Raw genomic sequence first — 51,879 nt, 5'->3', positions numbered from 1 at the left:
AATAATTAAGCACGGGAGATAAAGAATCACTAACAGCGATTTTATTTCCCTTAATGATACTGGTTTGCCACCCCAATAACTGTTCCTGAACAGGTTTAACTGGACTTGGTATATGTCTTCTATCGGCCTCGAAACTCCCGTTCTTAACATAATTATTATCACCATTCACCAGCCATTCTCCTGTTGTTGGATGAAGACTCCATGAACTTAAGGAATTAAAAATAGGCTTTGAGCCATCAAAGGAAAGGGGACACCACTGGTTATATCCTAAACCATTGCCCGCAAAATTAGCCCATCTGTCACCACAATATATCACTGTTTGCTTTTTAGTCCCTTTTAGCGTAACAAAAAATCCTGTTTGCGTGACATGGGCATAATCTGCCTCTGTGCCTTCCATGATCAGCATCTTATTGGTTGGCGTATATGGACCGTAAATATGATCTGAAACTAAGTAATAAGCAAAAGAGGAATCCCAGCCGTATAAGTTGGAGGCGAATAAATAGTATTTTCCATTCTGTTTGAACATACAGTTCCCCTCTCTTCCCTCACCTTTGAAGATCATATTACAATCCAGTAGTCCAACTTTACCGTCCTTTATACCGATCTGTGAGATGTAAATCTTGTTCCTGCCTCTTCCATAAGAATACACCAAGTATGACTTTCCAGTATCCTCATCGGTGAATACCGTTTGATCGCCAGTGTTGCTTGTTCCTATCATAGCAGTCATATCGATGCGCCGGTGCCATTTAAATGGACCGTTGGGACTTTCCGATAAGGTAACCAATAATTGATCATTATGTTGGATCAGCAGCGCATACTTGTCTATTTCCTTGATGTATGCGACACCTAAACGTCCTGCCCAACGTGTCTGGGTATAATTTCTATTAAGTTCATCAAGAGTCAGTACATCTCCGCGAGAGGTCCAGTTTACTAGATCCGTAGACACATAACAATTGACAGAAACAAAATTGTCACGCTCAGGGGTGACACTAGGATCAATTCGGTATTTTTCCGATTCTTGATATTTTGCTCCATACCAAAAATATTTAGTCTTCCCATCTTCAGGGTCTTTGAAAGAAAAAATGCCTCCCCCTTGGCTATATATAGGACCTCCATCTTGGGTGTCCCAAAAAATATCATTTTTAATCTTCAAAAATCCATTTGCAGAATCTGACTGACCTTTCGACTGCGAAAATAACAGGCAAAGGATAAAAGAAACTAAGATGTGTTTAGATAAGGTAATCATAGTTTTGGTCCAATGGAAAAATCCAAGATAAAGCAATAATTCCTAATAGCCATCATGTACCAACCTGTACCTTCCCAAACGTATAGTTTTACCGTCGCACTCCAAGATGACCATGTAGGTATTGGTGAAGTTTTCAAATCTCAAAGTTACTTTAGCGACCATATAGCCTGCCAATTCCGCAAGGAGCACCTAGTCTTTCATATGCTTCAAGATGAAGAATTCTGAAATATTGTCTAATTACTATTTTCTTTAGTAGAATTATAAAATAAATGATAATTTTAATAGATTTGACATAAAGGTCAATTATCATGAGGAATAGTACAAAGATCACAAATGCAAGCATAGAATCCGCGGGTTTACCAAAGGATGCTAAGCAAGCCATTGCTGAATATATATGGAATGGATTTGATGCTAAGGCCACAGCAGTATCCATTGCTATTGGGAGTAATGAACTTGGCTACATCGAACACATTAGCATCAGTGATAATGGAGAAGGTATAGCACCGGATACATTGGACTATTCATTTGGCAACTTTCTGGATTCACTCAAGAAAGCGCAACCCAAACGTACTTCCTATACACGGGGCAAAAAGGGAAAAGGGCGATTCTCATTTTCCCTTTTTGCCACCCGTGCCACTTGGCATACTGTGGTGGCGCAGCATCAGGGTCTGATAGCGTACACATTAACCATAAACAGAGATACTAAAGAAACATACGATAGCTCCGAATCGCTCCCATCCCAGTCCGAGCATACAGGAACTACTGTTTTGCTCGATGGAATATTTGGCCTAAATGCTATGACATTCGAGTCGGAAGATTTTAAGGATTTTCTGGCACAGGAATTTGGCTGGTTCTTGTATCTAAATAAGGAGATGGGCTACAATATCACCATAAATGGTAATCCGATCGCCTATCAGCAGCTGATTCAGGAGACCGATGAAACCTCACTTACGATATATAGTCCACAAGAGAATTCGTTCGTATTTAAGATTAATTATATCCGATGGAAATATTCTATTGGGGACCGTTACTATTATTATTTCCTGAACAGTCATAAAGTGGAGGTAACCAAACTGCTGAGTAGTTTTAATAATAATGCTATTGAATTTCACCATTCGGTTTATGTAGAGTCTGCTTTTTTTGACAGTTTTGAAATGTCAGATATGACGCTATCTACTGAAGGAAACTTATTCAGCGAGAAAGAACAACAAGTAGTATATCGCAAGCTCTTAGCCGAATTACGTGATATGCTGGAAAGGAAACAGAAGAAATATGTCCGCGAAAAAGCGGTGGATATCAAATTAGAAGAACTCACACAGAAGAATCTTTTACCCCACTACGGGCATGCTGACTCTGATAGCGATCGTAAGGCCAAGTTACTCCAGCTGGTGCAGGAGCTCTACATTGCTAATCCACGTGCTTTTGTCGGTATCAAAGCTGATTTAATTAGGACATACTTAGGCTTCTTGGATCTCTTGCTACAAACAGATCGTAAAGCAGAGATATTACCCATCATTGAGCAGGCTATCCCCCTATCGGATAAAGAACGGGAAAGGATAGGAATGATATTGCGGTAGCAACATGAATAGATTGCAGTAAACTTTTCATCTTCTTCCAATATGACTTTTCAAGAACCCATCAAAATTTATAGTAACATGTTCTATCTTTATCCTCAACTGCTCGCAATATTCGTTTTCGGCATCTTTACATCACAGTCTATTGCCCAAGAAAAGCTAAAAGTCAATTATAAACACCTAACCTATCTCCCTAAAAATTACCATACAGATACGTCCACACATCCATTGGTTATCTATCTTCACGGAGGATCTCAAAAGGGCGATGATCTTGAAAAATTGAAGATTTATGGCTTACCGTATTTAGTAGATCAAGGAAAGGAATTTGATTTTGTAATGGTTGCACCTCAATGTCCGGAGGGTAGATATTGGTCTACGGAAAATTGGTTCGACTCGCTTTACAATGAAATAACCTCAAACTACCGCATCGACAAGAGTCGTGTTTATGTGACTGGAATAAGTATGGGTGGATATGGAACCTACGCTGCAGCACTGGATCATCCCGAAAAAATTGCGGCAATTGTCCCATTGTGTGGAGGGGTAAATGATAGCGATACTACTCGCATTTGCACGCTCAGAGACATCCCCATCCTGACCTATCACGGAACGGCGGATGACCAAATCTCCATATATGAAACAGAAAGGATAGTCAACTCTCTAGAGGAGTGCAATGGTGAAATTATTTTCCACCGTCTTACAGGAAAAGGTCACAGCATCCAGTACCTCTATGAAACTGAGCCCTGGATTTATGAATGGTTATTGATGCACCGCAAGGCGATAACTAACGAATAACTTTACATCCACGCTATTATGCTATATTCCAATCTTTATTTAAAATTATCTCGGGATTGCTTTTTACGGCTTCATCGGTTAGATTTTTCACTATAAAAACGTTACCGAATAGGCGAAAACGATAAGTCTTTGCTATCGTTTGGATATATACCGAAGCAGTATATCCCTTGTAATAAGAATGTTTTACGTTAATGGCGACTATATCTTTAAAAAAAATGGTAGTATGCTTAAATAGATAAAAAAAGCACACAGTACCCTCTTTTATTATATAAGATGGCATAAATTTCTCATAAAACGGAGCCATATTATTGACCTTTATCAGCTTTTCCATATCTGTTTCTGACAGCGAATTAATTGACTGCAGATAATTATTGGTCATTTTTTTAACAAAAAAAATGACTGGAGTAACAATCATTAAGGCAAAGCCTAAAAGAACCAATGCATAAATATAGCTGTCGCTTATCCTTGCATTATAACGATCGTCACCCAAAACTGCTTTTCCATAAGACATCGTTTCCATCATTGTACCGATGAAAAAAACAACCGGAAGTATAAGTGTTACCGACAGCATAATGCCAATGATGATTCGACTTCGACGTAGTAAGCCATCTGTAAAAAACTCTTTCCCTGTTTTTGCTTTAATGTTCATAAACTTTGCTTTAGTAGCCTCGCATGTCCAAAAAGATTTGTATACTCGTTATTCTGCATATCCGATTCCAATACACTCATTTAAACTTACCTAAAGTTTTATCTGCCTACTCCACCGTTTAATAATCGACAACTAGCATTTGTGATTTGTTTTAAATATTCAATTACCATAAGAAAATATTGCTAATGTCAGTAAGGCGGCTTTAACCACACTATTAGGGAACTCGGGGGCTACATCTAGCTACTTCATAGAAATCTTTAAATGTTGACTAGATGAATACATTCTTTGCAAGTTCGAAGAGGTGTGCTTCCGATTCGTAAAAATGCATCATGTAACCCGCTGTGTTGGGAAAAAGGATAAGATCTCCAATTTCGGGATATTTCTGCAGCTTAATTTGTCGTTTGAGAATCAACTCTTGTTCGAGACAATAACTGCCGACAAGATATGCATAACAGGGTTCATCTGAATCATCACCTTGCTGTTTGGGTAGATGAAGAGGATCCAATAAAAAGTCGGCACTCGAACTACGCAGCTGTGTACGGTTCATTTCCAAACCCACAAGCAGACGACCCTCGCTATCTTTCTTACGAAAGGCCACCTTTGCCACCGTACAACCTACTTGATCCAACAATGAACGACCAGGTTCCATGCGTAATTCCAGCCTCCGATCTGTAAAGAGTCGGTGTATTGGGAGTCCATAGATGCTGGAACGGGCTGTAAGAATCTGCTCTAATAATTTTTCCTTGTGGATCTCATTGAAATATGGATATACAGTAGGTTCGCCATAAAGCTTATCCTCGATCTTGACCATACCTAAGGCATCATTCTGGTAAGTAAGTTCAGGTCGATTTCCTAGCAAGGCTTCACGTAGTGCTGTATGAAAGGATAACCATTCTTGTTCCGATTTAAGATAATTCATCAGGATACCCCCGCCAATATCGAGAGATCGCGTGTGTATTCCTAAGTCATGCAATTCATCAATCACCTGTACTGACTGTTCAATGGCAGCAACACGTTCGTCAATTGAATAGCCATTAAGATGAAAATGCAGCCCGTTGTATTTGACCTGAGGATAGCTTTCTGCCAAACGTTTTATGCGTTCTGCAACGCTATCGATAGTAAAGCCAAAACGTGTTGGTAGTCGTTGGCCATTGACAAGAAATCCTCCCACACGTATATTAATCAGCATAGGTTTCCCAAATGTTGCGGCAACATCCTGTGCCAATTGCAATTCATCTTCGTTATCCAGTACAACGGTAACATTATACTTTAATGCCAATTCAAGGAGTTGTCGATTTTTGACTGCAGCAGTCAGCACGAGTTGCTCACTGGCTATTCCCGCATCAAGGCATTGCTGTAGTTCCCTAAGGCTTGCGGTATCCACGCCTTGGCCGGCATCCGCTACGGTTTGAGCGAGTTGCAGGCATTTATTTGCTTTACGGGCGAAGAATATCTTGTGAATGACATTATACTTATTCAGCACAGCTTGATAAGCATGGATATTTTCATTTAAAGGCTTAAAGTGATGTATATTGACTGGTGATCCGTATTGTTCAATTCGTTCAAAAAGTTCTTGGGGCTCTTTGGTAAGATGATTTACCCAAGGATGCAGAATAGGTGTTAAAGAAAAAAAAGTGGTGTTCATGCTGTGTTTCTATAGTGTTCGGATTGTATCGTCTACCCAATAACAGGAAGTATCGTTTTTTGTTCGTGACAAGGTGTCGTTGTCGAAGAATACGCCTTCGGTATTAGCCCCATAGCAGTAAATGGGCACCTTGGCCAAGGTATTGCACTTGCCACGCTGATCCATGGACAAAGTACCAGGAAAATAAGATTCATTTCGATGGGGACAAATTAGCCCTTGGCTTAAAAGTGTATCATATAAAGCAGCATTATGCTGATGTAAGGAGGGTCTGCCTATGCGTGCATCGATTAAGGTATTAAAAGATGTAGCTTTTCCATTTTCGTCACAAACGACGAAAACACTCCCCACTTCTTGCCATCGAATGGTCGGCTTTTTTAAAGGCAAGAAACGGATGATACCCGCTCTTGCCAAGGCTAATATTTTTTCCATATTGGCAATCGGCGGACCATAGCTTACGCGGTTGAAAGCACCGAAATAATACTGATCCAACTGCTGTTGCGAATTGCCGGTAAACCCTACGGAAGAATATAATTCAGCAATATATGGACATATCTCAGACCACACCGAAGCAGCCGCCATTAATGGGCTATTCTGTTCACCTTGCTGCGCCTCCTCAATATTATTCTCGATATAGCGCAATATTTCCTTCTCATTCGTTAAGTTGGGTTTTAAAAGTTTATGTAATGTAAAACGTTGTTGTAAAGGGATCGCATTTATTAAGCTTTGTAGACGTTCGAGGTCGTTCTCGTTGAATTGGACAGCATAATAACGAAGTTGAATTTCCTGCTCGATTATTGGGAGCATATCTTTCTCAAAATCAATTTTTGTAGACTGTTGCATCCATAATTTAAACTTCGAAGCATTTAATAAATATAGCGAACGTTTTTCTTGATACTGTGGACCACGACAAAGTATAGGTAGGGAAGTTCTTGAAAATGAATAGATCAATGGTTCCTTTCCTGAAGGACAATATTCTCCGTTATCATCAAAGGTGCCGCCGCGTCCTTCAGTAAGAGCCAATGCAATGTCGATGAAAGTAAGTCCCATGCCGGTAATACCTACTTGGGCATCAGAAGTAATATCATCATATTTTGACACCGGATATGGACTTCTGATAAAATTTGCCATTGTGACTTCAGATTCAGTGATTAGCGGCGTGTTATTGTAACAATGTCCTGTAGCGAGCAATATACTTGCAACATCCCAACTCCCCGTGTTGGTTTCAATCCTTGCCTTAGAATGCTGTTCCGCTATTGCCACAACAGGTTCTGCGATAAGCTGAAGTTGGACATTTGCGGGGAGCTGCCGCATCGTCTCCTTAGCTACCCACTGCAAATAATAGCCCACCAAAGCTCTCGAAGCAAAGTCAGTTGGCTGGACATCTGTATCTATACACTTCACCTTACTGAGCCACTCCATAAAACTTTGTTGATCTTCTTTCTGACTATACTTATCATGAAAAGCATTCAAATGGCCAATACAGTAATTAATTAACAGGTAATCAGGTTGGTGTATACTGTAGTTTGGGCCGCAACCAAATAGTTCATCTCTGTTGAACCATAAAACTTTACAGGGTTTTGTAGCTTGGTGGAGACGCATACGGTTAATGAAATGATTGAGTCCATACAAACCCTTCGGCCCACCCCCAACAATGGCAATTGTATTATCCCCGTGTGGCTGCAATTTTTTTTGCTCTCGTTCTTGATAATAGGAATATAGGTCTCGTTGTGGATTAATGTGTTGCGTATTCCAAATCATACCAATACTTCTTTAAATGTCTGCTCTACCCATTCCTCATTGTATATGGTATCGAGATAGCGCTCGCCACTATCCGGGAAAAGCAGCACTACTGAAGAGTTTGTCGGGATCTGCTTTTTTAATTTATGGAGTGCAGCTACTAGCGCTCCAGAAGAGCCTCCGATGAGCATACCTTCGCGTTCGCGCAACAATTGACAACCTTTTACAGCTTCAAGATCTGAGACTAATGTATAATGATCAATCTGATGCTTTTGCAAAAACGCAGAGGGATGGCTTGCTCCCATTCCCGGAATATTTCTAGCGTTCGGCTTATTTTTAAAAAGAATGCTACCCACTGCGTCAACGGCAATCAACTTGGTGGTAGCAGATGCTTTCTCAATCGCGTCGGCAATGCCGCGGATTGTACCACATGTACTGGTGGCAACCAGCATATAGTCGGGGGCGGCATGGAGTTGACTGGTTACTTCACGAAATATACCTTCATGCGCAATATGCACATTTGGATTACCGTACTGATTCGTCCAATAACTATTGGGAACTTTATCCAAAAGGTCCTGCACTTTTTTTAGACGGTTGCCGAGGTAACCCTGATTCTCATCTTTCTCATTTACCTCGACGATATTTGCACCGAAAGCATTCAAAAGTTTCCTTGCGTGCTGGTTAATATGCGGGTCTACAACAATATAAGAATCGAGGCAAAGCAACTTACAGAGCCGCGCCAGTGCAATACCCATATTTCCAGAGGAAGATTCAATAATAGTCGTTTCGTTATTAATATCACCTTTTCGAATGGCTTCAAGTAAAATGTTTGTAGCCGACCTATCTTTTACACTACCACTAGGATTACCCATTTCCATCTTCGCATAGATTTGCATACCTAGACTGGAACTGAGCGAAGATAGCGATGTTAATTGCGTATTTCCTATTCCCAATGCCAGGTTACTTATTCCCTTTACGTCACTTATTTGTAAGCCCATAGTTTTATATCTTCAGTTTTACCCTTAATGGTGACAATACGCTCCAAAAAAAATGCCGCATGCGCTATGAAATAAATATACAGGTAAGTATATTGTGCAAAGGGAGGTTTATACGGAGACCGACAGGTATTTGACCGTGTAGATGGGGTATTACCCTCGCGCTCTAAATTCACTAGGTCAGTCTTGATGATTGTTCAAATTTAAAAATTGATGAGAATCAGGCTTGAATTAGCAAGAGAATACAGAAAACTGAATAGAGAATCGGAATTTCAGAAGGAAATTTCAGCCGTTTCCGAAGGTCTTAATCCGTACAAAAAGGCAATGCTAAATATTTACATCGACAAATATTTACGGTAGCATACAAACCTCAGGCCGCAGACCAGCGATTAGGGAACTCCTTTAATGATGCGTATGGAAAGTTGAATTTATTCTTAATCAGATCATCCGCGATCCAATAGGATCTTTCCCTCCTCACTGATCCGATCCGGCGTCCAAATAGGCTCCCAAACGAGATTGATAACTATGGCTTTATTTGGGAATTGCTGTTGCAATGTGTTTTCAACACCTTGAACGATAGAGTCACCCATTGGGCAATATGCAGAAGATAATGTCATGGTTACGACAATGCAACTCGGATCAGTTAAATCAAGATGATAAATTAAACCCATATCTACGATATTGATTCCCAGTTCGGGATCCATCACAAGCATCAATGCCTGAACAGCTTTTAACTCCTCAAAGGCCTCGGGTTTTGTTAGATCAATTTTCATATTATCTTTCATTCATTATACAAACTGATGCATACTTTATTTATAGTGTTCTTCGATGAAAAACTACTTTAACGATATTAAAAACATATACAACGGCTAGTGCTACCCAAGTCCAGGCAGCACAATTCAGTAGCCACTTGAATTTAAAGGCCACAGCAATGGCCATAACAAAAAGTGCCAATAGGTAAAGGTAATATTGTATCGAAAGCAGCCGCTGACTATAAAGCTCCTTAGGCATAGGTATTTTTTTGGTTCCATTGAGATCTTTATAGCGCCAGTTCCAGATCATAAAAGGCAGGGTCTTAAAAGTCATTCCCAAAATAAGGCCTGTTATCCATCCAAAAAATAACCATACGAAATATAAATTAACCCAACTACCAAACTGCTGCTGCACAACCATAGGCAATGTGAAGAAAGCGAAAAGTAAACTCAAAAAGGAAATGAAACTATGTTTCATTGGAATATCCAAAATCTTACGTGCACGGTGTATATAACAGTCTACAACAAAAACAGCCCAGCATATAACTCCCAATAACACAATTACTCCAAAAATAAGAGATCTTAATCCCACAGGATGAGTATAGCCGTCCAATAAAAAAAGGACCAAGCCAAGGTTTATCAAAATGATCGAAACATAGAGCCACTTTGTTTTGGCAGATCGCCCCAACAGAAACATGGGCAGCATCTTTGCTCCTGCTCCCAGGATCAGTTGCAAAAACCAACCAACAATACCAACGTGGGCATGTAGCTTTAGAATATCGAGGTGACTTTTAGTTAGAAAACCATGAAATAAATTAATGGCGAGCAAAAGGCCTAAGGTTGTGGTAAAACAAAGCCAAAAGGCCGATAGCGTAAAGTAAAGGCGTAGTTCAAATAGGTGCTCCACATCTTTAGTAGTCATCCACAGCGTATAGAAGTATAGGTAGGAGCTGAGGGTAATCAATAAACCTCCAAGACACATGAGTAAACCGATCTTGAAATGCCAGAAACTATAAACCAACAAGCAGGTTCCCAATGTCAATAGGATATAAGTGGAAAATGCCAATCGGGAAGAGCTAAGCGGACGTTCGAAAATAACCGGCACCAGCTGATAAGCCGCCCCATAAATGACCATCGTCCCCCATCCCAGTGCTAGACTGTGGACAATAGCCAGCACTTTAGGTTGAAAATGGTGTCCAAAGAGCCCCCCTCCGGTAATGACGATCAGGACCGTGAAAATTAGAAAAAAAATGCCTGAAGTGATAAAGAATGGCAATACGACATATTGTTCAGGTGCTTTATGAATAGAAATATTTGCCATTTTATTTTACGGGATAAATTAACAGATGGACCTCTCCAGGGTGTCGATCATAGATGAAAATACGATAAGATAAATGATCAAGTTCTTCCAGCAGATGGAGCGGAATCTTGCGGTGTTTTATATAAGCCACATCATCGGCTTTCAGTTGGGTAAGGGCCTCAAGAATTAATTCCATCGGCTGTGGCATAGGAAGTTCGCTGACATCCAATGTAACCAGATGAAGCGGAGAAAGGCTCGTTAATTTCTGCTCAAAAAGTTCCTTCGGCACAAATGAAATATAATCGTCCTCAGCAGGCTGAACAGACAGAGCTGTATCATTTTTATAAAAGTAACTTCTGAATTCGCCTTCCGCCCATTCGTGGGTATAGCTTGGTACCTGGCGATCTTCCATTCGCCTGATCAATGGAGTGGGGACAAATGAATTGCTGATGCAAAGAATCCCGCCTGCGGCGAGTGAGCGATACAACTGAAAAATATCTTTTAACGGATCTTGACCCACTTCCAAGAGGGGTCTCACATCTAATATAACCGTCACTGCTGCTTCATCCATCCAACTTGGCCTTTCTACTGCATCGAATAAATTTATGGTTTTCTCGGCTTCATCTGACATCCAAACAAAGCCGAGCGGCACCAGCGCAGCTCGAAAATCTGCAACCGAACATCCGCCAATTTTTGCTGCTTCGCCTATGGAGACCCGAGGGGCCAATATTCGACGCAAGACCGGAATACGGATCTTGCGCAAGGGTTTGGCAATAGCGGCAATGGCTTCAATGCTCAAGACATTATAGCTGATGAGTTCTGAAATTTTGGTATGCTGGTTTATCCGCATGGCTTTTCTAGTTTTTAATTCACTTGAACACCGTAGCTCGCGAGCAACTTTGGAAATAAAATATTATTCTCCAGATGGATATGCTGCAGAAGATCGGATTCAAATGATTCAATCTGTGAAAATAATGACGTGTAAGAATTACAGGCATTGGCTGGCAATGTATAGTTTTCGGTAATTTTGCGCAGCTGCTGAAGCTCCTTTCCTGAATCCTCGTGTTCTGAAATCAAAAATTGAATGAGCTGATCCACCTGTTTGCTGGTCAATTCTTGTTCATTCTTGATTGCCGGAAAAAGCTGTTTCTCCTCTTTATCCAAATGATGATAGAGGTCATCAAGAAAAGCATCGAGTTCTTTGGACAAGCTGACCAGCTCGGGATGCTGCTGTGCATGCACATCGGCTACTTTATGTGCGAGTTCCTGAATAATCGGTCCTTTTTCCCGAACATACCGATGATGGACATTCTTAATATAATCACTTAAAAAATCGGTATCCCAATCTTTAAAATTTAGCGGCGGCCCCGCTATAGGAAGCTCTTCGGATTGATTTAACCGTCTGCGCAATTCAATTTCATTGAGACCAATACTATGAGCGGCCTCCTTAAGCGTCTGCTTACCACCGCAACAGAAATCTACTCCGAGCTGTTTTAAAACTTGGGCCTTGCGGATATCCGTGGCCGCAATATTGCCAACGGTTTCTAGTGTTTCGCTTTCCAACGGTTTGCCAAGGCGAACCTGCCAATATTCGGGTCCCGATTCCAGATAATTCCAAATGAGATCCTTTCCACGTTCACCCAACAACTGATAATAGAGCGGCTTGGGATCATGATCGTTTTTGATAATAAATGACTCGCCCGAATCCAGGGCATCGAAGTGATCAAATATGGTTGGGTGTTTAAGTCGAGGTTCTATATTGAAAACCTCCAATAAAGGTGATTTAATCATGATAATAGTATTAAATGGTAAATAAATTATTATAAATCCTTTTTCTTAAAATAGCGAATAGATAGTCCTAGAGGAATGATGCTCCAGAGCAACATGACCAACAGGGTGATCGCAATGCCGAATGTATTACCGAAAAACTCCCGAAATATCGCTCCTGTATAGCCCATCATGGCGGAAAGATCCACCTGTAATAAAATAAGGATGCGACTGATATCGATGGGATTGAGCATAGACAGTGCAATCATTCCATGTTCGATGGGATAATCCGCAAACTGAAATAGGATGAAAAGCACCAATGCGTCGAAAAGCAGCGTGAAATAAAGCCAAAGCAAAATTGCCAATCCTATCCCCTTCGACTTATCCCTGATCAATACAGATGTCCACATCGCTATGGAAACGAAAATCAAGGAAAGTAACAGTCCGCAACCGACCAAAGTAATACCCGAATAGCTAAATGCATAGATAAAAGTTGGTACGCCGACCCCGATAAAAAAAGCTAAACTGAGTGCACCTGCCAAACCCACATACAGGCTGCCCCAAATGCTTTTCCGTTGCAAAGGCTGGCTGACAAGACAATTGATAAACTCGGAACTCTGGTAGATATAGATGCCAGAAAAAACGATACTCATCAGCGGAACTACAAACAACACAATATTCAGTAGACTGAGTAATCCCTTTTCATAATTGTCCTCCATGCTGTATACCGTCATGGAAAGTACAAAGAGTAATATGGTGTAGCATAAAATGGTCTTGTTGCGCAAGAGATCCACAAAAACGTAGCGTATAATTTTATTCATCTTTTCTCTAATTAGACAGGTCGCGGTTCTGCATCAAAAAAGCGATTGCTTTGGATAGTTTTTCAGTACCTGTATCTTCTTTTAATTGCTGCAAGCTCTTATGAAACTTCAGCTCTCCTTCCTGCAGAAAGACAATCTGCGATACAAACTCATCGAGATCACTAAGTACATGGGAACTGATGATGATCAGTTTACCGCGTCCGATTTCTTTCTTGATTTTATCCTTGAGAATTTCGGTAGACAGAGGATCCAGTCCTGCTGTAGGTTCGTCCAGGATGAGTACCTTGGGGTCAAACATAAATGCGATACAGGCACTTACTTTTTGTCTTGTACCACCGGAAAGCGTCGCCATCCGTTTTTCCAATAGCTTGTCCACGCCGAAAGCCTGATAAAGATCCGAATCCGTCTGGGGCTGTTTGCGGATATCTTTGATCATATCCAGGACCTGTTTGATGGACATATTCTCAGGATATTGACCGATCTGCGGCATATAGCCAATATGGTTCCGATAAGCCCATTGCCGTCCAATGTCCTGTCCTTCAAAAGTGATCCGTCCGGCACTCGGCATGACCATACCTAGGATAGACTTGATCAAGGTGGTCTTACCACTGCCATTGGGGCCAATTAGGGCAACGCATTCGCCGCCATTCAACGTCAGATCAATGCCCTTTAATGCATTGAATTTGCCAAAGCTTTTCGTTAACTGCTGGATACTAATCATACTTTTATTGATTTCATGCGAGGCTTATCGTCTTTAAGCCCCTCGGGTGTCAGACTTGGTAATAGCTTTTCAGTCCGGTCGAACAACATGGCCATAAAACTTCGAAAAAGTAACATCGCCGAAGGATAGCGCTCAACCATCATCGAGAATAGGCTTACGGGACGAAAAGGGATATCCCCAAATCCGTCTTTATCCAGATCGTATCCCTCGTATTTGTCCCAATAGTTATGCACAAAACTGTTGAGTGTAAGGGTGCCATTGGTAGCAACATCAAAGGTATTCTGAAGAAAATTATTGTCTTTAAGCACATTGTCCATACAGCTCGACTGAATCTTGAGCCCCCATCCGTTGCTCTTAAAATTGTTATGTTCAATATGGATTCGATTCGATCCTTCCATAAAAATACCGGTGGTATTGCGGCTAAACTGATTGTTGATGATCTGACTATCAGAAATATCTTTGAGCAACAATCCATAGGCGGCATCGCCCCAATTCTCTTCGAAATTATTGTTTTCCATATGGACATGCTTGGTATACATAACAGCTACACCTGCACCATTGCTGCGAAAGGTGTTTGAGATGTAACTGTTCTGATGGGAAAACATAAAATGGAGACCATAGCGCAGATTTTTTTCAGAAAGATTGCCCTGTACTCGCGTATGGGTCACAAACTCAAGATAAATACCGTCCCTATGTCCTGACACTTCATTATTTTCAACACTTAAACTATCTGATTTCCAAGCATGAATACCATTACCAATCAGCTGTTCCGCTGTACCAAAAGCTTTGAGGATATTGCCCCGTATTTCAACGTTTGTCGCATTCTGCACATAGATCCCGAAAAAATTGTCCACGAGCTCATTGTCAAAAATTTTGATATGCGCTGTATTGTAAATTTTAATACCGGCAATATCATTCATGGAAGAATGTCCCGAATGCTGTATTGAAAAGCCTTGAACAGTAACCCCCGGCGATTTAATCGAGAGCGGTTCATATTTTTTCTCGCCGTCCAGCACAGGTTTTCCCAGGCCTTTCAGGAAAATTGCCTTATCAATAACAATATTCCCCTCCTTATACACACCCGCTGCTACTAAAACGGTATCACCTGATTTCGCTTGTGCTAGGCCAGCCTTTATTGTCCCGACAGACTGCCCCTTTCCTACCTGAATGGTTGTCGCCGATACAGGCACGTTTACGAGCCAAAGACAAGCCAATGCACAGTACAACGCTAAAGCTAGATTCTTCATTGTTATTCATTTATTTCCATAGATCATTCCAGGTCATCACCGTGCCACCGATCTCTGCTTTGACCTTATCCAGTTCGACGCGTTTTTCAAATACAGCAACATTGCCTCGCATTGGGCTTTTCAAGCCTTCACTTTTGAGATAATATGCACCTTCAGCCGGTATGAGCTTATGGCTAACATAATCCGGCAGGTAATAAACGGCAATCTCTTCTTTTTTGACCGAGTTCCCTTTGACAAAAGCGATCATACATTGTACGTCATCAAAATTAAAGACCCGCCCCTTTTTTGTCTGCAGCTGCGTACCAAAACGCGCGTCCGTTATTGTCATCTTACAGTGGGCACATTGCTCGCTACCGTATTTAATAGGCTTGGGTTTATTGTTGCCCTGACAGGCCTGTAAACTACACATAAACAGCAATATACTACTACAGATCAACGCAAATAATTTATAGTTTCTCATATTATTTTAGTTTTAGGGTTTTATTATTTTGCCACTCCTGCACTGTACAAAAGGCCAAGATAATTCCACAGAGTATAAAGATCCATCCCCCGATATCAGGTATAGAATAGGCGCCAAAATTTAAAAGCTGTTTGTATCCGATCAGTGGTGGCTGATAAGACATTCCGGGAACTTTTATCGGTGCAGATGGATCGAGCTGATGCCCATAGTTATATTCCCAGATATAAAAGTCAACCAGGGCTGCGACTCCAAAAAGCAGAAAACAAAAGAATAAGCCATAGAGCAGTTTTCTATTCTGCACGAAACCGGTAAGCAGAAAAGCAAGCGCAAAAAATAAGATGATATAAGGCAAGACCGTAAATTCTATGAAATCTTCCGCATGCAGCGTTTTCATCCCGATATAGTGGTTCAGTCCGTTGATAATATCAACTTGTCCGGCCAACTTGTTGCTGTAGATCTGTAGTTCTAACCCTTCTGGGTATTGTGCTGCGTCGAGCTCAATACGCCAGATGGGTAGGAAGATGACCGCTACCAGGGCCAGGCCACTCAGGATCAAAAGAATCCGATGCACTGCTGACAGGTGACTTGTAGTTTTCATCATTGTAGGTTATATTAATTGGTCTTCTCTTGCGGTTGATTGGTTCCCAGACTATAAATCAACGGAACGTTGTTTCCTTTTTTTGATATGCGGATATAACCCTGCATCTCTTGATGTAGCGCACTACAAAAATCAGTACAGTAGAATGGAAACACACCTACTCTATCCGGAATCCATTTCAACGTCTGTGTCTCTCCTGGCATAATGAGCAATTCACCATTCTTTGCACCTTTGACAGCAAAACCATGTGGCATATCCCAGTCCTGTTCAATGTTGGTCACATGGAAATAGACTTCATCGCCAAGCTGTACGCCCTCAATATTATCCGGCGTGAAGTGTGAACGGATGGATGTCAGGTATACATGTATCTGATTACCTTTACGCTCCACGCGTGCATCTTTATCTCCTTTGGCGACATATGGGCTGTTGTTTTCTTCAATTTTAAAGATTTTCACACTTTTATCTTTTACCTTCTCAGCCTTAATGGCTTGCGCATAATGCGGTTCCCCAATCGTCGGAAAGTCTAACAACAACTGCATTTTGTCTCCCGAGATATCAAACAATTGGGCGCTCTGCGCCAACTCAGGTCCAGTAGGAAGAAAGCGGTCTTTCGTGATTTTATTATACGCAATGACATATTTGCCGTCTGGATTTTTGGTATCTCCTCCCGGTATCATCAAATGACCTGTTGAGTAAAATGTTGGTGTTCGGTCTAGCACCTTTAAATCTTTAATATTCCATTTGACCAATTCGGAGGACACAAAGAATGAGGTAATTGCATTTCCTTTACCATCGAATTCCGTATGTAGTGGGCCTAAACCAGGTTTTTGTACTTCACCATACAGTGCAGATTCGTATTTTATAATTGGGATCCCACCGAATTTACCTTCAAATTGTTTTTCCTGGATTGCTTTCTGCATTTTAGCAAATGAAAATACAGGTATGACAGCAGCCAATTTACCCGATCCTACAATGTATTCTCCGGTAGGATCAACATCGACACCATGCGGAGATTTAGGACAAGGAATATAGTAGCATAGCCCCTCCAGTTCCTCCGCCTTCAATACGACAGTTTCTGTGTTGAATGTTGTCTTCGCAGTATGGGACTTCTCGTCGTAAGTGTTATGGGCATACTTCAAACCAGTTACCTTTCTCCCCCTTCCGGCTTTCAAATATTCTTCGGCTTTTTTCCAGTTGACGGCTAATATAAAGTCCTTATCATTTTTGGAAGCATTAACTTCCAGCAATGTATTTGCCTGTTCAGTATTGTAGGTGGAGAAGAAAAACCAGCCGTGAGAAGTCCCTTTACCGGCTCGGCTCAGGTCATAGTTTACACCGGGTGTCTCAATCTGAAAAGCTAATTCCATGTTGCCATTATCCTTGCTTACGCTGACAAAACTCAATGTTCCGCGAAAATTCTTTTTGAAGGTATTGATAGGTACATCGCCAGACTCGCCGTCAAGCGGTACCGAAAATCGGGTTCCTGCGACAACATATTCGGTGTTTTCAGTTATATAAGGTGAGGAGTGGTTTCCACCGCTATTCGGGAGCTCGAGGACTTCTGCCGTACGAAAAGTTGTCAGATCGATCCGGGCAATACGGGGGGTATTGTTAGCATTGACAAATACCCAACGACCGTCGTAGTTTCCATCTGTTTTGGAAAGCTGCACATGGTGTAAATCGTCCCAGGGTACATTGCCATGGGACGTTTCGAGCATCGGTTTAGTCTCTTCACTAAAGCCCCAGCCCTTTTCAGGGTCTAGTGAAAAAACGGGGATTACACGCAGTAATCTGCCGGATGGAAGTCCGTAAACGGAGAGCTGTCCACTAAATCCCCCAGATACAAAATTGTAAAATTCATCGTATTTCCCTGGGGCAACATACACCTTCTCGGCGGCATCGCCACTCACGGCGGATCCCGCTCCTTTGGGTTTACAGGCGTGGAAACTTGACAACATTGCGCTCGCCATTAGGCTCGTCAATATGTATTTTGTTAAAGTCATTCTATTCTTATTTTAAGGTTAATACCTATGCAGTTTTGTTGATTCTTATTCAGCTTTATTATTTTACGCCATCATTTTGTCGCATAAACTCCAATACCTTTCGGGCTTCCTCATCCGTTAGATTCTGGTTGGGCATTCGGACCATACATAATTCAAGTTGTGCCTGTAATTCAGGATCCTTATCGATCATCGGATCAGGGTTCGTGATAAAATTCATGATCCACTGTGGCTTTCTCCGTTGTGTCACGCCTTTCCACCCGGGTCCTACCAGCTTTTCGTCGGTAAGCTTATGACAGGAAGCACATTTTAAATCAACAATCATTTTTCCGGCTGTGGCCATTGGCGCATCCAAATGTTCGCCGATTTCAACCTGGTCAAATTTTCCCTCACCTCGGTGTGGATCATATCCACTGGCGTCATTTGCCGTAGCTCCAGTTTCGTTCGCACTGTTGGCAACTGTTTTTTTCTCGCCATTGTTTGATGAACAGGAGTAGATAAATAATCCCATCAAACAGCATACAATTAGCTTTCTCATCTTATTTTGGTTTTGTATTCAAACTTGATTGTGTTTTACGTAATCCAAAGGTATAGGGGAAGGTTGTAGCTATTTTATGAGGCAAATCATAAAGTGCTTCAGCTTCAAAAAAAACACCGACCAAAAGACATAAAACACTATATATAAGCACATTAAAACAAAATTGATTTTAATCACTCATTCCTGTGACCAACATCAACATCTATTTTTCGATGATGCTATATCTTTATTCCGTATAGTTAATTTTAACTAATGTCGAACGATGATTCCAAGCGTAATACTTCTCGAAAAGGGAGCGAGCAGCATACATGCCGATGTTGGTGAAATACTTTTTCACGAGGACAGCATGGCGTTATTTTATTATCAGGTGTTAAATGGACGAGTTCGTCTTTCTAATTTCTTGTCCGACGGCCGAGAAGTCCTCCATAACGTGATCTGCGCCAACGAGGGATTTGGTGAAGTGGCCATATTAGACAACGGACTGAATACAGTAACAGCAATTGCAGACAGTTCATGTACTTTGTTGAAGATCAGTTCGAAAAGATTCTTCGAAATCATGCATGAATACGGTCATCTACATCATGTAATTTCACAAAAGATCGCCCGTGAGCTGCACTTTAAACTATTCATGATCAAATTAATTTACAATCGCTCACCTGAAGAAATCCTGTCCAATCTGATTCACAAATTAAATGAAAGCAAAAGGCTCGTTTGTCAGGAATGCAACCGACTTATGCTTACGCGCCAACAATTGGCAAATATGACTGGACTACGAGTAGAAACAATCATCCGGACAATGAAGCAAATGGAAAAGGATGATAAATTAAACATTGTCCGCGGAAAAGTCTTTGTTCCCGCCGATGGCATAGATTGAACGCTGAAACAACGATACCGCGTTCTGAAAAAATCAACATATGAATAAAATAATGAACTATTTAAGTATTAAGAAATGGATCGTCATTACCCTATTCAACTTGCTTATCGTCGGTATTTTGGGATTGATTATGCGTTTAAAATTTTTATTTCCCATTCCCTGGATCGACCAGAAAAACATCATGCACGCACATTCGCATTTTGCATTTTCAGGCTGGGTATCCCAAGCGCTCATGATCTTTCTCATGATGACCGTTCTGGAAATAAAAGTCAATCAAATTTTATGTAGAAAATATCAGCATATCCTATTGGCCAATTGCACAATTTCTGCAGGTATGCTTATTTCCTTTTTATGTACTGGTTATAGTATATATTCAATTATATGGTCATTCTTATCAATCCTTGTCTCTTATTGGTTTTGCGCTCAATTATTCAGGGATCTTAAATCATCTATGCTTCCTCCAGCTCTTTCGATTTTAATAAAGGCGGCCCTATTTTTCAATATATTTAGTTCATTTGGAACCTATTTTCTCGCCTATCTCAAAGCGACCCACCAAATGGATCCATTAAAACAACTTGCATCGGTCTATTTCTATCTTCATTTTCAGTACAATGGTTGGTTTTTCTTCGCTTGTGTCGCCCTGCTTGCTGGCTGGCTGTATAAACATGGTGGTAAAATACCCATGAGCCCACGTTTCTCGCTCACCTATGCCATGACTGTTATACCTACCTATTTCCTATCCGTGCTATGGTGGAAGAATCTACCTCTTTGGTTGTATATCATTATCGTTATGACAGTCGGATTGCAATTTGTTCTTTGGGTAACCTTAGCAAAAAGAGTCGTCAGACTGATCCGAAACAATGCTGCACTTCGCTTAAACCAAGACACAGCAAAGATTTGGATATGTGTCCTAGCGGCTATTTTCCTCAAGCTGTTATTACAGGGTCTGTCCGTCATACCTGCGCTGAGTCAACAAGCTTATGGCTTTCGGCCAATTGTCATTGCTTATCTGCACCTCGTTCTTTTGGTGATCATTACCCTCTTTTTAATTGGTTATGCTTTTCAGATTTGTCTGCTAAAAATGGAACAAGGCGTTCACTACGGTATTTACGGTTTACTTATTGGAATATTTTTGAATGAATTTGTATTAATGTTACAGGGGATAGGTGGATTTCTGCATTATCCTATCGCTGGAACACATCATGTGCTAGCATTCGCAGCTGTTGTTATTGTTGTAAGCCTCTACAGGATAATGCGAACCCAATTGCGCAAATAATGCAAATGGCATAATCTTCATGGGCCGGTAAATGCTCCAAATTAACGAGTTTAGTATTCATGAAGTTCTTCGATTTCAACATCAATTTAATAACCGTATAATTTTCTGATGATTAGAGGATGCCTGTACGCAATACAAAGTTTAGTTTATTCCATTTTTTCAAGGATTTAACAACTTCGCTACGGCTTTGACTGTAGGTCTGGTAAGCCTGATTTTTGCTGACAATCGCATTAACTTCCTGAGCAAAATAAATATCGACTGAGTCGCTGCGAATAATAGATCGTCTCTCGCGAATACTGATCGTTCACCTCACGCAATTTTCTTGTTCTTACTTTTATTATGAGAGAATTAAAATATGCTCAAAGGGCATACATTATTTAACAAAAAAACTTAAAAACAATGAAAAAATTATTGATGAGTGTGATAGCCGTTGCTACGCTATCAACTGCAGCTTTCGCCAGCACAGATGCAAACGCATCCAAAGAAAATGTCAATGTAAAAACAACTGCCTACAAGGTAGCCAAAACCAATGTAGATGCTAAAACCACCGCCAAAACAAAAGAAGACAATTCGAGGTTGATTAGATGTGTCTACGTATTAAAGGTATACAATAATAGTGGCCAAGTGGTAGCTACGCATACTTCGGAAACGTATGTAGAGAACTCATGTTCAGGATTCTTCGGAAATTGCAAAACGATTTATAGGCATATGCTAGCCAATGGCGAACTATAGTCTGAGATTTATTTCGTTCGGATTATAAGATTTTATCTAACCTTAGAATCCGTTATCGGAGGTCAAATAGGGTGTGTTCCGGCAATGTAAATAAAAAACGACATCAGAAAGGGGCAGTCCGGTCAGGACAGCCCCCTTTTTAATTAAAAAACATCCAATAATTTTGCATTCTAACCTTCATGCAAACTATTACAGTACCTGTACTCCCAATAACTTTAACCATCCAGTGCTGGTAATATCACCGTTCACCGCAAGCCGTATCCCAGGCTGATTATCATTTGTGGTATCTACAATAGCGACGGCCCAGGTATAGTTCCCCGTAGGAAGATCAACAATAGCTTTCAATTCGTAGGTCATCGGGTTATTTTTAAGCCAGGTCGAAGGTTCTCCTTGATCATCTACAAAAACCTTTTTAACGTTATTTTCGCCGTCCAGAAGGGCAAAGGCTACCTTATATTTATAGTTCCACTGCGGAATATTATTAGGGAAATAACCCCAGCCCATATTCCTCCAACGATGGTTAATTGTTGTTTCAGTACCGACATTGACTTTTTCCGGTAAATAAACCCGATCAGGATATAAACGATAGCCCCCCTCAGATATAAAACGTTGACATAACGTAAAGGACTTGGTAAACCAGCTTTCAATTTCACCGATCCGGAAATCCATCATGTTTACAGCCGCTTCCAAGGAGCTGTCAAATTCACCCTGCCGAACATCTTCGGGGTGGTTTTGTCTGTATTTACCGCTGGGATCAGTCCAATAACGGTGCGTACCTGTGGTTATCCAACCGCCCTCCATAATAACGGGACGTTTAAAATTCCACACCTTAGCAAAATTCTTCTCCCAGCTTTGGTAATAATCTGTCATTCCAAAGGCATCTTGACGCAGACTGTAGCCTTTATTGATCATTTTATTCAATAACTTCTCCGAATTGGGGTTCGCAGCTCCACTGCCCGAAGGGTCACCAACCAGACGATGATAATTAATCAGTAAGGGTACTTTTGTAAAATTCTTGGAATACACATCGGAAATCCAGTCAACAACTTCTTCTTTAATGACTTCAATATTTTGACCGGAAGGGTGATTAGGATCTTCATAAATTACACTATGCCCTTCCCCCCACAAACCGAGTCCATAGGCATCGACAAAAGAGGTTTTATTTAAATCGTTAAAATCCTTCGCTAGTTCTTCAATCACCTTGCTATAATATTTCCTAAAAATAGGATCTTGCAGTACTGGTGTTTTTCTATCGGGAAAAGAAGGATTAGCCAAATAATACTTAGCGCCTGCATCGAACACAAACTGCGGCGTATTTGCACCTTGGTCGCGACCGTCGACAACGATACGAAACGCGATGGGTAATCCTTTATCTTGTGCTCCTTTGATCATTTTGTAGATTGCTGTGCTAGGATCTCTCCAAGCATACACGCCATCTGCAGGATTAAAGGTTCGCCAGCTGGTACGGATATAACAGGCAGATGCATAATCAATCGCTTTGACCGTTTTACCCAAATCAGGTACATAAAATTGGGTATCCCAATAAGAAGGGTTTCCCGAAGCCGAAGCGTACATTACCCAACCATTTAAGGGATTACGAAACATAGTGCTCCTGTTGTAACTGGGTTTTACCAAGGTTCCTGATATATCTTTTTCGATATCAGCATCATTTTTCTTGCATGAAAATGCTAGAAAGCAAAGCATGACAAGACATGCTTTGAGATAGGCTTTTTTATAGGTTATATTTTTCACTTTTAGAAATGTTGAGGTTAACTTGTATTTTTTACCCGATCTCTTATCGTTTTAACGCCAGAATAGTCATATTTCTTAAATCAAGGATCAACACATTTGTGGTGGCGGGAATGGTGAAATATGAATCGCGATTACCCTTTATCGTCCCCCCGCCCATTTCGGTTACTTTTCCCAAATTGAGAGACAAAGTTTGCGCGACGCCGTCGGACGTAGGCGGAGCACTAAATGCGTAAGCCAGATTTTTGTTGTTACTGTTATCTCCGGTCACAATAAACTTAGTAGTACCAACTCTACCACCAGTATAGACCAAAATTTGCGGATCGGCCAAACTTACCTGACAATTCATTTTAACAGGCGCTCCCCAACCATTAATACTCCCATGCATCCATAAATCCGTCACGGTGGTCGTATAAGGTTGATCTCCTGTCCATATCACGGTTTTTGCGGAAAGTGCTTTCGCCGGCGAATAGATCGTAGCGGTAGCTTTCTGCATATTGACCACGACACGGTACTCACCAGCAGTTTCTATTTTCCAGGAGAATACTGTTTCTCTCATCTTTATCCCGACCGCATTACCATCGTTTATTGCTGCGCTCCCATCGGCAGTAACCACATAATTGGTCTCTCCGTTAAATTCGACAGGAATTTCAAGTTCGCCCGGCTGCAAATTCAATACATAAGCATATTGATCTAGGTTTTCCAATGTTTTTGGCAGCTCCACCTTAGTTCCGCCAACGGCGCTGCCGCTCAAGAACACTTTATCGGCATCAAAAACAACCGTCTTGATTGGATTTACTGTAATTCTTGCCGTCCTCACCTCAGGTGCTTCAAAAGTACCGCCGCCCTCCCATTGAGCAACTACCCTAAATTCCAGCGTAAAGCTCTTGTTTGCTGGTATACCCCACTTTTCATTGGCCCAATTTTGTAATTGTTCGGAAGTAAAGCTTCTGCTAAATACATTGTCGTCTTCATAGTTAAATATGGCCGTACCCGTACCGAAATTGTTCCCCACCACATCCAACATAGTGCTGTAGCTGACCAAATGATCATCTGACTGTGTCCTGGCAGGCTTCCAGTTAAATGTGACAATATCTTTGGTCATATTGACCTCGTCCAGCGTAATGTTTTCTGACGAAGGCTGAAGCTCCATCGTTTCATTGACTTTGGGTATATCCTGAATCTCCTGTTTGCACGATAACTGGCACAATACCATGCATAAGAAAAATAAAGCTTTGTATAAATAATTGATTATTTTCATTGGTTTATGTTTTTACTAACATTTGGATAATATCATGCGCCTGACCGGCGCAACTGCTGTTTTATCATCAGATCGGGAAACTGCCGAAAATTCGAGCGCCATTCGTACAGCTTCCCGCTAACATTAATTATACCCCGGATTCTGAGGGAATGGCGCTCCTGTATTTGCATCCCTGATCACCTGCGGAATAGGCCACAGGATATTATTATCCGTAATTTTATCCTTGATCGCATTATTATACTTCTTGACACGCTCTACCAAGGTATTGGTCCGCACTAAAGTGAATCTTCTGCTTTCTTCTCCAACTAATTCGCGGATACGCTCATCGAGCAAGAAATCCATATTGATTTGAGCACCGGTGATTTCGGAGGCCCCGGCTCTTTTTCGCACCTCATTGACAGCTTGCGCAGCTTTATCAGGCATATTTTGCCCCAAATAGGATTCGGCAAGTAATAGATAGGTTTCAGCCAAACGAAATTTCATACGGTCTTTGTAGCTACCGGATAGACTTAGATTTTCTGGCCGTCCATAAAAGAATTTTGTAATCGCTGGAAATAAGCTTTTTGTCGTAAACCAAGTTTGCTCAGTAATATTAGCCTTTTTGCCATAAAGCGAGGTCTCGTTTACGTTGTTATAATACCAGTTTCGTTTAATATTATGGCCCGAATTACGGATATCATTTGCTTCAAAAATACCCGCGACATTCCCTGTTGCATTTGTTCCAGTGGTGCCAACCCACCACTTCATCGGAACCAATTGTGCGATACCACGACCGCCCAAGGTATCCGCCAAAACAAATCCCGTAATGGTCGAGTAATTAGGTATCCAAGCCCTACGGGTCCAGTCATCTGAGTTGGTTCCACCACCGATTGTATTAAACTGAAATTGCAATACCCAGATACTTTCTTTATTACCACTTTTTCTATTTTGATTATTTTCCAAAAATAAATCGCTGAATACATCACCCGGTTTACCGCTATTCACCCCATATCTACTTTTCATAAGGTTATAATAACCACTATTGATAACGGCCAACGCTGCCTTTTCCGCTTCGGCATGATTGCCCTGTAACAGATATATTTCGCTTAGCAAATGGCTTGCGGCCCATTTGGTCAGCTTACCTTCTTTAACACCGTCCGGATTCGTGGGCAGATTATCCACCGCAAACTTTAGGTCGTCTACCATGTGCCCGATCACTTCGGCTTTGGGTGTACGGGTAAAATTAAGCTGAAAGTCATACAGAATGGTTTCTACATAGGGTACATCACCATAAAGGTAAACCAAGGTACGATAAGCATAAGCACGAAAGAATCGAGCTTCGGCCTGGAAACGTGCCTTATCTTCCGGCGTATCCCAATTGGTGTTTTTTTCGGAATAAACCAGCATCAAGTTTGCAGAAGAAATAAGATTATATGCCCAATTCCAGTAAGTGCCCACAAACCGCTCTGAAGCGGTAAGCGTGAGGTTAGCAAAAGCCATCAAAGAACCATCACTATTAATTGCGTCGGCGATATCTGTCGATACTTGTAAGGCTTCGTATGGACAAGCGCCATTGTGAATAAACGCCCCACCTTCACCATAGGTATTGTATTCAGAACGCGTGAGTGCGTATAAACCAGCACTTCCCACTTCGAAACCGTAGGTACTGGTATACGTATTGGATGGTGCCAGTTCAGTTTTGAGCTCTTCCTCCAGAAACTTCTTACAGCCTCCCAAGGTGAACAATACGATAAGCCCTAAACTTGTTGTGATAATATTTTTTATTTTCATGTCCTATTCGATTAGAAATTTATATTTAAGCCAAACATATAAGAACGTGCCGTTGGATAAGAGGCCATCCAGCTATTGTCATAATTGAGCACCTCTCTGATATTAGAAATCGTATTCAGATTGTTGATGCTGGCATTTATATCAATACCATTTACACCTACCTTTTTAGCAATTTTTTGCGGTAATTTATAGCCGAAGGTGATATTTTTCACCTGCACATAGCTCACCTTTTTATAGTACCCGTGCCCCAATGGATTGAGATAGCCCGGTGAAACAATCGTCGCATTAGAATTCTCCGGTGTCCAATAATTTGCATCGTGTACATAGTTAGTAATTCCGAAAGTCCAGGCCCCCAAATTGGCCATATGATCGTCGCGCCAAACACCAAAAACACCAGTGATTAAAGCAGATGCATAAAAATTTTTGTAAGAGAATCGGTTGGCCAAAGAAGCTGTGTAACGTGGATTTTTAGATCCGATAACCACTCTGTCACTGGTCTCTATCTTGCCGTTACCATCGCGATCATACAGCTTGGCGGCCCCAGGAGCTGCCCCGTCAACAGTAATGGTTTCTCCATTTTGCCATACACCGATCATTTTATAATCGTAGAAAACTCGCAAGGGTTGACCAATAAACCAATTATTAGCAATATCATCTATGCCATCCCCCCTTAACTCGACGATTTTGTCACGATTTAGAGAAAATACAGCAGTCGTATTCCATTGGAAATTTTCGCCTTTAACATTCGCCGAATTTAAAGTGACCTCAATCCCTTTATTTTGAGTTGCACCAATATTGTCCCAAATTCGATTGTACCCATTCATAATAGGTACGGTACGGGTCATCAACAGATCTTTCGTTTTAGAAAGATAGGCATCAATAGTTCCGCCAAACCTGTTGTTAAATAGTTGAAAGTCCAGCCCAAGATTTGTCGAATAGGTCGTTTCCCATTTCAAATTAGGGTTACCGACACCATCTCCGGCCAAATATGCTGTAGTCACCGCAGCGCCATCATCGCCCCAGATATATTTTACATTGGAATATAAGCGGTCTAAAGTGCGATAGGGTGTAATTGCCTGGTTACCGTTGGCTCCATAAGAAAGGCGGATTTTCAGCATGTCAAGCCATTTGACATTATCTTTCAGAAAGCGTTCTTCCCCAATTTGCCATGCCGCTGCTGCCACAGGAAAGAATGCATATTTATTGTTGATACCAAATACCGAAGCCCCATCTGTACGTCCGGTCAAGGTCAATAAATACTTCCCTTTGTAGGCGTAATTTATTCTACCCATATACGATAGCATGGCCGACTCCGACAACGAAGCACTGTTGGAAACAAGACGGCTGGCCGAACCTATCATAAAGTATTCTGTATCATCAGTTACAAAACCAGCCCCGCTTTGTCCCGTCGACCAGCTTTTTGTTTTTTGCATACTGAATAAACCAGTCACATCAAAACGATGATCGCCGATCTGCCGCTCGTATTTAAGCAAGTTCTCCCAGGTATAATCGTTATAATTAGAATTGTTGATGGAAGCACTGCCTCCGGCCTGTGTACCCTGATCCCTGCCTTCAAAGGTATTACGCCCATAATAGGTTCCTGTAAATCCATTGCGGTAATTATAGCCAAAATTTGATCGTAAGGAAAGACCTTCTATAGGCAACAAAATATTGGCATATCCCGAAAGAAAGAAATTGTTATTATATCTATCCTGGATCGCATTGACGTTACGCATCGGATTGACGATCAATGAGTACTCCATAGGTTCAGGAACATACTTACCAGATTCGTCCTTATAACTACCATAAGGACTTTGCTTAATGGCATGCTCCAAATTTGGTGTAATACCACCGTCACTTTTTCGGGTGTATTGCAACCCAATACCAGTCGTTAGCCATTTATTAAAAGTCTGATCCACATTTGTGGTTATATTTAAACGTGACAACTTGGAATTATACACTACACCTTCTTGATCTAAAGCTGCAAGGGCAGCCATATATTTTGTGTTTTCAGTACCCCCGGAAATGCTCAATTGATGATCCGTGGTCAAAGCTTTCCGAAAGACGTAGTCTTGCCAATTATTGGTAATGCCTTTCGCATAATTACCACGCTCAGTTACACTAATAATATCGCCTGCTATAGGATCTAACAACGCACCAGTATACCCCTGCTTGATACGGGCAATGTCTTGTTGGAAGCGGATATATTCATTGGGGCCCATGACATTGATACGCTGCATTGGCTCAGCCATGCCAATCAAACCTTTATAGTTTACTTGCGCTCTACCTAGCGCTCCTCTTTTGGTTTGTATCAAAATAACACCATTCGCCGCTCGAGAACCGTAAATAGCCGATGCGGAAGCATCTTTTAGGATAGAAAGGTTTTCAACGTTATTGGGATCAATATCTGCCAAAGATCCGCTGTATGGAATACCATCCAAGATAATGAGTGGACTATTATTGGCCGAAATTGAATTTTCGCCCCTTATCAACAAGCTTTGCGATGCCCCTGGCGCAGCTTCACCGGTGGTAATGGAGAAACCGGCCACCTGTCCCACCAAGCGATCCATCAGATTGGAGGTCGATACCATACCTAGCTGCTCTTTTCCGACGACAGCCAAGCCTCCTGTTAGATCTTTTTTCTTGGCTGTACCATAACCGACCACAACGACCTGATCCAAAACATTCGTTCCAGACATTTTCACATGGATGACTCCTGATGGATTGACTTTTACTTCCTGGCTATTGAAACCAATATAGGTAAATAGTAGCGTAGCAGTGGGAGCCGCCTGGATAGTAAAATTTCCATTTGAATCGGTCTGTACACCATTTCTCGCTCCCTTAATCATGACCGAAACACCTTTAAGTGCTTCTCCCGCATCATTAGTCACCTGACCCTTGACTTGCATTTGATCTGCTGCTTGCGAATAAGCGTAATTGGATGCCACCGCCAATAGGGTAGCACTCATTATCCAGCTCCTGAGCCAGATATGTATCTTTTGTATCATTGATTTATAATGGTTAGTTTAAAATTACCTGTGTTCTTTACTTTCCCTTTCTCGTAGAGAACATATATTTGAAATAATTATGCTTCAATAGGCTTGGACTAATTTAACTTCTTGTGATAAATAATAGGTGAGGCTGCAAACACATACGCAATGCGGAAGGCAACATCTCGTTTGCCGACCTATTGACGAAATACAATATTCCGAAAAGTAATGTCATTGGTTTTTGTAAAGTTGGGATTACCCTGCGTGAGCCTGATCACGTGGTCGGGAATAATTTTCATACACATATTTTCCTTTTTAAAATTGGTTAAGACAAAACTATAATCATCACCAATTCCTAGGGTTCGTTTTTGTACGAAAATGGTTTGATTTTGTACAAAAGGCAAAAACAGGTGTTTTTGCCTTAAACAAATGAGATCGCGAGCGATTGTATCACTAATTTTTTATTTCCATTACGTGATCTAGAAGTACAGAATCGCTTTGTTGCACATCAATAGCCTCACCTTGCCCTTTGTACAGGATGTCTCTGAAACTGGCCTGGGAAATACCGCTGGCTTTTATAGGTTGATGACTGATGAAATTCCGCACAAACAAACCTTTCACATGCTCGGCATACTCAACCACTAGACCTTGTTTCGCCAAGGGACTGATGACCATATTGTCAATGAAAATATTGCTTATCCGGAGTTTACCTACAGGCATAATCCGAATAGATCGGTGTGAGATCGAATAAAAGTCCTGCCAATTTTGGAGATAAATAGTCGAAATATTGTCGATTTCACCCCTGTATATCGAGCCACTGACCACATTAACATTTTCTTCACCAGCTCCCACTCCAGTATCTGTCAAACCGATGTTAATAAAATCGTCGCCACTTTTTCCTCTACAATTTGAAATAATAATATTCTTACAGCCAAAACGTATGCCCATCCCATCTTGGTTTAAGATCTGATGGTCAGTTCCATCCACATTCACGGCTTGCCTTACGTTAAAAGTAATATCGCTTACCTTACCATTTGTACAGCGCTCTAGCACCAATCCATGCCCATGATAATCTTTCAATGTAATGCCACTAACCTCAAAAACATCGGTATAAGCCAATATAATGGCGTGATTTCGCCAACCACCCTTTTGATTCATTCCGGGTTTGCCAGCATCAGTGCCATAAGATTGGTCAAATCTGCTGGGATTTAGCGATAGCGTTTTATTATGATCGCCGGTAGCTCTTGGATGATCAGCTCCTTCTAGAAGGACATTACCTTTCCCAATGATCTTGATGTTTTTTAATGGAGATATAGTATTGATTCCCAATCCAGAATTCGCTGAACGAATAAAATTATCCCGACATTTATCGGAAAGCTTAATGGTGCAGTTATTCAATTCGAGTTCAAAATCACCAGGAAGTAAAATGGCCTGATCAATGAGCCAAACACTTTTTTTAGCTATGGCGTCATATTTCGGTATGACTACTTTTCCAGTACTGTTTTTTGCCGCATTTATAGCCTTCTGTATTCGTTCAGACTGCGTACCAGTTTTATAATTATTGGGACTAATATACATTTCATCTACCGCTTGGTTGACTGCTGCTGTCAAATGCATAATATTACATAAGCAAATAAAATAGCTAAAGAGAAGCACTCTTTTAAAAATTATCATTTTCATCATCGTTAGGATTGGCTGTTTTTCATTTCTTCCCGCTGGAAACTTTCTTTTTAAAATCTGAAGGACTTAGTTCAAACTGCTTTTTAAAACAGACACTAAAGTACTTGGCATTGTTAAACCCGGTCTGATAAGCAACTTCCGCAATGGTCAAATCCGATTTCTCCAACAGATAAGCACTTCTTTTCAGACGCATATTCAAAATAAACTCTTTGATCGACATGCCCACAATATCATTTATTTTCTGATAGAGGATGGTTCTGCCCACATTCATGTCAGCCACAAAGTCTTCTACGGAATAACTGGCATTATCGATGTTTTCTTCAATGATCCGAATGGCCTTAACTAATAGCTCCTCATCCATGGATGTGACGGTAACATTGGACGGATCCACTTGAATATGTTTACTGTATTTTTCTTTTAATTCCTGCTGGTTTCTTAAAATGGTTTCTGTTTGTTGCAACAGATAGTCGATATGAAAAGGTTTATCAATAAATACATTGGCACCAAATTCCAACGCTTTTATTTTATTCTGATTGTCATCTCCGGTACCAGAAATCATAATAATCGGAATATGGCTAGTCTTAAAATTTTGCCTCAGGCTACGACAAACATCCAAACCACTTCGATTCGGCATGATTAGATCCGTAATAATGAGTTGTGGATAGATTTTTTCAGCTTTTATTAAGCCCTCTTCTCCGTCACTGGCAGTATATACATTATATTTTTCAGCCAGACGTTGCTCTAAATAACCCCGAAGTTGTTGGTCATCTTCAATGAGCAGGATATTATCTGTCTTTTTTATGCTTTTGCATCCCCTTTCAGGCGCAAAAATATCCGGGGTGATGATCTCATCGATTTCAGAAACCGTGTAATCATAAACATTAGATTGCATATCTCCCGAGCCGGCCTGATTTTTTAAAGGCAGGGAAATGGTAAATGAAATTTTATCGGTCTTATTGACCATCCATATTTTGCCTTCCAGCACATCTACGAGTTCCTTGACAATGGCAAGCCCAAGTCCTGAACTTTCTTCGAAAGTTGGCCGATGGGATGATAGCCTGTTGAAAGAGGTATATAGAGTTGAAATCTGCTCTTCAGAAAAACAGTCACCGGTATTTAAAATTTCAATGGAGATATATTCGACTTCCGTCATATTCAAGGATGAAAACCGTTCTTTTTCCTCCGCCGTGGTAGGATAGATACGTACCCCCACATACCCATTATCAGGTGTATATTTTAAGGCATTAGAGAATAGATTAGTCAATATTTTTTCGATAACATCATAATCAAAGGCGACATACAAGTTATCCTTAAAAGCCGAAATATTCGTTTCCACACTTTTTTTGTTGGCATAGAGCTCAAATAGGCCAAATATATCGCGTACAAAATTAATAAAATCACCAATTTGAGGATTTAGGGTAATTTTTTGACTTTCAATTTCCCTAAAGCGCAACAATTGGCTAATCATACGTTGAATTCGAGAGACATTCTTCTCTATTAAATCCATGTAAACCAAAGCAGTATCATGAGGTACAATAGTTTCTCTGAGTTGCTTAAGCGGCTGTAATACCAAAGTTAGTGGTGTTTTTAAATCGTGCGAGATATTGGTAAAGAAATCAGTGCGCGCCTGGTTCAGCTCATGCATATTCCGTTCCTTTAAACGCTGCAGCGCCAACCGCTCCTTAAACACTCTTTTATTGCTATAATATCGCATAATAAAAAAGAGCAGGGCAGAGATAAGGGCAACATAGCAACAATAAGCCCACCAGGACAAAAAAAATGGTGGATCTACGTGGATGTATAAGCGCGATATTTGATTGCCCCATTGTCCATCATTATTGGAAGCCTTGATCTCGAAAGTATAATCTCCAGCCGGAAGATTAAGAAACTGTACAGATTTTTGGTTGGCATGACTGATTTGCCAATCTTCACCAAGCCCCAGCATACGATATGCAAACTGATTCTTTTCGGCAAATAGATAACTATTCGCCGAAAACTTAATTTCGACATTAGACTGATTACTAGAAAGCCTTATCTTATCTCCCTTTTGGTTGGACAGGCTTCCAATGTCTTTGGATAAAATCGACGAGCCGTCATCGGGTTTAACCAAGGTATTGTTCACCAGAAATCCTGTAAAAAAAACTTTTGGTTTTTGCGGATTTTTATTGAGGTACGTAGGATCAAAAAGTAAAAAACCATTGGTGCCGCCAAACAGCATTTCGCCTTTGGAAGTTTTGTATGCAGCATGTATGTAAAATGAACCAATATTATCTTCCTGGTAGAATCTCGCTTTTTCAAATGCTCTGGATTTCAAATCGAAGAAAAAAAGACCATCACTGGTACTTAACCACACATTTTTCGTAACGGCATCTTCTAAAATACCGAATACCATTTTGGCCGGAAAACCATTGCTTGCACTATAATTTATATACGTTCCGTCTTTTTTAAGCACGTTTACACCTTTCCCTAAGGTCCCTAGCCATACATCGCCATTCGAAGCCACGGCATAACTGCACAGATTATTTGCAGAATAGGAAGCATCCTTGACCATATAGTGCTTTAAAACGGTTAGCGTATGAGTATTTACGACAAAAAATCCCTGATGGCTAATTAAACAGAGCTGGTTTTGCTTATTCACATATAATGCTTCTACTTCTAGATTCAACTTATTGCCTTTGGAATCCTTGATTCTAACCATTTCTATCGGACCTTGTCGGTTCTTGCGATATAAAAATGATTTGTCGGGATCTGTCATCCACCAGTTACCCTCCTGATCGTTTGCAAAATCATACACCGTCAGCAGTTGCTGGCTTTCCGGAGAGCGGAAATCGAAACTACTGAAACGCTGATTGTTTACATCATAACTACCAATTCCACCATTATAGGCAGAAATCAACAGGCTCTTGCTTGCTTCGTCAAACTTAAGCCGCTTAATCATATTGGGACTTGGCCCCCTATCCTGCGACTTTTCGGGATGGATAAACTGATCTTTTTTCCTATCCCAGTAATTTAGGCTCCCCCCCTCTGTACCGATCCATATATTTCCCAGATGATCTTCCTGAAAACTACTGACAATGGGATGATTCAGACCGCCAGGGCTCGGTTTAAAGTAACGTACTCTCGAATCGTAAAGCGAGCAATAGGCGATTTTACCGCCGTAGGTACCTATCCAAACACCCTGATCCGGATCGGGATAAATTGTCCAAATGGAGTTATTCGGCAATGAATAAATATCGTTCAGGTTCATCCGCAAGGTGCTGCTACCTTCATTGGCGGGATCATAAAGGAATAATCCTCCCTGGGTAGCCACCCAGATCACACCAGTTTGGTCCAAGTACAGTTTTTTCGTTAAAACGAATGAATTTCCAGCAACCGCTACCGGAATTTTCTGTTTTAAATTACCTGTCAAATCTGTGACATGTATTCCTCCCCGCGTTGTTAAAAAGTAATACAGCCCACGGTATGCAACCACATCGTTCACCTGATTTGCTGTACTGCTAAAATCCGCAAACTGAACAAGGCGCTTTTTAGACATTTCTACCGTGTGTAAGATTGCATCTTGGGTTAAAAATACTTGGTCTTTGACACTCAATACATTTTGAAAAGACTTGTTTTTGGGCAACAAAAAACTTTCTATGTGTTCATTTTGTGGGTTATAGCGGAGTAAACTATTTTCAGAGAGCATGTAAACTTGACCATCATGATGTACACAAACTGAACGAATTACTCCGGGGACAACGATATGAAAAGAAAACCGTTCGTAATTAAATTTTAACAAACCCTGTCCCGACGCTAAAAATAAATTTCCTTTTCTATCGCGAATTAAAGAACCATAGCCCCATTTCTGCTTTGGCTTCATCGCCGAAACGATATCGTTTAACTGATAAAAGCTATTGCCATCATACATGAAAAGTGCATCGGGTCCGGTATACCACATACGCCCTAAACTGTCTTTAGCAATGCTTTGTATACCGCCATAATACGAAGTTTCGGGCATGAGGTGAAACCGGTATCTTGAAAGATCAATACCGAGAACACATTGCCCCCAGAAAATAAAAAAACAAATTATTAGACTGTATTTATTCATTTACAGATGCTTCTAAAGCTGCTTAAAGTTCAATCAGAGATTTACCGATACTAGTTGCAATCAAAATGCTCAGCGATATTATTTACAAACAGTATTCCGTTAAACTACGATTCTCATTTTATTATACAAAGAGTCACGTCCAAATTATGGCATAAGTTCTTTTTCAGCAAGTGAAATCCAAACCAATCAAAAACGCCAATTTACTTAAAAACAGGGGTAGGCGACAAATTTATCTTCGTTTGTTGCTTGTTTTTTAGCTCGAATATCACCAGTTCATTGTGGTCGGGTAATAAATATTCTGACGGGATTAACAATGATTGTTGTTTTTCTTCTTCCCAATAAGACCCTAAATATTTTTGATTTATCCAAACTTCTCCCATCCCCCACCCTGTCATATTAAGATACTTGTTTTGTGACGGATTAATTTCGAACTGACCCTGGTAAAAACCAGGGCCACTAGGGGGTGCACTTCGTTCAAAAATCAGATTCTTAAGTGGATAATTTCGTGCATCCAAGGGGATCATTTTCCAGTTGTGCAGTTCGTTTCCAGCTAAAGTAACCGCACCAAACAACCCCTTTGAATTGTCTGTAATTTCTGGCCCATAGGTGATTCGCCCGATATTCTCGACATAAAATTGAAGTATATGTGTGCCTGAACCTGTTTTAATCACCAGTTTTTTATCTTGATCCGTCAGAGTTCCCTGTAACATGCCATCCACATAGACCACCGCATAATCGCGTACATTCTCTAATGCTAGTTCTTCACTTTCGGCATCCGTAGTAATCTCGGTCTGATAAAGCACATAGCCAAATTCGACGTTCAAATCGTTAAAAGATAACGGACTTTTAGCCTCGACGGTTTTTTTATAGATCTGCGATACTCCGGCTTTCCATTCTACCATCACTTCTTGTGCCTTTAGGGATTGCCCTAACAAAAACGCTGTTAGCGTCCAGATAAATGCTCTTATCATCGTTTAACTCTTCTTTACTTGATTAAAAATGATTGAATAAAAGTCTCATCCACGGCTACTTGTGGCGAGAATTTCGCACTTTTTACATAGTTATCCATACTATACAACAATTGTTGGGTGGCCGGGCGGTTATCCATATCGGTCTTTGTATCTAATGCCATTACCAGAAGTTTTCCACCGTTCAGTTGAGCTTCGAAACCTATACCTAATTTTTGGTTGTTATCATAGCTGTCAATGACTTGTATAAACGGACGAAGTTGTTGTGGGGCATCTTGCATTTCGATTACTTTTGCATGATTGAGGATATCCCACCATTGCCAATCAGTATGGTATGAAGTAAGGAAATCTTTAAACATGGCCTGTTGATGATGGACCAGGTTGCCGATCGTCATTGGTGCCCAAGCAAACATAATAGGGTTCCAAAAATGATTATGAAATAGTGATTTTCGACCTTTTATTTTGTCTGGCGAAGCATAGAGAACCACCGTTTTTCCCTGAGACAGCTGGCTTTTTGCAACATCATCATAGACATCGGTGTACAAAACCTTATCTGTAGACTGCATCAGATTTTGATGTTTGGGATATACCCAAATGTCCCAGCTATTTTTAATAGAATCATTAACTGCAAGATGAACCGTAACCTTTTGGCTGCGGACATTTTTTAGGGGAATCTCAAATTCACCCACCGGCGATACATTTTCGTTGGCAATGGTTTGCTTTTTAAGCGTACCCTTTTGCAATACACTGCCTGCGGTATCCGTCAACCACCATTTAATTGTGGCATTTTCGAGTACGGAATTGCTAAAGTTATACACTTCCGCTTTACCTTTAAATGTTTCCGTATTGAAGAAACTGCTTTTTTCGTACCGCAGTAATGCGACAGTGGGCGCGCAAAACTCGCGGAATTTATCGGCAGTAACCAGTCCCTTTGAGTCCCAGAAGGGATCAAAAATACCGACTGGGGCGTAGCCTTGCCCCGGAAAATCGTTCATCGACAAGAGCTGGAAACCAGCGGATTTACCCGAGCGCAATAAGGCTTCGATAACGGCTTTGTATTCCAGTACCGTCAGCGCACCAGATGCCCTAAAGAAATCTTTTGCCTGATCCAACATGCCATTCTTTTGCAATAGGTCTCGAAAAACCTCAAAATTTCGGGCCTCCACGGGACTGTTTGCATATTTCTTTATCTCATCAAAATTTGGGTAGATACAACGTTGTCCCGACTCGTGCGAGATAACAGGCACATCTACATCAGATTCCATGTTCTTATCCCAGTCGGTGCCGGGTAGCCCCTCATAAACCTTCACCGCACCTTTATTGGTTTGTTGCGATACGTAATATTGATCTGACTTAACCCGTGTTCGCGCCGTAGAACCACTATACAGATGGCGCGGATCAGCTTTTCTACCTTCCGCAGTCAATTCCTCAATAAAGTCGAAATTGCCTGTAATTTCATTGCCATTGCAGTAAAGAACAAAAGAAGGGTGATTGCCATATTCTTTTAAAATAGCTTTAATTTCCCGGCGGAAAAAGTTATATCTTGCTTCGTCCGGTTCGGCATCTTTGCCCCACATAGGCATTTCCACCTCAAAATATATTCCGTGTTTGTCTGCCATGCGAAAGGCAGCAGCCGGAGGGCACCAAGAATGGAAACGTAAATGGTTCATGCCGTAGTTCTTCATCAGCATCATAATTCTTTCCCAAGAGCCATCATCAAGCGGAGCATGTCCTGTTTTTGGAAAAACCGCATTTTCTACATTACCTCGTAAATGTATCGGATGATTATTGAGCAGTATATGATTTTTTCCCTGCTTTACTTCGCGCATACCAAAGGTGGTCGATTTCTCATGCTTATAGCTATTGTTACCATCCGAAGTATTCAACTGGCAGCTAATCCGATAGAGATTTGGGTTAAACTCATCCCACAGTTTAATGCGTTTTCCTAAGGGAATATTGGCCTCTACAAAATTTACCGAATCAGTACTTACGATGGCAAGCTGATGCTTGAGACTGTAGTTTGTTCCGGCGATAGCAAAGGATACCTGACCATTTATCTGCTTTTTAGTCGTATTATTTACCTTTAACTTTACTTTTATAGACTGATCGGCTATGTTGGGATATACCTGAAAATCGTCGACGTAAACCGGATCTACGGCCATCAGCTTCATATCACCCAAGATGCCATTCCAGTTAATTTGCGTAAATTCTGTATGCGCATGATTCCATTTGTGCGTATTGTACTGAAATCGATTATCAATACAAATGGTAATGCGATGCTTCTTTCCCGGTTTTAAAAATGCACTCAAATCGTGGTTGTGCGGCACGCTGACATAATCGATGCTGCTAACTTCTTTGGTGTCTACAAAAATCGAACTCAACCAATGGGTACGTTCAAAATAGAGAAATATTTTTTTCCCTTTCCAGTCAGCAGGGATTTCGATATCACGTTGGTACCATGCCGGACCCATGTATTCATATTTTCGGGTCAGACGGTCAATATATTTATAGGGAGTTTGATACCCTATATGATAATCATCTGTAATACCCGGTAGTTTAATCGTCCCTTGTAATACGTGATTATACCGAGGCGACAGCGAGCCCCTACGAAAATCCATCACATCAGTCTGGAACCCCCAAGTACCGGATAAATCCACGACATCTTGCGCTTTCAATAACGCTGTATGCACTAAAAGCCACAGTAAACATATTAGTTTAACGTATTTGAATATACCTGTTTTGTATGTGTTCATTTTGTGTGTTACTCTTTTCTCTACTTTCATTCATTTCTATAAATTATTCTCATAATATTCCTTTATAAGATACCATGCTTTCTTTCGATAACCTTGGTCCGATACTAACCCTTTTCGATTCCATCCCCCTTGGTTAGTCGGATGAAAACGGAAAGGCGAACGGAAATCAAATAACACCCAAGGTGAAATTCCGCGTAGGTTTGGGATATGCTTAAACATTTGCAAGTTGTCTTTGTATAAAGTTGCTTGGTAATCTTCACTCCATGAACTAGCAACATCCTTTTCGCCGGTTTTTCCATAGAGGGCCTCTCCGCCGAATTCAGAGATAATCAAAGGCTGCCCTTTTGCCACATCCCATACAGCTTTATCAGGGGAAACCGGCCAATTGTGGTACCAGCCTAAATATTTATTAACCGCTACCACATCCAGCTCTTTAATGAAAGGGTCGTCCATGACAAAGATTTCTTTTTCTTTATTAAAACGAACCAGGTCAAAAGCAGCCGTAATAAGTCGCGTTGTGTCCATAGCTCGGCATGTTGCAATCAAGTGCCTGATGAAAGCATTTCTTTGTTCGGAAGGTTGGGTTTCGTTAGCTACCCCCCAAAAGGTAAGTGCACAACGGTTTTTATCACGCTCGATCATTTCACGCATCATTTTAACCGCTTTTTTCTTGGTCGATTCATTTTCAAAATCGATCCCCTGCCAGATGGGAATTTCCTCCCATAACATGAAACCCATTTTTTCTGCCATTCGCACGATATATTCATTCTGTGGATAATGTGCCAAGCGAATCATGTTACAGCCCAAAGCCTTAGCTTCAGAAAGTAACATCAACGCATCTGACTGCGAAAAAGCACGGCCCTCACGTTGAGGTATTTCCTCATGAAATGAAATCGACTTCAGAAAAATAGGCTGGCCATTCAGCAAGATATCTTCCCCCTTCACCCAAATATTGCGAAAGCCGATCTCCTCTTCTATTTCGTCAGTTTGGGTAGATATCTTGACATGATATAATTTTGGTGCAGTTGGCGACCAACGCTTGATTTCTGTTGATGTAAAAGACGTTTTTACTTCTCCCAAAGCATTCGTCTCAAGTGTTTGTTTCAATCCTAATTCTGGTATTTCGATGGTTACGGAAGAATTGGCCAACTTTTCTGAAAGTTTTACCTGAGCATTGATTTTATTGCCTTTGGTTTTGTCCAATTGGATAAAATAATCGTCAATAAAAACTTTCGGTGTACTAACTAGAAAAACATCACGGGTAATGCCGCCGTAGTTCCACCAATCAAACGCCATTGCTGGAATGGCATCTATCCGACGCGTATTATTGACCTCAACGACCAAAAAATTATCATTTTCTTTCACAGCATCTGTTATTTCAACCTGAAACGGAGTGAAGCCTCCTTCATGTTGTCCGATCTCTTTGCCATTGAGATAAATGCGACAACGGTAACTTACAGCAGTAAAATATAAAAACAGCCTATTTCCGCTTGCTTTCGCTGCATCGAACTTGCGGCCATACCAAATGGTACCCTCATAGTATTTAAGTTCGGGCATCTGGCTGTTCCAATCCGAAGGCACGTTTAAACGAATACCATTTTCGAAGGCATATTCGTAGAAATCAGTCTTATTTTCGGGCTTTTTATTGAGATAGATTTTGTTTTTTCTACCCTGGTCATACAAGTCGACAATGGCATCCCACTTACCATTTAATAACTGTGCACGCCTACCATACACATTAATCATATTTTGCTGAGCAACAAGATGAAATGCGAACAGATTAAAAAATAGAGATAATACCAAAGATAGATTGATCAGCTTTACCATAATAGATGTTATTTTTTATAGAATCTTCATTTTCTATTTTACCCGTATAACCGACAGTTTGGTCCAGCCCTGCGGAGTTAATTCTTCATTGAGTGCGAGTTGAATTGCTGGTTTACTATTTTTTGTCGTATCCACAATGGCGACAGCCCAGGTGTAAATTCCCGCAGGTAGATCTATTTTTGCTTTTAGGTTGTAATTCACACCAGCACCTTTCAACCATACAGACGGTTCGCTCTGATGATCAATAAAAATCTTCTTCACATTCCCGCTAGCATCTAACAACGCAAAAGCTACTTTATATTTGTAGTTCCACTGTGGAATATTATTTGGTAGATAACCCCAGCCCATATTCTGCCAACGGTGAGAAATTAATGCTGCAGCACCGGAACGGATATCTTGAGGTAATTTGATCTGGTCCGGATAGACACGATATCCCCCCTCTGAAGTAAACCGTTGAACCAGATCAAAGGACTTAAACCAAGACTCAGTTTCCCCGCCCGCTCTGAAATCCATCATGTTCACATGAGCTTCAGCCGACAAATCAAACTCGCCCTTCCTTACATCCTCGTCGTGTCCTTCTCTATATTTTCCACTGGGATCTGTCCAATAACGATGCTTGCCCGGAGCAATAATCCAGCCGCCCTCCATAATGATGGGCCGTTTGAAATTCCATTTCTTGGCAAAATTCTTTTCCCAGTCCTGATAATAGCCTGTCATACCAAAAGCATCTTGGCGCAAACTATAACCTTTATCAATAGCTTTATCCAATAAGCGTTCGCTGTTTGGATTTACAGCTCCCCAACTTTCGGGATGCCCAACCAAACGGTGATAGTTAATAACTAAAGGTACTTCGGTGAAGGCTTTAGCATATAAGTTGGTTACCCAATCCAAGGTCTCTTCCTTTATTTTTTCAGTACTTTCGGGAGTTGCTGTTTTCGGATCTTCATAAACTACATAATGTGCCTCGCCCCATTTTCCCAAGCCATAAGCGTCAATAAATGAAGTTTTTTCAGAGTCATTAAATTCTTGAGCTAACGCGGTTATAAATTTGCTATAGTACTTTCTGAATACCGCATCCTGCGGATAGGGAGTTTGCCTATCTGGATGGTTTTCATTTTCCAGATAATATTTAGCGCCTTGATCAAAAACAAATTTGGGTGTATTTTGACCTTGGTCGCGGCCATCAACCACAATGCGAAGCGCGATGGGCAGCCCTCTCTTTTGCGCTCCTTTCAGAAGCTTTCCTATTTTAGAACTCGGGTTATCCCAGGCATAAACACCGTCACTGGGATTCAGCGATGACCAACTTGTGCGTACATAACATGCCGAGGCGTAATCAATGACCTTTACTTTTTTACCCAATGCTGGTACAAAATATTCGATATCCCAATACGTATCATCTGCATTCCGCGGCGCATACATTACCCAGCCATTTAAAGGATTGCGCAAGACTGATTGGCCATCGTACTTTGGCTTCAATAGGATATACGCTGAGCTGTTTGAATCGCTCTCACTTTTATTTTTTTGAGAAAAGCCAGACAACGTGGATGTACAAAATAAAAGTGATAAAATACTTATTATACCATGAGAGATTATTTTTCTGTTTATCATTTCGTATCAGAATATATTATTATGTGTATTGGTTATTGGTTACTGTATTCCCCATTTACGCAGCCCACTACTACAGTTTATAACTTATTGGGCTGGTTTAATAATAAAATGATTTATTGAGGTACGGTACAAAAATAGCTATAGTGGATTTCCACTAGGGTACTGAATCGTTCAGAAATGGTTCATTTTTGTACAAAATGGCTCTAATCGTCTCATTTGAAACAGCGGTCGATGAAATTAATGTAAAGGTCCTTAGTCTCCCATATTCTTGTATGCTGAATACGTTAGAAAACTTGCTGAACCTCATAGCGCTAAGATTCGGCACAAAACATGCTAAAAAAGACGATTTCACCCCCTTCTTTTGCTGTAAATCCCCTCGAATTATACAGTTTGTTGTGACGATAATTGTATTAACATAACTCAATTTATAACCAAAATTCTTATTAATGAAAAGATGGAAGAAGATTAAATCTCGTCTAGGAATTTTTATGTTTCTAATGACGGCAACTTGTTTTGCAGCCATTGCTCAACAAGTTCGGGTACAAGGAAAGGTCTCCTCAGAAAATGACGGTACAGCTTTATCAGGCGTCACGGTGAGTGTTTTGGGAGGCACTCTTCGCGTATCTACGGACGGAAATGGTCGATATGTACTAAATACCAGTAAAACGGCAACATTAGTATTTAGTAGTGTCGGCTATGCCCGCCAGGAAATTTCCTTGATCGGAAAAAAAATAGATGCCAACAACACCATCACCTTAGATGCTCAAATCAAACTAAACGAAAATGTTATTGATGATGTTGTTGTTACGGGTTTTGGACAACGTGAAAAAAGAGCGTCTGTCGTCGGCTCGGTAACCACAATTAATCCCAAGGAATTAAAAGGACCAACAAGTAACCTGACAACGATGCTTGCGGGAAGGGTTGCTGGTATGATTGCCTTTCAACGGAGCGGTGAGCCTGGATCTGACAATGCCAATTTCTTTATTCGGGGACTTGGAAGTTTCGGAACTGGAAAACAGGACCCGCTGATTCTTATCGATAACATCGAGTCCTCACCTACCGACATGGCCCGTTTGCAACCAGACGATATCGCGAGCTTTTCTGTGCTCAGGGATGCCAATGCAGCAGCCATGTACGGTGCCCGCGGGGCAAATGGTGTTGTACTGATCACAACGAAACTGGGGAAAGAAGGTGCTACAAAATTCGAATTCCGCACCGAAAGTAATATTTCTACGAATACACGCAATTTTAAATTTGCAGACAACATCCGCTATATGGAAATGGCCAACGAGGCTTATCTAACTAGACCAGCAGATGCCGCCAGCGGACAAGGACTTCCCTATTGGCAGAACAAAATTGATCACACACGAGCCGGAGACAATCCGCTACTGTATCCAAATAACAATTGGATTGACCAACTCATAAAAGACTACACATTAAACCAGCGCAACAACTTAAATATCAGTGGCGGTGGAGCAAAAGCAAAGTACTATCTGTCGGGAACCTATAATATCGATAATGGTATTTTAAAGATGAATGGAATCAACAATTTCAATAACAATATCAAGTTAAAAAATTATTCAGTCCGTTCGAATATTGATATCAACTTTACGCCTACTACGGTTGGTATTTTACGGGTATACGCGCAATTTGACGATTACAATGGACCTATAGGTAGTACAGATGAAAACGGGAGCCGTATCAACGGCGGAGCAGCTACGTTCAGACGGGCAGTATGGTCGAATCCTGTCATGTTCCCTGCGATCTATCCATCTTCGTATATGCCTTATATGAATCATCCTTTATTTGGTAATGCACTCAATAGAAATGGTGGTTTATTTGTAAATCCGTATGCCGAAATGGTCCGTGGTTATCAAGAGTTTAATACCTCTACAATAATGCCGCAAATCCAAATTAATCAAAATCTGAATGCATTGATTCCAGGTTTGAGCCTTACAGCCATGACTTACCTAAAACGCTATGCCTATTTTGAAGTAAACCGAAAATATAACCCTTTCTATTACACCGCATCTGCTGATGCCTATGGCGATTTAAGCCTGCGCGTCATGAACGATGGCTCACTGGGATCGATCGGTACGGTCGGTACCGAATACCTCGATTATTCGGAATCTGCAAAAGAAGTCAACTCGATGTTTTACGCACATGCAATTGCAAGCTACAATCATGCTTTTGGAAAGCACAACGTAGGAGCCACAGTTATCGGTTTAGTTCAGAATTCATTGAGTGGGAATGCCGGAAACTTGCAACTCTCGCTGCCTTCACGTAACATCGGTCTTTCTGGTCGCTTTTCTTACAATTTCGATGATCGTTATATTGCCGAATTCAACTTTGGTTACAATGGTTCGGAACGCTTTGCCAAAAATCGTCGCCTAGGTTTTTTCCCTTCCTTTGGGCTTAGTTACAATATATCCAACGAAGCATTTTTTGAACCTGTCAAAGACGTCATCTCAAAACTGAAAATTCGTGCAACGCATGGTTTTGCCGGCAACGACCAGATAGGCCGTTCGGAAGATCGCTTTTTCTATTTATCGGATGTAGATATGAACGCTTTTCCTGTCGGATTTGGTGAACTTTCGGGCTACAACAGACCAACTATTGCCATTCGTCGTTATGCCAACCAGGATATCACTTGGGAACGATCACGGCAGACAAACTTAGGACTCGAGTTAGGCCTGTTCAAAGACCTTGAGCTAAATGTAGATGTATACAAACAGGTACGTAGCAACATTCTCACTGGACGATCTTATATACCGAGTACTATGGGACTTCGTGCTCCTATTGTTGCCAATACGAATAAAGCCGAAAGTAAAGGAGTAGACCTTACGCTCAATTATAACAAAAATTTCGGTGACAGCTGGTACATTCAGGGACGGGGAACGATGACTTACGCCGTGAGCAAAAAATTGATTGTGGATGAACCTGCTTACAAAGAGGCTAGCCGCTATACGGTAGGAACTTCAGCATCCCAAGAGTTTGGTTACATCGCTGAGCGTCTATTTGTGGATGATCAAGAAGTACTGAATTCTCCGGTACAGTTCGGAAAACCAGGCTTGGATTATCTTGGCGGAGATATCAAATACCGTGACGTCAATGGCGATGGACAGATTACAGACCTAGACCGTGTCGCGATAGGTTACCCAACGACACCTGAAATGATCTATGGATTTGGTGGTACTGTGGGTGGAAAAGGCTTAGACTTCAGCTTTTACTTTCAAGGTTCTGCACGCTCTTCTTTTTTCATTAATTCTGAGAATATCTCTCCTTTCTATTTAAATGGTGGTTCACAAAATGGCCTTTTACAGGTCATTGCTGATAGCTATTGGAGTGAGGAAAATCGCAATCTTTATGCCTTCTGGCCTCGCCTAAGTGAAAACATTATTGCAAATAATAATCAAAGAAGTACCTGGTGGATGCGCAGTGGAGCTTTCTTGAGATTGAAAACAGTCGAAGTCGGCTATACTTTTAAAGAAAGTTTGATGAAACGTATCAGAGCAAAAAACCTACGGGTTTATGCCAACGGAATGAATTTATTTGCCTTAAGCTCCTTTAAGATGTGGGATGTCGAAATGGGAGGAAAAGGAATAGGCTATCCGATTCAGTCCGTTTACAACATTGGTTTACAACTGGGCTTTTAATGTTAACTACAACCGAGAAATAATGAAAAATAAAAATATGAAAAAGACAGCAACCTATTTAGCATGCCTCTTGTTTAGTGCTTTTGGTGTTTCTGCCTGCAAAGATTATATCGACGTCGTTCCGGATAATGTGGCGACAATTGACAACGCCTTTTCCTTGCGAAATGAAGCTGAGAAATTTCTCTTCACTTGTTATGCATGGTTACCAAATAATTCGGATGCTCAAAGCAACATTGGATTTCTTGCTGGCGACGAAGTCTGGCTACCTGTCGCCCAACGTGAAATCTATCCGGCTAACAACTGGCGAATCGCGCGCGGTGGGCAAAATGTCAACCAACCTCTTGTAGACTCCTGGAGAGGTGGCTTATGGACCGCTATCCGAGATTGCAATATCTTTTTGGAAAATGTTTCTGATCTATCCAAAGTACCTGATCTCTCAGTTGATGATCGTTCGCGATGGATTGGAGAGGTATTGTTTCTAAAAGCGTACTACCATTATTTGTTATTCCGTCAATATGGTCCAATTCCTGTGGTTGAAAATAATATATCACTTGATGCAAACCAGTCAGCTGTACGCGTAGAACAACGTCCTGTAGATGAGGTTGTCAATTATATCGTTACTTTGTTAGATTCCGCAGCGCAAAAAGCTGTCCCCTTAATTATTCCGAACAAAGCAGCAGAATTGGGCCGGGTGACTAAACCCATCATTCAGGCTGTAAAAGCTGAAGTATTGCTCACTGCGGCAAGCCCATTATTCAACGGAAATACAGATTATCAGTCCATGCGAAATAGCAAAGGTGAACAGCTTTTCAATCCTTCATACGATGCCTCAAAATGGACCAAAGCTGCGGAGGCCGCTAAAGTTGCAATTGAATCTGCCGATGCAGCGGGTATCCGCTTCTTCCCTTTCAATAAGGCTGAATATGGGCAGTTTAAGATGAGCGATGCAACAGCAAAGGTGCTAGGTATTAATTTAGCTTTCAATGAGCGCTGGTCTGCTGAACACATTTGGGCAAACCCTAATTATCAGGCATGGAATATACAGCGAGACGCGATGCCGCTGTTAACTCCAGAGGCAGTGGTCGGTACAGCAAGGCAGCACCTCAGCGCACCACTGAAAATTGCAGAAATGTTTTATACAAAAAATGGTGTACCCATCAACGAGGATAAAACATTAGACTTTAACGATAAGTCAACCTTACGTGTGGCCACCTCTGCAGATCGCTACTATATCAAAGAAGGATATACCACGGCACGTTTAAACTTTGACCGCGAGCCACGCTTTTATGCTGACTTGGGTTTTGACGGTGGTATCTGGTTTAAGTTTGATACTAAAAGCCTCTCAGACGAGGATACTTATTATGTGCAGGCAAAGTTAAATCAGCCTGCCGGCGCGAATAACCATGGATGGATCAATGAAACTGGATACTTTCTTAAAAAATTAGTCAATTGGGAACAAGCATTTAGCAGCAACGGAGTCAGTTATAAGTCCTACCCTTGGCCGAACATGCGGTTAAGCGACATCTATCTGATGTACGCAGAAGCATTAAATGAGGCAAATGGTCCTTCCAATGAAGTATACACGTATTTAGACCGCATTCGTGAACGTGCAGGAATCTCTGGAGTACTATCTTCTTGGAGTCAATTTTCTTCAAACCCTGACAAGCCGACGACAAAAGAGGGTCTTCGCGAAATTATCCAACGCGAACGCATGATCGAATTGGCCTTTGAAGGAAAACGTTATTGGGACTTAAGACGCTGGAAATTGGCCGTTAAATACTTCAACCAAAACATTACCGGATGGAGTGTAAACCAAGAGGTCAGTGCAGATTACTACCAGATAAGAACCTTATTTCAGCAGACATTTGTAGCGCCTAGAGATTATTTCTGGCCAATTGCTCAAGGCGAATTAACCGTAAATCCTTCCTTGACACAAAGTCTTGGATGGTAGCCCTTTTCAATTTTATCCTTAAAGTCATAACGAAATGAATATAAACAGAAAACTGATGCAGGCTATATTTTTCTTCTGCATCTTATTCCAAAACTGTAAAGAAGAAATTCAGGTTGCCCCTGTCGTAAACAGCGCAGCGCCAGGTCAAGTGAGTAACGTGAAGGTAGAAAACTTGGCTGGGGCCGCACGGATTACCTATACCTTACCAAAGGATCAGGATCTATTATATGTCAAAGCTGTCTACCAATTAAAATCGGGCAAAGAAATGGAGGTGAAATCCTCCTACTATAACAACTCACTGTTGGTGGAAGGTTTTGCAGATACAAATCCACATCCAATTAAACTTTATGCCGTAAATAGAAGTGAAGTCAGTTCGGCGCCGATCGAAGTCTCCGTAACTCCTTTAGAAAACCCGATCTGGAATACTTTCCGAAGTTTGGAGGCCATTCCAGCTTTTGGTGGCATTCGGATCACGGCTGAAAACGAGTCAGAAAAAAATTTAACGGTGATGGTGATGGTCGACTCGTTGGGTGAATGGGTGCCTTCTGTCGATAATATCTATACCTCCGCTAAACAGATTTCACGTACGATCCGTGGTTTTGCTCCTAATCCCAAACAATTTGCGATTACCGTGAGAGACAAGTACATGAATTTTACTGATACACTGGTCACCACCTTGACACCGCTGTTTGAACAGCCACTTCCAAAATCGAGGTATACTGCAGTTACACTACCGACGGATTCTAAACAACAATATTCTTCTACGGGACTTTCTAAAATGTGGGATGGGGACATTATTAACTGGCCCAACATATCGTTGACTGATGTCACTGTGAACGGTCCACAATGGGTTACATTTGATACCGGTACGCTGGCCAAAATGAGTAGGATTGTCATCTGGGACTATCCTGAATATACTAATAACGGCCGCATGTACTATTATGGGGGTAATGTTCGGTTTTTTGAAGTATGGGGCTCCGACAATCCTCCTTCGGACGGAAGCTGGAACAACTGGACGCGTTTGGGTACATTTGAAAGCAAAAAGCCCTCTGGATTACCTATGGGACAACAAACAGATGAAGATTACCAACTCGCCAATGCGGGTTTAAGCTTTGACTTTGATGTCAGTGCGCCAAAGGTGCGTTATCTGCGCATCAAGACTATTAAAAATTGGCAAGGATCTTCTTTTATGTCCATCGCCGAGCTACAGGTTTATGGCGATCCACGTTAAGATCACTTTTTTATTATCAATTAGACTATGATGAAAGTACCACATATTAAAACATTCTTTATCATGCCCTTGCTTAGCATGGCCATGCTTTCTTTCCTTTGCTGTTCAAAGAGTGATGATTATAAAAAGTACCTGGAAGGCGGTGAAATTTCCTACACCGGCAAAATTGATTCCGTAAAGGTCTTCTCGGGTAAAGAGCGCGTCTATATTACTGGATTATTTATGGCAGACCCCAAGGTGGAGCGTCTCAAAATATACTGGGATAATCGGCAAGATTCGACTGAGGTAAAAGTCAATCGTACAGCAGGCGTAGATACCTTAAAAATTTCGCTCAAGATAAGCGAAGGGGTACACAATTTTGAACTTATCACCTACGACGCCCAAGGCAACAAGTCGCTAAGTGTATTTAAGACTGGAGTATCTTATGGTGAACGATTTAGTTCAGGTCTTATCAACAGACCAATGTATGCTGTTGATTATTTCGCAGGAGATCAAAAAACCACCGTCAGTTGGGGGGGGATCGATCTGACCAGCGGTGCTCAGTTTACGGAAGTGGAGTACACCAATACTTCCGGTAAATTGATTACACAAAGAGACTCCATTAAACTTGGGAAAAGTATTTTAGCAGACTTTATGCCTGGCAAACCATTGCGCTACCGTACATTATTTGTTCCGGATTCCTTAAGTATAGATACATTCTACACAAATTATTCCGCAAATATATCGCCTAAGGAGGTCTATCTAAAAAACATGAACTTTCCTTTCGAAACATCCGCAATGGGCGGCGATCGCTGGGGTACACCGGCTGTATGGATAGTCAATGATGCAGTAAAAAATTTCAAGACTGCAGACGGAAAATATTATGGTGGAATTGAGATTCGCGATAAAAAAGCCTGTTTATCATTGGAAGCCGGTTGGTGGCAATGGGCTTCACCGTCACCCAACTTAGCGCCAATAGTAAATGGTAAAATTTATCAAACGACCAACCTACAGCCCGGAAAATATCGTTTTACCCTCTCAAAGATTGACAAAGGCAGCGCTGGTATCGTTCACCTCATCGCCGCAAAAGGCAATGCCTTGCCCGATCAATCCGCCTTGAATACAGCCTTAGGCTTTCAAACCCTATCTGGAAGCAGTGCAATATTCGAATTTACCGTAACAGAAGCGGGACCTGTAACCTTAGGTTTTCTCGGAAACATGAATGGAACCGCATCAGACGGCTCTTATTTTAAAGTTTCTGGCAATATGATCTTTGAAAAATTATAACCAAAATAGATGAATAGATTAGTTTTTTATGTCTTTTTTACAGCCTGCACTTTAGCAGGTTGTAAAAAGGCTACTCCCGAAAGCAGTATGGTAACGCCTACAGAAAAAACAGACGATAGCGCGCTTGCTGAGCTTGGTAAATTAGCCTTTTCCAATATCACCACTACAGGTGCTATGATTACAGGAAAAGTGCTCAACAAAGGTGGTGCACTTGTTACCAGTCGTGGCATCTGCTGGAGTAAAGATCCGAATCCGACAATCGACAATAATCCGATGGAAGCAACTTCCAGTAAAGGTTCTGGTGAATTTAGTGTGGCACTAACAACCCTTGCTCCCTCGCAAACATACTACATTAGACCTTACGCCAAAAATAAGGGCGGAATTGCTTACGGTGAACAACAGGTGTTGACCACTGCCGATATACAATCGGTTACCTTTGGCACTAATCCGATCTTTATTGTGGGATCATCAATGGCTTATTACGACGTCAATATAATCAGTAGCGGCGGTGGCGCCGTTACCGAACGAGGGATATGCTGGAGCCTACAGGAACAACCCACCTTAAATGATCACAAAGTGACGAACGGTTCGAAAGGTACTGGAAAATTTAGAATAGGTATACTCAACCTTAATCCAAGCACGAACTATCATTTACGCGCTTATGCGATCAATGAAACCGGTGTAAGCTACGGTCCAGATATTGCGTTCCATACGATTGCTAAGGGTAAAGTAACCTATACGTTTAATAAAGCCGATAACCCTACGGCCCAACAGCTTGCTGCTTATCAACGATTGCAAGTGGCCCTTGACAGTGCGGTGTGGTATGTCAATAATTATACTTCTGCTACCAAACACATTTATCTCAACTACGACCCAGGCGTGCCGACAGCCGACGCCAACAATGAGGGTTGGATGCGATTTGGTTCGGGTGAAGGGTACCAAAACATACGTACCATGTTGCATGAGATGAATCATACCTTGGGTACTGGAACGACAAGTTGGTGGTCGCAGGCCATTATAAATGGCAAATACAGTTTAGCAAACGCCAACAAAACACTAAAAATGATCACGCTAGACGAATCAGCTGTGCTAAGTGGCGATAGCATGCACTGGTGGCCTTATGGCTTAAATCAAAATTCAGAAGTCAGTTCTAGTTGGGACTATGTCTACAACTGTCTGCTCATAGAAGCTATGCGTAAAGACGGTATGACCAGTCACAGTGGACCTTATTAATAGCTAGCTGTACACAAACGAAGAGCAGAAAAACAGGATTTCTCATGAAAGTTACTGTTTTTCTGCTCTTTGATTTTTAGATAATCCGTCACATTTAGCTCTTATTATCAGGCAAATTTCCG

Annotated in this window: 37 protein-coding genes (1 of these 37 cut by a window edge); 10 read left to right on the top strand and 27 right to left on the bottom strand. The window is 41.2% G+C overall.

The window, feature by feature from the left end; all coding sequences use genetic code 11:
* The coding region (locus B3139_RS20760) for a family 43 glycosylhydrolase (protein WP_293885484.1) at positions 1 to 1,246 on the bottom strand (1,246 nt) is incomplete at its 3' end.
* A 308-nt stretch (positions 1,247 to 1,554) separates the two neighbouring features.
* Between B3139_RS20760 and B3139_RS20755 the strand changes: the two genes are divergently transcribed.
* Together B3139_RS20755 and B3139_RS20750 are read left to right on the top strand one after the other, a co-directional pair.
* Positions 1,555 to 2,823, top strand: a complete 1,269-nt coding sequence (locus tag B3139_RS20755; RefSeq protein WP_293885482.1) for an ATP-binding protein — start codon at positions 1,555 to 1,557, stop codon at positions 2,821 to 2,823.
* A 42-nt stretch (positions 2,824 to 2,865) separates the two neighbouring features.
* Complete coding sequence (locus B3139_RS20750; protein ID WP_293885480.1) at positions 2,866 to 3,612, top strand: prolyl oligopeptidase family serine peptidase; 747 nt, start codon at positions 2,866 to 2,868, stop codon at positions 3,610 to 3,612.
* 16 nt (positions 3,613 to 3,628) lie between these two features.
* On the opposite strand, the gene B3139_RS20745 is transcribed toward B3139_RS20750, so the two are convergent.
* The 15 genes from B3139_RS20745 to B3139_RS20675 form a co-directional block, all read right to left on the bottom strand.
* Positions 3,629 to 4,261 carry a hypothetical protein gene (locus tag B3139_RS20745; protein ID WP_293885478.1) on the bottom strand — a complete coding sequence of 211 codons (633 nt, stop codon included), beginning with the start codon at positions 4,259 to 4,261 and terminating at the stop codon, positions 3,629 to 3,631.
* 268 nt (positions 4,262 to 4,529) lie between these two features.
* Positions 4,530 to 5,906 carry a Y4yA family PLP-dependent enzyme gene (locus tag B3139_RS20740; protein WP_293885476.1) on the bottom strand — a complete coding sequence of 459 codons (1,377 nt, stop codon included), beginning with the start codon at positions 5,904 to 5,906 and terminating at the stop codon, positions 4,530 to 4,532.
* 9 nt (positions 5,907 to 5,915) lie between these two features.
* Positions 5,916 to 7,664, bottom strand: coding sequence for an FAD/NAD(P)-binding protein (locus B3139_RS20735; protein ID WP_293885474.1), 1,749 nt, complete (start codon positions 7,662 to 7,664; stop codon positions 5,916 to 5,918).
* Positions 7,661 to 8,641, bottom strand: coding sequence for a 2,3-diaminopropionate biosynthesis protein SbnA (gene sbnA, locus B3139_RS20730; protein WP_293885472.1), 981 nt, complete (start codon positions 8,639 to 8,641; stop codon positions 7,661 to 7,663). The genes B3139_RS20735 and sbnA overlap by 4 nt, the downstream gene beginning before the upstream one ends.
* 440 nt (positions 8,642 to 9,081) lie before the next feature.
* Positions 9,082 to 9,411, bottom strand: a complete 330-nt coding sequence (locus tag B3139_RS20725; protein WP_293885470.1) for a metal-sulfur cluster assembly factor — start codon at positions 9,409 to 9,411, stop codon at positions 9,082 to 9,084.
* 40 nt (positions 9,412 to 9,451) lie between these two features.
* Positions 9,452 to 10,711, bottom strand: a complete 1,260-nt coding sequence (locus B3139_RS20720) for a hypothetical protein (RefSeq protein ID WP_293885469.1) — start codon at positions 10,709 to 10,711, stop codon at positions 9,452 to 9,454.
* Between the two features lies 1 nt (position 10,712).
* On the bottom strand, positions 10,713 to 11,540 hold the full coding sequence (locus B3139_RS20715; protein ID WP_293885468.1) for a DUF2249 domain-containing protein: 828 nt from the start codon (positions 11,538 to 11,540) through the stop codon (positions 10,713 to 10,715).
* Between the two features lie 14 nt (positions 11,541 to 11,554).
* Positions 11,555 to 12,481: an iron-sulfur cluster repair di-iron protein gene (gene ric / locus B3139_RS20710; protein WP_293885466.1), complete on the bottom strand. Its 927-nt coding sequence runs from the start codon at positions 12,479 to 12,481 to the stop codon at positions 11,555 to 11,557.
* A 29-nt stretch (positions 12,482 to 12,510) separates the two neighbouring features.
* Positions 12,511 to 13,278 carry an ABC transporter permease subunit gene (locus B3139_RS20705; RefSeq protein ID WP_293885464.1) on the bottom strand — a complete coding sequence of 256 codons (768 nt, stop codon included), beginning with the start codon at positions 13,276 to 13,278 and terminating at the stop codon, positions 12,511 to 12,513.
* A 7-nt stretch (positions 13,279 to 13,285) separates the two neighbouring features.
* Entirely contained in the window at positions 13,286 to 13,999 is a 714-nt protein-coding gene (locus B3139_RS20700) for an ABC transporter ATP-binding protein (protein ID WP_293885462.1), read from the bottom strand.
* Positions 13,996 to 15,246, bottom strand: a complete 1,251-nt coding sequence (locus B3139_RS20695; RefSeq protein WP_293885460.1) for a nitrous oxide reductase family maturation protein NosD — start codon at positions 15,244 to 15,246, stop codon at positions 13,996 to 13,998. Before B3139_RS20695 ends, B3139_RS20700 begins: the two co-directional genes overlap by 4 nt.
* A gap of 10 nt (positions 15,247 to 15,256) precedes the next feature.
* Positions 15,257 to 15,706, bottom strand: coding sequence for a nitrous oxide reductase accessory protein NosL (locus B3139_RS20690; protein WP_293885458.1), 450 nt, complete (start codon positions 15,704 to 15,706; stop codon positions 15,257 to 15,259).
* A gap of 1 nt (position 15,707) precedes the next feature.
* Positions 15,708 to 16,307, bottom strand: a complete 600-nt coding sequence (locus B3139_RS20685) for a hypothetical protein (RefSeq protein ID WP_293885456.1) — start codon at positions 16,305 to 16,307, stop codon at positions 15,708 to 15,710.
* 11 nt (positions 16,308 to 16,318) lie between these two features.
* A complete protein-coding gene (gene nosZ / locus B3139_RS20680; RefSeq protein WP_293885454.1) occupies positions 16,319 to 18,307 on the bottom strand; it encodes a Sec-dependent nitrous-oxide reductase in 1,989 nt (662 codons plus the stop codon).
* A gap of 58 nt (positions 18,308 to 18,365) precedes the next feature.
* A complete protein-coding gene (locus tag B3139_RS20675; protein WP_293885452.1) occupies positions 18,366 to 18,842 on the bottom strand; it encodes a c-type cytochrome in 477 nt (158 codons plus the stop codon).
* A 262-nt stretch (positions 18,843 to 19,104) separates the two neighbouring features.
* Between B3139_RS20675 and B3139_RS20670 the strand changes: the two genes are divergently transcribed.
* The 3 genes from B3139_RS20670 to B3139_RS20660 all read left to right on the top strand — a co-directional run bounded on the left by B3139_RS20670 (position 19,105) and on the right by B3139_RS20660 (position 21,724).
* Positions 19,105 to 19,716, top strand: coding sequence for a Crp/Fnr family transcriptional regulator (locus tag B3139_RS20670; RefSeq protein ID WP_293885450.1), 612 nt, complete (start codon positions 19,105 to 19,107; stop codon positions 19,714 to 19,716).
* Between the two features lie 40 nt (positions 19,717 to 19,756).
* Positions 19,757 to 20,992: a hypothetical protein gene (locus B3139_RS20665; protein WP_293885448.1), complete on the top strand. Its 1,236-nt coding sequence runs from the start codon at positions 19,757 to 19,759 to the stop codon at positions 20,990 to 20,992.
* A 399-nt stretch (positions 20,993 to 21,391) separates the two neighbouring features.
* Positions 21,392 to 21,724: a hypothetical protein gene (locus tag B3139_RS20660; protein ID WP_293885447.1), complete on the top strand. Its 333-nt coding sequence runs from the start codon at positions 21,392 to 21,394 to the stop codon at positions 21,722 to 21,724.
* 189 nt (positions 21,725 to 21,913) lie between these two features.
* Here the strand turns inward: B3139_RS20660 and B3139_RS20655 are convergent, their stop codons facing one another.
* The 10 genes from B3139_RS20655 to B3139_RS20610 all read right to left on the bottom strand — a co-directional run bounded on the left by B3139_RS20655 (position 21,914) and on the right by B3139_RS20610 (position 42,420).
* Positions 21,914 to 23,476 carry a DUF4832 domain-containing protein gene (locus tag B3139_RS20655; protein WP_293885445.1) on the bottom strand — a complete coding sequence of 521 codons (1,563 nt, stop codon included), beginning with the start codon at positions 23,474 to 23,476 and terminating at the stop codon, positions 21,914 to 21,916.
* Between the two features lie 43 nt (positions 23,477 to 23,519).
* A complete protein-coding gene (locus B3139_RS20650; protein WP_293885444.1) occupies positions 23,520 to 24,734 on the bottom strand; it encodes a SusE domain-containing protein in 1,215 nt (404 codons plus the stop codon).
* Between the two features lie 123 nt (positions 24,735 to 24,857).
* Positions 24,858 to 26,504, bottom strand: coding sequence for a RagB/SusD family nutrient uptake outer membrane protein (locus tag B3139_RS20645; protein WP_293885442.1), 1,647 nt, complete (start codon positions 26,502 to 26,504; stop codon positions 24,858 to 24,860).
* An 11-nt stretch (positions 26,505 to 26,515) separates the two neighbouring features.
* On the bottom strand, positions 26,516 to 29,512 hold the full coding sequence (locus tag B3139_RS20640; RefSeq protein ID WP_293885440.1) for a SusC/RagA family TonB-linked outer membrane protein: 2,997 nt from the start codon (positions 29,510 to 29,512) through the stop codon (positions 26,516 to 26,518).
* Between the two features lie 435 nt (positions 29,513 to 29,947).
* Entirely contained in the window at positions 29,948 to 31,111 is a 1,164-nt protein-coding gene (locus B3139_RS20635) for a glycosyl hydrolase family 28 protein (RefSeq protein ID WP_293885438.1), read from the bottom strand.
* 85 nt (positions 31,112 to 31,196) lie between these two features.
* Positions 31,197 to 35,261, bottom strand: a complete 4,065-nt coding sequence (locus B3139_RS20630; RefSeq protein WP_293885436.1) for a hybrid sensor histidine kinase/response regulator transcription factor — start codon at positions 35,259 to 35,261, stop codon at positions 31,197 to 31,199.
* A gap of 200 nt (positions 35,262 to 35,461) precedes the next feature.
* Positions 35,462 to 36,232 (bottom strand): hypothetical protein, encoded by a 771-nt coding sequence (locus B3139_RS20625; RefSeq protein WP_293885435.1) that lies wholly within the window; start codon positions 36,230 to 36,232, stop codon positions 35,462 to 35,464.
* A 14-nt stretch (positions 36,233 to 36,246) separates the two neighbouring features.
* Positions 36,247 to 38,982 (bottom strand): sugar-binding domain-containing protein, encoded by a 2,736-nt coding sequence (locus B3139_RS20620; RefSeq protein WP_293885433.1) that lies wholly within the window; start codon positions 38,980 to 38,982, stop codon positions 36,247 to 36,249.
* A gap of 36 nt (positions 38,983 to 39,018) precedes the next feature.
* Entirely contained in the window at positions 39,019 to 40,809 is a 1,791-nt protein-coding gene (locus B3139_RS20615; protein WP_293885431.1) for a glycoside hydrolase family 2 protein, read from the bottom strand.
* 33 nt (positions 40,810 to 40,842) lie between these two features.
* On the bottom strand, positions 40,843 to 42,420 hold the full coding sequence (locus tag B3139_RS20610; protein WP_293885430.1) for a DUF4832 domain-containing protein: 1,578 nt from the start codon (positions 42,418 to 42,420) through the stop codon (positions 40,843 to 40,845).
* A 446-nt stretch (positions 42,421 to 42,866) separates the two neighbouring features.
* Here B3139_RS20610 and B3139_RS20605 point away from each other — a divergent pair, with 446 nt between their 5' ends.
* The 5 genes from B3139_RS20605 to B3139_RS20585 are packed head-to-tail and all read left to right on the top strand — an operon-like array spanning position 42,867 to position 51,757.
* Positions 42,867 to 46,076 carry a SusC/RagA family TonB-linked outer membrane protein gene (locus B3139_RS20605; RefSeq protein WP_293885428.1) on the top strand — a complete coding sequence of 1,070 codons (3,210 nt, stop codon included), beginning with the start codon at positions 42,867 to 42,869 and terminating at the stop codon, positions 46,074 to 46,076.
* A gap of 37 nt (positions 46,077 to 46,113) precedes the next feature.
* Entirely contained in the window at positions 46,114 to 48,027 is a 1,914-nt protein-coding gene (locus B3139_RS20600; protein ID WP_293885426.1) for a RagB/SusD family nutrient uptake outer membrane protein, read from the top strand.
* Between the two features lie 34 nt (positions 48,028 to 48,061).
* Positions 48,062 to 49,258 carry a DUF5000 domain-containing lipoprotein gene (locus B3139_RS20595; protein ID WP_293885424.1) on the top strand — a complete coding sequence of 399 codons (1,197 nt, stop codon included), beginning with the start codon at positions 48,062 to 48,064 and terminating at the stop codon, positions 49,256 to 49,258.
* Positions 49,259 to 49,285: 27 nt separating this feature from the next.
* Positions 49,286 to 50,524: a DUF4998 domain-containing protein gene (locus tag B3139_RS20590; protein WP_293885422.1), complete on the top strand. Its 1,239-nt coding sequence runs from the start codon at positions 49,286 to 49,288 to the stop codon at positions 50,522 to 50,524.
* A 9-nt stretch (positions 50,525 to 50,533) separates the two neighbouring features.
* A complete protein-coding gene (locus tag B3139_RS20585) occupies positions 50,534 to 51,757 on the top strand; it encodes a hypothetical protein (protein ID WP_293885420.1) in 1,224 nt (407 codons plus the stop codon).
* 94 nt (positions 51,758 to 51,851) lie between these two features.
* Here the strand turns inward: B3139_RS20585 and B3139_RS20580 are convergent, their stop codons facing one another.
* A protein-coding gene (locus B3139_RS20580; protein ID WP_293885418.1) for a hybrid sensor histidine kinase/response regulator transcription factor crosses the window boundary here: on the bottom strand, positions 51,852 to 51,879 show its 3' end. It continues 4,025 nt past the right edge of the window; only the last 28 of its 4,053 coding nucleotides appear in the window; its start codon lies off the right edge, out of view; the stop codon is at positions 51,852 to 51,854.

The organism is Sphingobacterium sp. UBA1498 (assembly GCF_002325125.1).
GTDB lineage: Bacteria > Bacteroidota > Bacteroidia > Sphingobacteriales > Sphingobacteriaceae > Sphingobacterium.
Note: the sequence above shows the minus strand (reverse complement) of the source record. Positions and strands in the feature narration are given on the sequence as shown.

What these genes read in the sequence shown, in the direction of transcription:
- B3139_RS20695 (WP_293885460.1), bottom strand. Translation starts at nt 15,246, where the DNA reads ATGAAGAATCTAGCTTTAGCGTTGTACTGTGCATTGGCTTGTCTTTGG.
- B3139_RS20650 (WP_293885444.1), bottom strand. Translation starts at nt 24,734, where the DNA reads ATGAAAATAATCAATTATTTATACAAAGCTTTATTTTTCTTATGCATG.
- B3139_RS20630 (WP_293885436.1), bottom strand. Translation starts at nt 35,261, where the DNA reads ATGAATAAATACAGTCTAATAATTTGTTTTTTTATTTTCTGGGGGCAA.
- B3139_RS20605 (WP_293885428.1), top strand. Translation starts at nt 42,867, where the DNA reads ATGAAAAGATGGAAGAAGATTAAATCTCGTCTAGGAATTTTTATGTTT.
- B3139_RS20675 (WP_293885452.1), bottom strand. Translation starts at nt 18,842, where the DNA reads ATGAGAAAGCTAATTGTATGCTGTTTGATGGGATTATTTATCTACTCC.
- B3139_RS20600 (WP_293885426.1), top strand. Translation starts at nt 46,114, where the DNA reads ATGAAAAAGACAGCAACCTATTTAGCATGCCTCTTGTTTAGTGCTTTT.
- B3139_RS20625 (WP_293885435.1), bottom strand. Translation starts at nt 36,232, where the DNA reads ATGATAAGAGCATTTATCTGGACGCTAACAGCGTTTTTGTTAGGGCAA.
- sbnA (WP_293885472.1), bottom strand. Translation starts at nt 8,641, where the DNA reads ATGGGCTTACAAATAAGTGACGTAAAGGGAATAAGTAACCTGGCATTG.
- B3139_RS20755 (WP_293885482.1), top strand. Translation starts at nt 1,555, where the DNA reads ATGAGGAATAGTACAAAGATCACAAATGCAAGCATAGAATCCGCGGGT.
- B3139_RS20635 (WP_293885438.1), bottom strand. Translation starts at nt 31,111, where the DNA reads ATGCATTTGACAGCAGCAGTCAACCAAGCGGTAGATGAAATGTATATT.
- B3139_RS20590 (WP_293885422.1), top strand. Translation starts at nt 49,286, where the DNA reads ATGATGAAAGTACCACATATTAAAACATTCTTTATCATGCCCTTGCTT.
- B3139_RS20735 (WP_293885474.1), bottom strand. Translation starts at nt 7,664, where the DNA reads ATGATTTGGAATACGCAACACATTAATCCACAACGAGACCTATATTCC.
- B3139_RS20670 (WP_293885450.1), top strand. Translation starts at nt 19,105, where the DNA reads ATGATTCCAAGCGTAATACTTCTCGAAAAGGGAGCGAGCAGCATACAT.
- B3139_RS20745 (WP_293885478.1), bottom strand. Translation starts at nt 4,261, where the DNA reads ATGAACATTAAAGCAAAAACAGGGAAAGAGTTTTTTACAGATGGCTTA.
- ric (WP_293885466.1), bottom strand. Translation starts at nt 12,481, where the DNA reads ATGATTAAATCACCTTTATTGGAGGTTTTCAATATAGAACCTCGACTT.
- B3139_RS20705 (WP_293885464.1), bottom strand. Translation starts at nt 13,278, where the DNA reads ATGAATAAAATTATACGCTACGTTTTTGTGGATCTCTTGCGCAACAAG.
- B3139_RS20665 (WP_293885448.1), top strand. Translation starts at nt 19,757, where the DNA reads ATGAATAAAATAATGAACTATTTAAGTATTAAGAAATGGATCGTCATT.
- B3139_RS20685 (WP_293885456.1), bottom strand. Translation starts at nt 16,307, where the DNA reads ATGATGAAAACTACAAGTCACCTGTCAGCAGTGCATCGGATTCTTTTG.
- B3139_RS20645 (WP_293885442.1), bottom strand. Translation starts at nt 26,504, where the DNA reads ATGAAAATAAAAAATATTATCACAACAAGTTTAGGGCTTATCGTATTG.
- B3139_RS20595 (WP_293885424.1), top strand. Translation starts at nt 48,062, where the DNA reads ATGAATATAAACAGAAAACTGATGCAGGCTATATTTTTCTTCTGCATC.
- B3139_RS20620 (WP_293885433.1), bottom strand. Translation starts at nt 38,982, where the DNA reads ATGAACACATACAAAACAGGTATATTCAAATACGTTAAACTAATATGT.
- nosZ (WP_293885454.1), bottom strand. Translation starts at nt 18,307, where the DNA reads ATGACTTTAACAAAATACATATTGACGAGCCTAATGGCGAGCGCAATG.
- B3139_RS20720 (WP_293885469.1), bottom strand. Translation starts at nt 10,711, where the DNA reads ATGGCAAATATTTCTATTCATAAAGCACCTGAACAATATGTCGTATTG.
- B3139_RS20715 (WP_293885468.1), bottom strand. Translation starts at nt 11,540, where the DNA reads ATGCGGATAAACCAGCATACCAAAATTTCAGAACTCATCAGCTATAAT.
- B3139_RS20660 (WP_293885447.1), top strand. Translation starts at nt 21,392, where the DNA reads ATGAAAAAATTATTGATGAGTGTGATAGCCGTTGCTACGCTATCAACT.
- B3139_RS20700 (WP_293885462.1), bottom strand. Translation starts at nt 13,999, where the DNA reads ATGATTAGTATCCAGCAGTTAACGAAAAGCTTTGGCAAATTCAATGCA.
- B3139_RS20690 (WP_293885458.1), bottom strand. Translation starts at nt 15,706, where the DNA reads ATGAGAAACTATAAATTATTTGCGTTGATCTGTAGTAGTATATTGCTG.
- B3139_RS20615 (WP_293885431.1), bottom strand. Translation starts at nt 40,809, where the DNA reads ATGGTAAAGCTGATCAATCTATCTTTGGTATTATCTCTATTTTTTAAT.
- B3139_RS20740 (WP_293885476.1), bottom strand. Translation starts at nt 5,906, where the DNA reads ATGAACACCACTTTTTTTTCTTTAACACCTATTCTGCATCCTTGGGTA.
- B3139_RS20725 (WP_293885470.1), bottom strand. Translation starts at nt 9,411, where the DNA reads ATGAAAATTGATCTAACAAAACCCGAGGCCTTTGAGGAGTTAAAAGCT.
- B3139_RS20585 (WP_293885420.1), top strand. Translation starts at nt 50,534, where the DNA reads ATGAATAGATTAGTTTTTTATGTCTTTTTTACAGCCTGCACTTTAGCA.
- B3139_RS20610 (WP_293885430.1), bottom strand. Translation starts at nt 42,420, where the DNA reads ATGATAAACAGAAAAATAATCTCTCATGGTATAATAAGTATTTTATCA.
- B3139_RS20640 (WP_293885440.1), bottom strand. Translation starts at nt 29,512, where the DNA reads ATGATACAAAAGATACATATCTGGCTCAGGAGCTGGATAATGAGTGCT.
- B3139_RS20750 (WP_293885480.1), top strand. Translation starts at nt 2,866, where the DNA reads ATGACTTTTCAAGAACCCATCAAAATTTATAGTAACATGTTCTATCTT.